Here is a 50,624-nt window from a genome sequence, read left to right as displayed (position 1 = left end):
AGGATAATCTGCAGCGGGTCAAATTCACGCACAATGCGCTCTGTCATGATTGAGATAAAATCATTATTCATTGCCCGCTCCATTTATCGACGTTTTTTAGAAGCACAATTCGGAAAATTTCCGGATTTGTGATTGTCATTTGATAAGTTGTCCAAAATGAAGGTAATGTTGCAGACTTCATAGCCGATCCAGATCCATCGGTTCAACTTTTCCTTCGGCGATTTCCTGTTTGGCACGCCGCGCGGCCGCGGTAAGTTGTTTTCGTGTATTGTTGAAGGAAGTCTCCCAACGAAGTTCATCCTCTAACTCCGCAATATACTCTCGTAGATGCTCTACAACTTGATCCTGCAACGCTTCAGGTAATGTTTCTATCATTCGGGTAATCGTGACAATAGCATTAGAAGCCAGCATTAGAAGCCATTGTTAAATCCTCCCCATCTTAGTTGAGGTACGGGTTCACGACTTCACGCTCCAGTGCCAAGCTTTCCCATTCGTTATCACCGGGTCCATCGTAGATGAGGGTATGGGGTCCGGCGAAACCCGCTTCTTGCGTGAGTTCAAGGCATTGCACGTAATCTTCTTTGTCCATTTCGCGCGGCGCAGCGAAATGGGCTTTGGTATGACACGACTCTGCTAACGGCGCAATCGCTGCGAGGTCTTCGTATTTCGTATCGCCACGCCAGTTACCGAAATCGAGGCAGAGTCCCACCTTACCGTCTAATCCGTCTAAGATGGTATTGACGTTTTCAGGGGTAGAGAAGATAGAGAACCAGTTTTCGCTCATCAGGCGGATGCCTGCGGTATCGGCGCGTTCAGTGAGTTGCGAGAGAACATCGCGGCTCTGTGCCACGGTTTCAGCGGACGGATCCGCTTTCCCACCGATGACGCGCGCACATTTCGTACCCAGTTCACCAGCGATGTCAATCCACTTCTCAATCCACGCGATGTCGCGCGCTGCCTCAGATGGGTGCGTGATGTCGCCATCATCAATCAACACGGAAAAAAGTTCAACATCAGCATCTGCAAGTGCGGCGCGAAGTTCAGCGACATAAGACTTCTCGACAGAGGGCAGATGAAAATGGCAAATCTCTAAGGTGCGAATGCCGAATTCGGCAACGCGTGCGGGTAATTCCAAGAGTGAAATAGGTCCCTGATTGTGGGTTTCGAGGGGGATCTGCATATCGTGCGTGGGTCCGGTGAAGCCGGGTTTCCCAAGTTGGCGATGCAAACTCCACGTTGAGACTGAAAGACGAGGTGTTGACATAATTGTAATTCTCCTAAAGTAGTAGGCACACTCCGTTGTGCCGTTACGTAGATCCTAAAAGGGGCTTATATGAGTATAGACTTTAGTATCTCAAGAATATCCTTATGGTGTGAAGGGCTGAGCATCCCAAACACTTTTATCATCTCTATAACTATTCTGTAATTATTCTTATCGATTACAAATTGTGCTGTTTCATTTACCTGTGTGATACGCCCAATTAGGTTTGCACTTGTCTGAAGTTCTGTTATAGGAAAACATAAGTAAAGCATTGGTTGAACACCAATTGCTTTTTGCTTTTCTCTGATGGTAATCTCTGCAATAATTTCATATTTTCCAAATTTATATACAAGTTGTGGATACTTCAGTGTCATCCCAAAAAATGTCGTGTTATTGATTTGTTTCTCAATAGGATGTGTTCTGGTTATCTGGCAATCAGGATGATTAGAGATTAAGTTTTTTTCCTCCAGATTAGATACAAAGTCAACAGTCTCCTTTAATTCTGAAGAAGTGAAAATACCCCAAGAATAAAAATAATACAAATATTCAGATAACTCATACAGGACCTTTTTCGTACCGTTATACGCCCTAAACGATATGTGAGGAAGCGAGGAAATATCTCTTTTCTTGTATTCTAAATCGTAACCTATTTGCCACTCAACATAATTGTTTTGAGTGAGAGGTACACTTCTGGTAGCATGTGGTATACCATATTCATAAAACATGCTTCTTGACTTAATTCTTATTTTTCCGCTAGGTCTTGTCAGAGGAATATCTACAAAGATTTTCTTGTTATTTTCATCAAACATGATGCTCACCTAACAGCAATTTGAAATATATATCCAATTCAGAATTTACCTGTTGCTCCTCTATCGGATGTATCTGAAAATGCTTTTTCAGGAATGGGTGATGTTTAACGGTATCGCTGATGAAAGCAGATTTATATTGCCTGAACAATTCATCATCTATAAGCACATCACAATTCCCGAAATAGAAAGGGAGTCTATGCAAGTTTCTTTTGAACACATCCACATAAGCATAGTAATCTAATTTTCGTTTGTCGATCACGATTGTATTCGCGCTATAACCTTCAACAAAGGTGCGATTTCTTTTTAGGGCGTTGATGTCTCGCATTGTCCAAAAAAACAGAGGATTATCTTTTTCGGAGTGATGGCTGTTTCCCTCCACAGATGTCGGTCGCTTCTTCTTTGGATATTTATCGACGTAACCCGTAATATAATCGAAGTCGCCAAGGCAAAAATCTTCTATAGACATTGCACCCCGCTGGGGCTTTATCGGCACTGCGCGCTTTTGGTTATCTTTACCCGCTATACGAAAACGAAAAGAACGGATGAAACTATATTCCATTCCTTGCGTGTTTCTCTGGTAAAGCGCGAGGACAATTGGAAAAGACGTGTGTTTCGCGGATTCAGGAAATTTTGAACTGCTGATTAATAAGCCATCTATCAATCTGTAATTTGCAGTAAACTCCTTTAGGTGTCTAAAATTGGTAGGCTTGATTAAATAGGATAGTGGATGCAAAACGCAAATAAGGTCTGCTTTGAGTTTATTGTAGGAACGGAGAAATGATATGCCTAAGTCCCGACTCGCTATATCTTTATCGATGTCAAAATCAACGTCTTTGATACTGTGACGAATAAGCGATGTTTTATCATTATAGGGTGGGTTTCCAACCATTATCAAATAAGACTGCTGCGGAATACCGAATTTTGCCCTTGATACGTCGCATAAAGCGTTCGTTTGAAAAAACTGAACTTTATCATTTTTCTTTTTAGCTACATCAATTGCAGTTTCGTCTATATCACATCCGATTGTGATAGCCTGCCCACAACTTCTCAGAAAATCCCCGTATCCACATGCACTATCAATGACAGTGGTCTGTGAATTCAGGTAAGGCGCGATCATCTCCCACGCTATATTTACAATTTCAGGCGGCGTGTAGTAGCTCCCCAAATTCACTCTACTCTCATACGCTAAGTGTGCTTGACTCATTTTTCAATTCATTCATTGGTGCTTTTTGTAGCTCTTCGTACGATTCTTCCGAGCGTAAAGAGGAACGCTATAAACACACCAGCGACAACCCATTCCATCCAATCCATCACAGTTCCTCCAATTCATTTCATGCATTGTGATCACAGGTTGCTCCTACCGAGGCGATTACAACTTTTGGTCTATCCACGCGACGACTTTTCTGACCATAATAGCGGTACCATCGTCAAAGAAAACGTGATCTACGCCGGGGAGCTCAAGGAGTTCTGTTTCTTCGTTTGCGAACTGAAGGATGTCGTGGCTATCTTCAGGTGGAACAATGTCGTCTTCTGTGCCGTGAACCAATAACCAAGGCACGGCAAACTTACTGGCACGTTTCGCAACGCTGTCAATTGTTGCCATGTCGTCCATATACATTTTTGAGAGCGGACAATCGGGTTCATCCCACATGAAGCCTTCGTCGGGTGTAACATCACCGAATTCACGTTCTGCAAACGCTTTCGTGTGTACCATCCCCGCAAGCGAGACCAGTGCTTCAATGCGTTCATCCGTGGCGGCACGCAGCACGCCGACTGCACCCCCCATGCTGTGTCCGACATAGCAGACTTTATAATCGCTGAGTGCGTCAATAATTTTACCGAGGTCCGCAACCTCTTTGGTGATAGTGGAATCTGTAAACGCCCCTTCCGATTCACCGTTGCCGGAGAAGGAGAAGCGCAAGGCAGAGATGCCAGCCGCGGCGAGTCCTTGTGCCAAAGCGACAAGAGCAGGTCTGTCTTTATTACCGGTGACCCCGTGTCCAATCACCACAATTCTATCGCCTTTGCCTTCGTGAAAGGTGTAATCGAGGCGTTCACCATGTTCATTTCTAATTTCGCTAAACATAAGTTTTTGGTTTCCAAAAGTAATGGCTTATTTAGAGTCAAAATTGACGAAGTAATCTGTCATATTCGTCATGAGGACCGATCCAAAACCAGTGGATTGCATTACCTTCCCGTAAACCTAAAGCACGCCACTCAATTCCGATTCGGACTGAGTAAATCGGTTCTATGGTATGCACTCGCTTGAATCGCAAACTTGGATGATTAGGGTTTTGTTGCCAGAGGCGATGGTTTTTGCGTGTTTTTTCCTTGACATTTTCCGGTAACTGCCGAAAACGAGCAAGAAAATCTCTTGTTAAATGTGAATTCACAACTCATCAATGTCCATCTTTTTACTATGCCCTGCTTTAATATCAGCACGGACTTTGTGTGCGAGTTGGGCGAGTTTCTCTTGTGATTCGGCAAAAGCCTTATTCCATCTCTGTTCATCTTCCAGCTCTTCAAGAATTACAGCAGCAATGGCATCTTGTTCTTCAGGTGCCAGTTTATAAACTTCGCTGAGGGCTTTTTCAAGAAGCTGTGTCATTAATATTTTGGGCGTAGAAAACTTTAACTTTAGTCAAGTTTTCTACGCCTTCTCCTCTTTTTCACAGGCTTGTTGATAGGTAGGTGTACTTCTTCTACTGTGCACCTACCTATATTCGGATGTGTGAGGCACGAATGAATGTCTCGCAAATATCCTTATGTGACGAACTACACGGCATGCCCGTTGTTTTTTAGGGCATCAACAACCTTCTCAGGTTTAATCGGTAACTCGTTAATCCGCACACCAACGGCATCTTTAACGGCATTTGCCATCGTTGCCAACGTTGGCGTGATAGGCGGTTCACCGACACCTTTAGCACCGTAGGGACCATTCGGTGCAGGCACCTCGACAATAACGGATTCTACCGTTGGGAGGTCTGCGGAAGTTGGAACGCGGTAATCGACGAAGCCGGGATTGATGTTCCCTTCTTCACCGTACTGCATCTCTTCCATCATCGCCCATGCGTAGCCTTGTACCGTTCCACCTTCAATCTGCCCTTCAACCGCCATTGGGTTGATAGCGAAGCCGACATCTTGCGAAGCGACGAGCTTAAGGACTCTGGTTCTGCCAGTATCTGGGTCTACCTCAACTTTGGCAATCTGTGCCGCGAGTGCAGGTGTACTGGGTTGCCGCGCGAAGGAGCCTTTTCCGACGATGGGACCACCCGTGGTGGACAGACTGTACGCCGCGAGTTCGCCCAACGAAATTGACTTTGGCGGGTCAGCTGAGATAACGTGAACCTCTCCGTCTCTGAGTTCGAGGTTATCTACATTCATGTTGAGCCGTTCTGAGGCGAGTTCAAGAATCCGCCGATGCGCGTCTTCAGCCGCTAACTTAGCAGTGTTGCCCATTGTAAAGGTGACGACGCTTCCACCTGAACCGGTAGAATACGGCGCGGAATCTGTGTCGCCGCGTCGGATTGTGACACTTTCGTATGGCACCGTCAGGATTTCAGCGATAATCTGGGAAATCGCGGTATCTGTTCCAGTGATGTCCATGGAGCCGTGGAAGATACGAACACTACCGTCTTCATGGACAGAAACGTAGACACCACCGGGACCACAGCCATTCGTCCAATCACCAACGGCAACGCCCCAGCCTTGATTTTCACCGGCTTCCCGATCCCACCATCCGGCGGCATCAGCAACCGCTTCTAAGGTCTCTTTGTAACCGACTTTCGGTTCAGCTGCGCCTGCGGGGACGGCATCACCTTCTTCGCGCATATTCATCAGACGGAATTTAACGGGATCCATACCGATACGTTCCGCAATTTCATCGAGTTGGGATTCACCTGCGAAAATGGCTTGTGGTGCACCCGGTGCCCTGTAGGCGGCTGTACCGGATTTGTTGGTGTGGACACCGTAAGCACTTATCTTGAGATTCGGAATCTTATAGACACCACGAACTCGAATCGTGCTGCCGATGGATGCGCCGGAAACGGAACCTGAGTCCCAAAAGGCGACTGCTTCCCGTGCGACGATGTGACCGTCCTTCGTTGCACCTGTCTTGAGTTTGATAACACATCCGGGTGCCGGTCTGCCATCGGTGAATTCCTCTTCACGCGTCATCTGCACGCGAACCGGACGACCTGTTTTCTGTGAGAGCAGCACGGCGGGAACGTGCGTGATGATAACACCAAAACGTCCACCAAAACCGCCGCCCATTGTTGTGCCGATGACGTTAATTTGCGTCAACGGGATACCGAGCGTTCCAGCGATACCGGAACGGATAGCAAATGGACCTTGGGTGGATGCCCAAACAGTGATTTTGCCGGCTGAATCTGCACTGGCAACAGAGACGTGCGGTTCCATGTAGGTTTGATGTACCCGTGGAATCACATACGTATCTTCAACAACGACATCAGATTCAGCAAATCCTTTTTCAACATCACCAGCATCGGAATGGCTTTCGGCGGAGATATTATAGTAGACTTCATCAGGATAATTCTCTAATTCTGCTTCAAGTTTGCTGATTTCGTCGCTGTGGTCGTTCTCCTTATCGCGCGAGAGTTTCCGGATTTGTGTGCTGATTTCTCGCCGATTCGGTCCGTCCTTTGTGTCGTCGCCGTGAAGTCTCGGGGCGGAAGGTTGGATCGCTTCCATAACGTCCTGCACGACCGGTAAAACTTCGTATTCAATCTTAATGAGTTCGGCGGCTTCTTCAGCAATATCTGGATCGGTTGCTGCAACGGCAGCGAGCGGTTCACCTAAGTACAGCACTTTATCCGTTGCGAAAACTCTTCTGCCGCTTGGCACATCATCTTGCGTAATGATCGCCCTGACACCGGGAAGTTTTTCGGCTTCGCTGGTGTCGATGCTGAGTATATTGGCGTGCGCCTGTTTACTACGGACGATTTTCCCGTAGAGCATACCGGGCGGATGGACATCTGCACCGTATTGGGCAGCACCCGTCACTTTCTCGACGGCATCAACCCGTGCGACCTTTTGCCCAACAACAGTATAATCTGACATCTCGATCTCCTTTTTTCATGGCTGTCGGCTGTCGGCTATTAGTCATCAGCAAAGAAGTTTCTGGTGAACTCTCACCGCGAGGCAATTCTCTTGCTGAATGCTAACTGCTGACTGCTGACCGCCGATAACTATTATGCACTTGCAACGAGGTGGTGGAGTTTACCGCGTCCGATAGCAGTGTTACATCTTTTACAGACTTTCACAGTCTCCTCACCAACTTCTCGTTCATAGAGCACTTTCACACCGGTGCGTTCACAAACTGGACAGGTTCCACGACCGTTATTATATTCGCCTTGGTGGACGGTTCCATTTGGATCGACATAGAGGTGTCTTATGCCTGTTCCACGATGCGTCTTTGCCATTTTTTTCTCCTAACGTTGGCTATCAGCACTCGGAGACCTTCGGCTATCAGTGAAGAGGGTTTCTGGTTCAGTTATGCCCTCTTGACGCAAGCCACGTGTGGGCTTGCGGTTCAATACCGATGACTGATGGCTGATAGTTATTTTACAGTTTAGCGGATCTCTTCTGCCGCTTGCAAAATTGCTTCAAGAATTTTTGTATATCCGGTACAACGGCATATATTCCCACCGAGCGCATGTCTGAATTCCTCTTCGCTCCGATTGGGGTTCTCATCTAAGAGTGCCTTTGATGCCATGATAAAACCCGGCGTACAGAAACCGCACTGATAACCGCCCGTGTCAATAAATGCTTGTTGGACCGGATGGAGTTCACCATCACTGGCGAGACCTTCAATGGTCGTAATTTCTTTGCCAGAAGCGGTGACACCAAGTACCATACAGGATGTGACGGCTTTACCATCAACGATAACAGTGCAAGCACCGCAATCGCCTGTGCTACATCCCTCTTTGGTACCTGTCAAACCGATCGTATCGCGAAGCACAGCGAGTAAGGTTTTGCGCGGTTCAATAAGTAAATCGTGTTCGTCTCCATTAACCTTTAGACTGACAGGATGTTTTGCCATATTTCCTTTCCTTGATTTATGCAATGCGAGGCATGAGCGTCGGTCCTCGCGTCAGATATGAATGCTTCTTTATCCTCTTGCTCTTTCTAAGGCTTGCTGGATGGTTCGTCTTGTAAGGACATCGACCATCTCCTTGCGATGTTCAGCAGAGCACCGTAAATCAGATATAGGGCTGGATGCGGCTGCCGCCGCTTCGCCTGCTTGTTTCACAAGTTCTGCGGTAGGTGCGTTTCCATTTAGGAGATTCTCTGCTTCTGTTGCGCGAATCGGTGTAGGGGCGACAGCGGCAAGCCCAATTCGGGCATCTGTGATTGTTCCGCCGTCCAGATTAATAGCGGCCGCGACACCGATAAACGCCAAATCCATAACTTCACGGATTTTGTGCTTAATATAGTGAGAACCGGATGCGGGGCTTGGCAGACGAAAACTTGTGATAATCTCACCGGGTGCTAAGACGGTCTGACCCGGTCCCGTGAAAAGTTCGTCAATTGGTACAGTGCGTTCGCCATCGGTACTTGCGATGTCAACCTGTGCATCCGCAACCAGCAAACCCGCAACTGTATCCGCTGCAGGAGAAGCGTGCGCGATGTTTCCACCGATAGTTGCAAGATTCCGAATTTGTATAGAGCCGATTTCTGCGGCACCTTCCGCCAGCGCGGTGTGGTGTTGCTGAATATCTGCGGATATCTCAATTTCCCGCACCTTCGTCATCGCACCAATGCTGATACTATTATCGGCTTCAGTGGTGATACCCGCCAATCCCGGGATCTTCTGTAAACTAATCACAGACTGTGGTGTTTCGGTAAGTGCCTTCATCCCGATAACGAGGTCCGTTCCGCCTGCAAGGAGCTGTGAATGCTCTTCAGCAAACAGGCGGGAGGCTTCCGCGAGGGTGGTAGGTTCATGAAACTCAAAACTGTTCAAATCTAATCCTCCATATCATGTTCCTTCAAGATAATACCTTCTACCTAATACTATTTCCGCACGCCCAACAACACATTAAAGGATAACCGATTGATGGGCTGTTTGTCAACCTTAAATTCGTTGCGACTGCCTTTATGGAATCGGCCAACCCGGTGTTGGCTCAGTGCGGAGTGCTTCTATCTCATAAAGTTCTTCTACGCTGATTTCGCGTCCAAGTTTCGCTGACAAGAGCGAGCCGCTCATGATCTCTGTAACCTTCAAACCGACATCCCCGTTGCTGGCGGGTTGCGCGTCGCTGTTACAAGCATCAAGGAAATCCCGGAACTTATCGGGGAAGGAGTTATCTGGCAGCTCCAACGCCGTTTCAACGAGGTCGCTTTGATAACGTCTGCGGTTACCCTGATCGTCGGTATCCCATTTCCCTTTCTCAAGGAAGAGTTTATTGCCGCTGAACGAACCCAGAGAGCCGAAGATGAAAATGCCTTGCGGATGTTCTGCCAAATTGCCTGCCCAACCGTGTTCGTATGTAAAGGACATGCCGTTGGTGAACCGGACGAAGATAGACACATGTTCCTCAACGTCGTTGATTTCTTCACCCGTGTATTCAGGGAGCATCCCACGATAGGCAATTCCACTGATTGTTGCCGGTTGTGGAGAACCGAGTAGATAGATAGAACGGTTTATATCGTAGACACCCGTGTCGTATACTGTACCACCGCCGCTATAGGCGGAATTAAGGAACCATCTGCCGAAACCGAACATATCGACATTCGGTCTGCCGCGAACGCGGTAACTCGTGAGTCTGCCGTAATAAACATCGCCGAGTTTTCCAGAGGTAATGTAGTCCCGTATGGCATAACTCGTTGGGTCAAGGCATGTGCCACCGCTCTGATATGCGAGTTTAACGCCAGCCGCGTCGCATGCGTCACGCATGTTCCTTGCTTCTGTTGCTGTACGTGCCATCGGCTTTTCACAGAAGACGTGTTTTCCAGCTTGCGCAGCTGCAACGGTAGGACCCTCATGGACAAACGGCGGTGTTGCAAGACTGACGGCATCTAATTCGCATTCTTTGATCATCTCATTGTAGTCGCTAAAGATTTTAACACCGTTGTCGGCATATTCTGCCCAGAGTGCCGCGTTTGCTTTCAATTCCTCGCGTGCTTCTACTGTCCCTGCCTTTTCTGCTTCCTCAGTTGCGGCTTGTGCGCGGGATGCTGCACCTGACAGGACTTCTGCATGGCGACGCTTTACATTCGCATCCACTGTATCGCAGACAGCGACGATTTCGGCGTGCTGCGGATGTGCGAGATACCCGTTGACATGTGAACCGGATATCATGCCGCATCCGATAATCCCGATTTTAATCCGTTTTGCCATTATGATGCTCCTTAAGTTCCAGTTTTATAGATTTCCTGATGGCGAGGCTCCGGCACCTACTTTGACGTGTGTATCTGCCAACTGAGTTTCTACGTGGGCGATACACTCTTGAAGGTTCTTAAACGGAGAACTCGGATATGACTCTATGCTAAAATTCAAATCGTTCTCGCCGAAAGTTACCATATCCACGCCCGGTTTCGCCAATTTTCGGACGTTGATGACAGCATCAACGGACTCAATCTGTAAGATAAGGATACCGGTGTTATTCCACCACTCAGCGTATTCAAGGCGGTCCATGCCGCGGTCGATCCCGTATCCACTACTGGGACCCCAACTCCGTTTTCCTTTCTGCGGATAATAGAACGCATCGATTGCCTCGTCCACCGTTTCGATTTTCTCGACTTGTGGCACGACAATTGCGAGCGGACCGAGATCCAATAGGTTACCTACGAGATAAGCGTGACGGGTGTGTTTGATGCGAAGTTGCACACCGATACCGAATTCGTTTGCCATCTTGCAATATTCGACGAGTGTATCTTCGTTCGCCGGTCCATGCTGGTGGTCAGTCCCGATTAAATCGTAGTCGTCTTGGCTAAGAGCGGCTTCCATCTCGTCACGGGTGCAGCCGAAGGGAACACCGGCGATCTTAATCGCTTCTTTATTGTGGATGCGTTGTTTTAAGGACATTGGGATAACCTCCTTGAAGTTCAACCAGATTATGATGTCTATTATAGGTGTTTCCAGATTTTTGTCAAGAGTTTTGAAATCATTTTCAGCAGCAACATGTTGAAAATTTCGCGGAATTCTGCTAATCTGTACTTTCAACACATTCAGGCAACACATTCAGGAACTGCGGAGAGAGAAAATTAATGTATACCATCCATTCCACATTGACGGAAAAGGAGAAGTGGTACTTTGACTTACACGGGTTTCTCGTTCTGCGGAACGTTGTCCCGAAGGACGAGATTGAGGAGATGTTAAAGGTGCTTCGGCATTGGTTAACGATTGATGAAGCCGACATCCCCCCGCCGCTTGACCGTGGACGGCAGGAGCCTTGTAAAACACACATTGGGCATATCCAATATGGGCATTGTCTCTTTGAAGATCTCGCGATGAACCCTGATATTATGCGGGTTGTAGCGGGTTTGACAATGAACGCCCCACGTCTGTTTCACTGCAATTTCACGATGATGACGAAACACGATGCTCCGCAACATTTTCATCGTGATGATAGCGGCTTTAAATTCCCTCTGGGATTTCGCAATCCACACAACGATTATCAGGCTGCCGCTGGACATATCTATTGTAGCCACATCGCGACGTGGGTTGCACTCGTAGATGTACCCCCCGGAACCGGTTTTTGTCTCGTCCCTGGCAGTCATAAATCTCTGTTTCAGACACCGCCGAATCTACCTGTGAAGCATGATCCACCCACCTCAATTACACTGCCCATGGCGGCAGGTGATGTGGCGATCTTCTCGACGAATCTGCTCCACGATGCAAGTCCATGGACGGAGGATTACCCGCGCATGAACATCTTTCAGCGCTACCAATTGAGTGTCTATTTCAATGAGACTGGAAAGGGCGGATACCCTTTTGACGAACATCGCGATAAAATCTCGGATGCACAATATGAACTGGAATCGTTATCAAAAGAGGTAAAGGCGGCAGTGAAACCCGTTTTACCAAAATAGGTTATAAACTGCTTTTGGCCAACTTTGAACGGTTTCCTTCCTTTTGTTAGCCTGATATGATATATTTTTATACTGCGGTTTCATAATTTAAGGTGTGAACTTCCACAGCATAGGAAGAGCAATTGCGGACCTACTTACAAAGCCTGAAAATCTATCTTGATACCTGTTGTTACAGTCGTCTGTATGATGATGAAAGGCAGTCTCAGATTTTTCGTGAAGTCACGGCTATTGAGACAATTATTGACTATCTTCAGATCCAACAGTGGCGTTGGATTACGAGTGAGGTAATAGTTTTTGAGGTCAACAGAAACCCTAATTTGACGCAACGCGAGGATATAAAGAAACTGCTCCGTAATGCACATCAGTATGTTTCAGTTGGGGCGATGGAGGAATTGAGAAGTACACAGCTTGAGTCGTTCGGGTTTAAGCCGTTAGATGCCTTGCATATTGCTTGTGCGGAAAATGCCGATGCCGATATTTTGTTGACAACCGATAGGTGGATGCTTAAAAGGGCGAAAAATTATCATTTTCAGCTTCGCGTTCGTCTTGAAAACCCATATATATGGTTACGGGAGGTGCTCCCAATGCGTGTACGCGAAATCCAAGAACTGAATATAGAGGTAGATCAATGTAAAGATACCGAATTGCGCGCACTTTTGGATAAAATTTTCCAATACAAGGGTGGCAAAGGTGATTACTCCATTGATCGGCATGCATGGGTGGATAACCTTGATCTTGATACCATTCTGAAGGGGATTCAAGAACTACGCGACACAGAACAAAACGATTGAAGTCTTTATCAGTCGGAGGTAAAAATGCGTTTAGAAGGACAAGTTTGTATCATCACAGGGGGGGGCAGCGGTATTGGTCGCGGTGCTGCCCTCGAAATGGCACAAGAGGGAGCGACGGTTGTAATTATCGGTAGAACAGAATCGAAATTGACAGATGTTAAAGCCGAAGTTGAAGCAGCAGGCGGAAAAGCCGCAAGTTACGCGCTTGATGTGGCTGACTACGATACGGTCGAGCGGATGGCTGCCGATGTGCTCGATAAGTTCGGACGGATTGATGTGCTTGTGAACAACGCTGGACACAGTTCGCATCATCGGCGGCTCCTCAACACGACCCCTGAAGAGATGCGATTGGTTATTGATTCTAATCTGATAGGCACGTTCTTCTGTACGAAAGCAGTTGTGCCAGCAATGCTGGAAGCGAAATCGGGAACGATCATCAATATCTCGTCGCTTGCGGCGGTCACGCCGGGTCCATTTAGCGGTTTCGCTTACGGCGCGGCGAAGGCGGCGGTTATCAACTTCACCGAGTTTCTCAACGCCGATTTAAGAAACACAGGTATCCGGGCAAGTGTCGTCGTTCCCGGTGAAGTGGCAACGCCAATTCTGGACAAACGTCCAATTCCACCGGGTGCTGACGCTCGCGCGATGATGGTAGATGTCAATGAGACCTCAGCGGCGATACTGCTTATCGCTACACTGCCGCAGCGGAGCAACATCCCGGAGTTAGTCATCCGCCCGACAATGCATCGCAATATGACAGGCGAAATCGTCGAATTGGACGATTGATTATTGACTGTAAATTGTCGTTTCAGGGTAGTAGCGCGCCCACGCGAACCAATAGATATTGACAGCAGGCAGCCGTTCCAAACGCGTGCCTTTCTCTTTACCGGATGCCGTCTCTCCTGTAATGAGATTCCAGCGTGTTCCCGTATTGTCCTCTACGAAGTGCTGGTCTTGAAGATTGAAGGTTCGTACGTCCTCCCCAACTTTCCGGACAAAAACTGCCGTTGCGAACGACGCTTTGTCATGGAAAATCAACAGCGGCACCTCGCCAAGGGTATCGTTGATGACAGCGGTTTCGGCGAAATGGGTCAACGGATAGGCACGGAACTGTGTGGTGCCGTCCTTCCCTGGCACCTGAACGCCGATCACGAGGGATTTATTCGGCAGTCTGTTGTCAGTGTATTTCATCCCACTTACACCGGCACGCTGACTGGTGTGGTAGTCCGCATAGACATCCCGGCTTCTACTCTCTTGCATGCCAATTCTGGTGGGCACAGATAATACCCGCGTCTCTGGATAGTTGAATTGCCATGTTTTCCACGCAATCTGTGGCATGGAGGCGAGGGACTTCAGCCGCTTGCCTTTGAGCGGTCCCTGTATCGCCTCTCCAGTAATATGCGACCAGAGGGAACGCGTCTGATGGTCATACATCAACAATGCGTCTCGCCACAACTTGCCACTCACCCCGAAAGTATAAGTCTTACCGTCAAGTTCTCGACTATACACGATAGCCGTTTTGCAGAGTGGTCACCACGTCGTTGCAATTTTCTGTCCACCGACAATGTCGTTGACGATCTCGTGTCCATTTAGCAGATAGAGCGAATAGGCGTGGCTTTCATCGTTGAAGGTTACGCCGATGACGGGGGCATCCGCGTCTAATTTTGCTTCACTTGCTGACACAAATTGTGGTTCGGTAATGGCAGGGATAGCGTCGAACGGTAGTAAGGTTCGGATTGCGTCGTCAGTATAGTCTGCGGCGGTTGCACAGGCGGGGGTGGCAAGTAGGAGTATAAGGATGAATGTGTAGTTTTTCATAATCTTTTCCTTGTTTTTTCGAGTGATAGTATTATTTTTTTTCTGATGTCTTATGTAGGTGGGTGTTCTCTTGTAAATTGCAACAGTCTCCTCCGATTAACATGTTCAGGACGGTTCATATTCAAAGCATCAACCGTAGCTCTACCTATCTGCGTGCGTCCAAAAATATAAAGAAGGCTCTCGCTCCACAGAAAATGCCGTTCCCATTTTTTGAGTCGTGGGTTAAAGAGCGGTACCTGTCGGCCTGTCTGTGGATCGCGGGCGTGTGTTTTAGTGTGTTTATGCGTGTTGCACCATGGACATGCCCATGCCAAATTGGCTAATTCGGTTTTTCCACCAGCATTTCGTGGGAGGATGTGATCACAGTGAAAGGAAGCGTTGCTGATGTTATCAGAGGATCGGCAATACTCGCAAAGCCCGTTTGCCCGCTCTCGGACACGACGGCGTAAAGCAGTAGGAATGGACTCAGAAGGCATTAATTCCCTCTTTTAATCCCAGTTCAGTAGTAATCTCACCTAAAGTTTTTCCTCTACTCTCGGCTAAGGCGATGAGTGCTTCGATGCGCTTCAGGTTCTGGACTTCTAATTGGCTAAGCAATGCCTGATATTCTGTCAGTTCATCTTCGCTTAGAGTTTCATCTTCGCACTTACGCCACAACTGTTGATACCGCTGTTGTTCTTTTTTCGGCAATTGCGAGTTTTCTTGAATGGTTGCTAACAGAGTGGTTTCCCTATCGTTCCTATATTTTTCCACTTGATCGTAATTGGGATTCCGCGTGCTTGGTCTTGCCATGAGTTTTCCTCGTTTGCCATCAATTCCAGATAGATTTTGAACCGTAGATACTTAGCTAAGTGTTCAGCATAGACATTATTGACGGTAGTTTATGGACCTTGCCTTATGAACGATTAAGATTAATATAGCATCTTAAACGAGTTGGTGTCAAATTAAAAAGAAGTTAAATTTTGAATCGTTTTTACATCGCTCAGTTCATTCATCAATACCATAAGTATAAAGCACACGAAGTTGATTCGGGCACAGAGTAACCAAGGCATACGTGTATCCACTACTGTCAATGAATTCAACCTCAAATGCTTCGCCGTTTGTAAGGATTTCGACGACTGTGCCGGATTCTCCTCGCTTCAGATTATATTTGGGGACATTCTGCGTGAGCACAACGACATCTAAAAGTCTGATTTCCACAGCCTATTACCTCCAAATTGGTCACTTTACGCTGGTGATAACGGTATTGTGAACGTTTACATCACTAAACGTGAATAAGGAAAGAATAAACTTGCATTGGACGTGAATGCTACTTAAAAGTTGGCACAAAACATCAAGCGTGCTATAATACACTCAAATTATAGCACGATTGCTAAAGGAATACAATAATGAACGAAACTTCAATTGAGTTACTTAAATCATTAACACAAGCGGACGGAATCCCGGGTTACGAGGGCGAGGTGCGAGACGTTTTCCGCGAGGCTGTCTCCGGTGTTGGTCCGATTGAGACTGACAAATTAGGGGGTATCTTCTGTACGCACGCTGGCAGTACTGAACATCCCCGTATATTGCTTGATTCGCATTTAGACGAAATCGGTTTTGTTGTACAAAATGTCACGGATAACGGGTTCGTCAAGTTTCTGCCGCTCGGTGGATGGTGGGCACACACACTGTTAGCGCAACGGGTCACGATCACGACGAAGTTAGGAAAAGTACCGGGAGTGGTCGGCTCTACACCACCTCACCTGCTCTCAGGGTCACGTGACAAAGTCTTAGATATGAAAGACCTTTTCATTGACATCGGTGCGGAAAGCGAAGAACAAGCAGCAGAAGAATATGGTGTGTTACCCGGGTGTCCAATCGCCCCTTACGGTCCCTTTACGCGGATGAAAAATGAGAAATTGCTTGCCGCGAAAGCCTTCGATAATCGTGTCGGTGTTGCGATTGTAATTGAATCGCTTTTAGAACTTGATGAACATCCGAACACTGTCATCGGAGCGGGGAGCGTTCAAGAGGAGGTAGGATTGCGAGGGGCAAAGACAATGGTCGCCAGTGTGGAACCCGATCTCGCTATTGTGCTTGAAGGACCCCCTGCTGACGATACCCCGGGGTTAAGCGTCGGAAATTCACAAGGGAAACTTGGCGGCGGTGTACAAATTCGGATCATTGATTCTTCAATGATTGTCAATCCAAAATTGGCAGATTATGTGGTTGAAACGGCGAAACGACATGAGATACCGTATCAACTTGGAGTACGTCAATCTGGCGGGACGGATGGCGGCGCGATTCATCAATTCGGTAGAGGGGTGCCGTCCGTTGTGCTCGGTGTGCCGTCGCGTTATATCCATAGCCATGTCTCAATTATTAACATTGATGACTACACCGCAGCGTTGGATTTGACGAAACATCTCGTACGTGAAATTGATGCATCCGTTTTGGAAGGGTTTCTGTTCGGTTAAGCACGCTTTGGAGACACGCACTTCACTTCATCGGAGGATAAACAATGACAACCTTACCGAAAGTCTCGTTTTGTGGTCATCAAATCAGTAAACTGGTGATTGGGGATAACCCAATCTACGGCTATTCTCACTTCAATAAACTTCTTTCACAGCACCAGCAGGAATATCATACACCGGAGCGTGTTGTGGCGACACTCAAACGGGCAGAGGAAGTCGGGATCAATGGTTGGCAGAATAGTATGACGGAACGCTCGATGTCTGATCTACAACTTTACCGAGATGCGGGTGGCACGATAAACTGGTTTTGCCTTAGCCAAGGTTCCCGCTGGTACGAGGATCCTGACCATGTTTTTGAGGCTGCGAAACATAATCCGATCGGTATGGCACCACACGGCGGTGGTGTTGGGCAAAGGTGTTTGCGTGAAAACAGGCTCGATTATCTGCAGGATATTCTCAAACGGATTCGCGATACAGGAGTTTTAGTTGGTTTATCTGTACATGATCCGAAACTTCTACACATCGCTGAAGACGAGGCGTGGGATATAGACTATTACATGACAGGACTCTATAATCTTCACGGTGGTGCCGATAAGTTCAGGGAGAAATTCGGTTACGCCGCTTTGGGTGAAGTCTACGCGCGAGAAGACCGAGATGAGATGTGCGAGGCAATACGACGGACAGAGAAACCGTGCCTCCTTTTCAAGGTACTCGCGGCGGGTAGAACAATTGGAAGCCCGGAACAGATTCGGACAGAAGTGAAGTTCGCTATAGACAATACCAAGCCGATTGATCCGTTGTTGCTCGGTATGTATCAACAATTCGGCGACCAGATCGGTGAAAATGCGGCGTTGGTTACAGAACTTTTCGCAGAATTGGGATAGGTCGTAATATTAGCCATCAGTTGTCGGAAACCATCAGCAAAGAGGTTTCTTGTGTACCGATATCCGTTGCGGATACCCAATTGGACAGGCACAAGACTTGCCTCACTGATGACTGACAGCTGACCGCCACACATCATGGAGGCTGAAAAATGGAGATGCGGACGTGCGGAAAATCTGGAATTGAAATCTCATCGATGGGCATTGGATGCTGGTCCTATGGCGGTGGTGATTATTGGGGACCACAAGCGCAATCGGATGTTACCGCTGTTGCGAACGCTGCATTGGATGCTGGCATCAATTTTTTCGATACAGCGGAAGGATATAACGACGGACGGAGTGAGGAAGCACTTGCTGTCGCACTGAACGGCAGACGACACGAAGCAGTCATCGGCACGAAGGTAAGCCGACCGGATCCGGCTACAATCCGTGAACATTGCGAGGCGAGTCTCCAACGATTGCAAACGGATTGCGTTGACATCTATATGATTCACTGGCCCGACGACGAGATTGCTATCAAAGAAAGCATGGCTGAACTGACGCGCTTACAGGAAGATGGACTTATCCGTGCTATCGGTGTAAGCAACTTCGGGGTGGAACAACTTACAGCAGCACTTGATACAGGCGCGTCTATTGCTGTGAATCAACTCTGTTATAACCTCTTGTCGCGAGCAATAGAGCCTGAGTTGCTTCCGCTGTGTCGCAAGCATAACGTCGGCATCTTGGGGTATATGCCATTGTTGCAGGGAATCTTGACTGGACAGTATAAGAGGGCAGAGGAAATACCCCCAGTGCATTCCCGATTTCGCCATTTTCGAGATGACCGAGCACAGGCTTCACACGGCGAAGAGGGTGCCGAGGAAGAGATGTTTGAGACCTTGGAAAGCATCCGAAAAATTGCGGACGCTGAGCAGGTCCCAATGGCTCGGCTTGCTATTGCTTGGGCGATGGCGAGACCCGGAGTTACGTGTATGCTCGTTGGCACCCGAAATATAAATGAACTGCAGGAAAACCTGAACGTTATTGAATACACGCCGTCTGATGATGTGATTGAGAGGCTTGACACGGTGACTGCACCGCTTTTAGAAAAAATGGGAGCAAACCCTGACTATTTCACAGGCGCGCGTATTCATTAAGAGAGGAACGGACTTATGGCAGAACAGATCGGTATTAAATTCAACAAAGATTTCGGGAATCCGTTGGCAACGGCACCTGCCGATATTACACAGACAAATGCCGACGGTAAACCCGTTGTCCCTTTGACACAAGAACAGAAATATCTCTTCGACAAAAACGGATGGCTCTTGGTGCCGGGTGTGCTGACAGAATCGGAGGTCGAGGAGATGCGTGATTTCTGTTACCGTTTAAAAAGCGACCCTGAAACGATTCCGCAACACCATCGCTCGACTTACGGCGGGCCCTTGGAGAAGTTAACAGACCATCCGGTTGTGGTAGCATTCGGAAATGAGTTTCTCGCATCCCCCTATCTCGCCTCGGATACCTGCTACGGCTTCCGCATGGAGATGAGTTTTATGGCGTTGCGTTCTACAACGGACGATCCGCCCTTCACGTTCAGTCCGCATAACGGTAACGGTATGTTTCGGATGCCGGGTGATTGCCACCAATACCAATGTTTACCCGGACAAGCGTATAGCGGTTTGACGCGCGTTGTATGGGAACTTAACCCTGTAGAAAAAGGCGATGGCGGCACCATGTTCATTACAGGTAGCCACAAGGCAGCTTATACTGCACCGGAGGATGCCCACATACAAGACTGGGAATTTTGGGACACTTATTCTTGTCCTGCCGGATCTGTTATTATTTTTACGGAAGCAATTACGCATAGTGGACAAGCGTGGCAAAATCCTGATGTTGATCGGGTCGCTGTTTTTAACGCGTATAACTCAGTAGATAAGCGGTGGACCCGGTCTAAACCGCCACAAGCGTTACTTGAGGAGATGCCTCCGAAACGCCAGACCCTCTTCCGTGATGCCTATGTAAAAGGCAATGTAACCGGCACAGATTTTGATATGGCATTATGAATAGCGGTCAGCAGTCAGCGCGGTCCTACCTAACCGAACCGCAAGGAAAATTAAAAACATGACCCCGAAACAACGTTATCTTTTTGATGTAACCGGATATCTCCATTTAGAAAATGTCATCACTGGCGATGCATTGGCGGAAGCCGCTGAAGCTGTCGATAGATATATAACGACACCCCCTGACGAACTGCCACCTGGATTTAAGCAAGAAGGACTCCATCAGCACGGGTTCGCTTTCGATAAATCGCTTGAACGCTTAACGATGCACACAGCACTATGGCCGATTATCAAGGAGTTGACAGACAATCAGCCACGATTTGCCAGAGGTTCGTTGAAGCATGATAAACACGATTTGTGGCAGGCGGGTGAACGCGCAAACGTGAACCCTGGTGGACTACACTGCGCTCGTGATGATTACGGGTGGTATAGCACACGCTACGAGATTGACAATGGACGTATCTATTGCGATAACTTTGTCTGTTTCCCCTATTTTACGGATGTCTATCCGGGTGACGGAGGACTCATCGTGATTCCTAACTCACATAAGAGTGAGTTTAAGCGGCCGGAGCAGCTGCTGACACTTAACGAAGAGGATGGCATTGATCCACTTGACGATCCAGTTTTTGTCAATATTACACCGAAGGCGGGCGATATTGTGATTATTTCGGAATTGCTGACGCATGGTGTGCTGCGTTGGAAACCAAAGGATCGGGATCGGCGGTTTCTCGTCCTACGATATGCGCCACAATACGCTGGTGCGCATAGTTTCCCACAACCTATTCTGGATCGGTTATCTCCAGAGACGTTGGAATTGGTGGAATCTGCGGCGTATGGACATATCAAGGAAATTGTAAAGCAGGATGAGATTAAACTGACGGTGTAAGGATGGAGAGGTGCGCTTGGAGAAGCGCACCTACCGGAGAATTGGAAGAGGGTAATTACAAATTGCTCGCGACTTTGATGCGATTTTGTGCGCGTGCAAGTGCTGCTTCTGCGCGTGGGCGATTCAGGTCGAGTGCGTTTGCAGCGAATTGCGCTCGCCCATTTTGCTGTTTCAACCAATAGGAATGCTTGAAAATTATTGTTTCCTGTTATTTGAAGTATCTAATGCCTCCGCAGAAACTGCTTTCACAGATATCGGTTCACATGAATGTCGAGTCAGATATTCAAGTACTTCATCTTGCATTTTCAGAATCTCTGTCCGATATCCAGTTGAGATGAGCGAAAATTCTTCAGGTGTTGCCTTAACTCGCAGTTGTAAGAGCAAGTTTTGAAAATACGCTATGCGTTTCTGATTTGCTTTGAGTTCTTTGTCGTTGTGAATCATCTTCTTACCTCTATGATACCGCGTCGCGTTCCATCCCGTTTGACTTGCCAACTTTCGATAAACTCGTCAAGTGTCTCAAACAATAGTAAGGACGGGCGGATCCAAAAAATACTGGCTCCGAATTCATTTTCTGCTTGTTGATGGTTCAAAAGCCTTTTCACTTCCTCGCTCCAAACTGTTAGGTCAAAATCATCATTGAAGATGATTACAACATCCACATCATTAGGTTCAGGCTTCGCTGTAATATAACTCCCAAAAATAATCAATTGCTGAAGATTTCCTGTATCTTTGGCAATTTGATAGATTCTTTCCAAACGCGCAGTCACAACTTCTCGCTGTAAGGTTCCGCTACCAAATTGAGCAATTACCTCATTGATCGTGGCTTGATGTATTCCTATAGGCAATTCACCTGCATCGTTCAAATTGGGAAGAGCCATCAATTAAGTCTTCTTATGGGTAATAATTATACCGAAAATTCTAACCGGTCTCAAGTTTTTTGCGTAAAAACGGACGCATCGGAGTGATGCTTACAAATTGCTCGCGGCTTTGATGCGGTTCTGTGCGCGTGTGAGTGCTGCTTCTGCGCGTGGGCGGTTCAGGTCGGGTGCGTTCGCCGCGAGTTGTGCTTGGGCACGCTCAAGTGCGCTCTCTGCACGCTCCACATCAATTTCTGATGCCCACTCCGCAGTCTCAACGAGCGCAGTGACACCTGTGCGGAGGACCTCAAAGACACCGCCGCTTGTTGCCATTAACTGCGGTGTGTCCGACGATTCACGGATGCGGATCTCACCAACTTCCAAGGCAGTAAGAAACGGGATGTGCCCGGCGAGAATCTGAAAGTTGCCTTCGACTCCGGGCGCATGAACGCTTGTTACGTCCCCTTCATAAATCAACTGTTCCGGTGTCCGAATTTCAAGATGAAAACTTCTATCTAACATATCTACTCTGTTTTTGTTGTCAAAAGTAGAGTTTTCAGTTATCAGTGAGAAGGTTTCTCTTTTAACTCTCACTGCGAGGCAAACTGAAAACCGATAACTGATAACTATTAGTCCGCTGCTTCTTCTAAATCTGCGCTTTTTGCTTGCTCAAATGCTTCGTCAATAGTGCCAATATAGCGCAATGACTGCTCGGGCAATTCGTCGCAATCGCCGTTTAGAATCGCTTGGCAGCCTTGCACGGTGTCCTCAATCTTAACATATTTGCCCGGTATACTCGTAAAACGTTCTGCAACAAACATCGGTTGGGTCAGGAACATCTCTATTTTCCGTGCTCTATTGACAACCAACTTCTGTTCATCCGAGAGTTCATCTACACCGAGGATCGCGATAATATCCTGAAGACTCTGGTATTCCTGTAGCACTTGCTTGACATTAAACGCCGTCTGATAGTGTTCATCACCGATAATATCAGCGGATAAGATACGTGAACTTGATGTCAACGGATCAACAGCAGGAAATCTCCCCTTCTGAACGATGTTCCGTTCCAATCGTGTTACGGCATCAAGGTGCGAGAATACAGAAACAACAGCTGGATCGGTGTAGTCATCAGCAGGGACATAGACAGCTTGGAAAGAGGTAATAGAACCGTGTTGTGTGGAGGTAATTCGCTCCTGCAGTTCTCCCATTTCGGTTGCAAGTGTCGGTTGATATCCGACAGCGGATGGCATCCGTCCGAGGAGTGCTGATACCTCACCACCTGCAAGTGTAAAGCGAAAGACGTTGTCGATAAAGATGAGCACGTCTTGGCCCTGTTGGTCGCGGAAGTATTCCGCCATAGACAGTCCAGCAAGTCCGACTCGGAGACGTGCGCCCGGAGGCTCGTTCATCTGTCCAAAGACCATTGCTGTTTTGTCAATCACGCCGTATTCATCCATTTCAAGCCAGAACTGATTGCCTTCACGTGTGCGTTCACCCACACCACAAAAAACAGAATAACCCCCATGTTGTGTGGCGATGTTGTAGATCAGTTCAGCAACCAGCACTGTCTTACCGACACCAGCACCCCCGAAGAATCCAACCTTCCCTCCCCGGACGACCGGTTGAATCAGATCGATGACTTTGATGCCGGTTTCTAACATTTCGGTAACTGTACTGAGCTCTGCTTGTGGCGGTGGGGGTCTGTGAATGGAGTATCGCTCGGATTCGCCGACATTGCCTCTTTCATCAATGGGTTGACCGGTCACGTCAAAAACGCGCCCGAGGACAGCATCACCGACAGGAACAGTGATGGGCCCGCCGGTATCAGTTGCGAAAGTGCCACGGACTAAGCCGTCTGTTGTATCCATTGCCACAGCGCGCACCCGATGTTCCCCTAAATGCTGTTGCACTTCGAGTATCAACTCACTTCCGTCGTAACGTTGAACTTTAAGAGCATTGAGAATATCCGGCAATTCGCCTTCCGAAAAATCTATGTCTACTCGTGCCCCCACAACTTCTAATATTTTTCCTTGGTTCATGAGATTTTCCTTTTTTATATGGTGGTCAGTTATCAGTTGTCGGTTAAGAGGTATTTTGTAAAAATCTTCCCAAACTTGGAGGATTTTAGGAAGTGCTGAATTATTACAGCCTGCTTTTTTAACTGATAACCGATACCTACTGGTACTGATACTTCTATTTCGTACGAGCACTCCCAAGTTACAGTCCTCTGAAACACACTGCGCACGTCTATACACAATCAGAGCCCGGGACATGCCTTTTGGAAGCGAGCGAGCATCTGTGATCGATTGATTAACGCGTGTTGCCGATTTCGCGTTGGCATCAGAAGATTCACGCGTTGGATTTTCTGATTCAAGTTTTCGAGTTTTTCACTATACTGTGCAATACCACGGGCACGTTCGTGCTCAAAAGTCCGACTGATGACTTCACGCCGATACGGATACTGCTGGATGATAGCAACTAACCGCTCTCGGCGGGCTTTCAAGTTTACGAGGACTCTTTCAATCTGTGTTTTTTCTTGCTTGATTTCTTTCTCTAACTCAATCCACCGAGGGGCAAAACTGTTCTCTTTCAGGAGTCGGTTTGCTATCCGCGCTTGAGGGGTAAGGTAAGGATTCGTGTCGAATTTGAGCGGTTTACCTTTGCCTGGCAAATTCGCGAATTCACCACGTTCCATCGCCTCTTCGATCTGTTTATTGACGTTGATCGGCATCTGGAACCTCCTCACGGCAGAACGGAGTCTGCCTGCTACCTTTAACTCTCTAGTGCGGCTGCACCGCTTACAATCTCAGAAATTTCTGTTGTAATCTGTGTTTGACGTGCTCTGTTGCGCTGGAGAATCAACTCGTCGATGAGTTCTTTCGCCTTTTGTGTGGCGTTTTCCATCGCTGCCATCCTTGCGGCTTGCTCCGCCGCGTTGGAATCCAGAAGCACTTTCCACATTTGCATATTCAAGTGTTTCCCAAGTAACATTTCAAAGAGTTCGATCTGCCCTGGCTCATAGACATAATCTAAGAAATGTGTATCACCTTCAGGTATCTCAGGTACTAACGGAAGGAGTTGCTCAACAAGCACGGTCTGGAGAATAGCAGACTTGAAATTGTTGTAGATAACCTCAACTTTGTCAATTTTTTTATCAGTATAAAGATGTTCAAACTCGTGGACAACGTCAATGGCTGTTTGGAATTCAAGTTGGCGGAAAATATTAATGTATGAATCAGTAATGTCGTAGCCGCGGCGGGTAAAATGCTCTTGCCCTCGTCTCCCGATGCAGATAAGCGTTACATTCGCGCCGCTTTCTTGATAGTGTTCTATACGTTGTGTGGTTGTCCGAATAACGTTGCTGTTGAAACTTCCGCACAACCCTCGGTCGGCGGAGACAGAGATGATGCAGGCATGCTTTATCTCACGCGTTTCAAGAAGTGGATGTGTCAACGCCTGTTCTCCCATATCTATCTGTGAGATAAGATGCCCGAGGATAGTGTTCAGTTTTTCAGCGTAAGGTCGCGTTGCAACGATATTTTCTTGTGCACGGCGGAGGCGCGCTGCAGCGACAACGCGCATTGCATCGGTCACCTGCTCAATATTTTGAATGCTGGCGATACGCCGCCGAATCTCTCGTAGGGTTGCCATGACTATTCACCTTCTACCGGTGCTTCTTCTGTGTCTGCATCCTGTCCTTGTACTTGCGGTGGGGTATCACTCCAATTTTCCTTGAATGCTTTTACGGCAGCATGCAGGGTTTCAAGCAATTCATCACTCAACTGACCGGTTTCTGCGATTTCTGAGAGGAGTTCTGCATGATTCCTATCAAGGTATTGCAAGAACTCGGATTCAAACCGAGCCACTTCCGTTTCCGCTACATCATCTAAGTAACCGTTGGTGCCACAGAAGATAGAGGTAACCTCGCGTTCCACAGGCATCGGTTGATATTGGGGTTGTTTCAATAATTCAACAAGCCGTGTGCCACGTAGGAGCAAAGATTGTGTTAACGCATCTAAATCCGATCCAAATTGCGCAAAGGCAGCAACTTCTCGGAAACTCGCGAGATCGAGTTTAAGGGTCCCCGCAACCTCGGTTGCTTTCATGGCTGGAACCTGTGCATCCTTATCGACCCGGGAAACGGAGGTGCCGACATCGATAGCAGGTCTCACACCTTGGTTAAACAGGTCTGTTGTGAGGTATATTTGCCCATCGGTGATAGAGATAACATTCGTGGGAATATAGGTTGTTAAATCTCCTTCAAAGATTTCAATAATCGGTAGAGCCGTGAGGGAACCGCCACCCAGTTCGTCGCTCAGTTTTGCGGCGCGTTCTAAGAGGCGTGAATGGAGGTAAAAGACATCACCCGGATAGGCTTCTCTGCCCGGAGGCCTTCTTGAAAGCAGGGACATCTGACGATAAGCCCAGGCGTGTTTCGTCAGGTCATCGTAGATAATGAGGGCATGTTTGCCGTTGTCTCTGAAGTATTCACCCATTGAAGTGCCTGAGTAAGGCGCAAGGTACTGAAGCGGGGATGGATCACTTGCAGGTGCAGAGACGATAGTCGTATACTCCATCGCGTTATGCTCGCGAAGGGTATTGGCAACTTGTGCCAGCGTAGATCCTTTTTGACCGATAGCGACATAAATGCAGTAAACATCCGTGTTCCTCTGACTCAGAATAGCATCTATAGCGATCGCGGTTTTACCGGTTCGCCGGTCACCAATAATCAGTTCCCGTTGACCTCTCCCTATTGGTGTCAAACTGTCAATGGCTTTTAAACCTGTGTAAAGCGGTTCGCTAACCGGTTGCCGTTGGACAATGCCCAAACCTTTCTGTTCAACCGGCAGTCGATGTTCTGTCTCAATATCGCCCAAACCATCGATAGGTTGACCGAGTGCATCGACGATCCGCCCAAGGAGTGCCTCACCAACCGGGACTTCGGCGAGTCGTCCTGTCCGTTTGGCGGTGTCGCCTTCGTGTATGAGTTGGTCTTCGCCGAACAGGACGCAACCGACGTTATCTTCTTCAAGGTTAAAAGCGATACCGTAAATATCGTTAGGGAATTCAATCATTTCACTTGCCATAGCATTGGCAAGTCCATGCACCCGCGCGATACCATCGCCTACCTCCAGCACAGTGCCGGAATCATAGACATCCACGTCCTGTTCAAACTGTTGTAGTTGTTGTTTAAGGATATTTGATATTTCGTCTGGTCGGACTTCTCTTGCCATATTTCGGTCCTCTGTGAGGAGTAGTTATCGGTTATCAGTTAATTTTTTGTGGCATTCAGATATGTTGTGGATTCCACAAGAAAACTGACAACCACAAGGGGTTAACTGACCACTGAAAAGTTGCGTAGCAACCGAACTGACAACTAATAACTATTACCCTTTTGCGAGTTGTTGTCGTAAGCGTTGGAGTTGTGTTGCGACACTTGCATCAAAAACTGTATCATCTAATTGCACAATGAATCCGCCTTGGATTTGTGCATCGGTTGTAGTTTCCAATCGCACCTGTTTTCCCGAGTACGCGCTGAGTTGCTCTGTAAGGCGTTCCGCTTGCTCCGACGTTAGCGGCACGGCTGTCGTCACTTGTGCAACGAGTCTACCCGCAGCTTCGTCAACGATCACTGAAAAGACATCCATTATTGCAGTCAGGTAACGTTCACGCTGCTTTAATGTGAGTAGCCGGAAAAAATTAATCGTCAGCGGATGCATCGCGTCTGTGAAAAGCTGCTGAAATGTCTCGCTTTTAAATTGTGGAGACAAAACAGGACTGTGGATTAATTGCGTGAGTTCCTCGGACGCTTCAATCAATTCTCGCAGCCTCTCTACATCACGGACAATATCAGCCAACGCGTTTTGTTCCACCGCTGCATCGTATAGGGCACGGGCGTAAGGTTTCGCAACCCGAATGTCTCTCATAGTTTGTTCTTTTATGTCTTTCTGAACATCACTCCACTACGTTTTGTGATGGTTTTTGGTCAATTTCACCGAGGGTTAAACCTCGTAGTGGTCTCACTGCGAAGCAATGTCTGTAAGGCGCAAGCAGTATTTCAACGATCAAAAAGCCAGGCAGTTGCACTTAACCGAAAACCAGGGTCCCTGACCGTTACGGGGAAGGGGTTTGCTTGGGCGTTTCTTCGATGAAACAAAGTGAAGAATGACCAGATTCAGTTGTTTAAAGATCCGTTGGCAACCTGCTAATGGATGCCTCAATAATCTGCTGATGTCTCTCTGCGTTGAGTTCTTCGCTTATGATTTTGCTGGCAGCGTCAATCGCGAGTTCAGCAACAACACCGCGGAGTTCGGAGATGGCTTCATCTTTCTCACGCTGAATTTCTGCTCTGGCTCTGGCGACTTCATCCTCAGCCTCTTGTCGTGCCTGTGTGAGAATGTCTTGACGCTCGACGTTTCCCTGTTCAATAGCTGCTTGAATCTTGGTTTGTGCTTCGGTTTCAATATCGGCGAGGCGTTGGCGCGTCTCTGCGGTGAGCCTGTCCAACTCTTCGCGATCGGTCCGCAATTGTTCTATTTGCGTGGTGATTTCAGATCTGCGTTCCTCTAAAAGCCCACCTACCTTGCCGAAGACAAACTTCCAAAGTACGGCGAGCACAATCAGAAAACCGATGACTTGGATGATAATCGTCTTGGGGTCGATCCCAAGTCCTGATAGTAAGTCTCCTTCGCCGGCAGGTGCCTCGGCACCAAATGCGCTTGTGACGCACGCCCACATAAAAATGAAGCAAAATCCATATATCTTTTCTCGCATAAATTTCCTATGTTTTACTGTAAAGGGCTCCAGCAAGTTGGGACAGTCTGCGGGGTGCCCCAACGTTGTGGAGGTTTGAAGTTATTGATTTTGCTACTGATGTTACTAATTCCCATTCCCACCCATCTGTTCCGCTGAAGCGCGGATCAAATCTAATAGCATAGTTTTGTCTGGGAGGTTGTTGAGCTGCAAAATAAAGAACATCAACAAAGCGTAGATAACGAGTGATTCGATGAGAGCCAAACCGATAATCATTGCGGTTTGGATACGCGGCGCGGCATCGGGTTGACGCGCGATTCCCTCAAGAGCGGTGCTTGTAGCACTCCCTTGTGCCCTTGAGGCGAAGATGACGGCGATTGGCAAACCTAATGTTACACCAAATGCCAACACTGCTAAATAAGTCATGAAAGTTCTCCTATTGTTATTTTTTTAAGAAGTCGCAACTTGGAGGTCGCGCTTACATGTATTTAGAGACTCGGAGGGTTAGCGTAAATGCCAGACCTTCTTCCGATTGAGTGGGATTAATGATGTGCTTCATGTGCCTCATCATGTTCAATAAACATCACTATATAGATGGATGTTAAGATAGTGAAAACGAACGCTTGCAGAAAGCCAGCAAACAGCCCAAAGAACAGCATCGGGACTTGAACTGGTACGAACGGAATAGCATCAAGAATCAGTATGCCCACTCCGAGTTTTGTCAATTCAATAACAACCGATTTTTCGCCAAAAATGTTTCCGAAAAGCCGGATGGCGAGCGAACCCGCGCGTGAGAGTTGCGCGATCACCTCAAGTGGGAACATCAAGACACCTAACCACGGTGGATTGCCTGCAAGATGCTTGAGATAGCCGACGACTCCATTCTCTTTAATAGCGATAATTTGAACGCCTAACACAGCTGTTATACCGAGGGCAAGCGTTGTATTCAAATCTGCTGTTGGCGGTTGAAGACCCGGAATGACCCCGAGATAGTTTAGGAAGAGAATGAAGATGAAGTAGGAGCCAACGAATGGCACATACTTTTTGCCGTGGTCACCCAAAATACCGCCAAAGAAGTCCGTAATACTGCCGACAAACACCTCTAACAGGGTTTGTCCTTTCCCTTCAGGGACCCGCTTCAACTTCCGGGTGGCGAAAATAAAAAATAGCACTAAGACGAGAACAGCAAAGTATGTGTTGGGGATTAGATCGGGCTGATGCCACCGAGCCGGTTCCGGGATTATTTCATCCGGTAAAAGCTGTGAAATCGGAGAGAGCAAACTACGGTGACCATTCTCGGCTGCGAAACTTCCAACTACTATTGCCAAACTGAGTCCCACAACCAAGCAGATAAACGATATTTTTTTCATCTTGTGTTTTAGTGTTTCTTAAATGAATGTGCGAATAATACGAACATTTCCCAACTTGAGTTCAACGTGCAAGTTTCGTCTCAAGACTGATTAGGATCCTTGTTTGAAAGGATAGTCATCATCAAGCCGATCGCTTTGATAATGATGGCACCTTGTACTAAAGCGATCCCCCCGGCGAAGGCATAGACATTCATCCACTCTAACTTATTAAATAGAAAATAGAGACACACGCCGAGGACTGCGTATTTGCCGAGGGTAATGACTCCGAATAAGTATTTTGTTTTTTGAGTTTTCCCGGGCCGGATAAGTCGCCGAACCATGAATTCGATAGACCAGAATAGCATGAGTCCGATAGCACTTCCAATCAGAAAACTTGGGAGTGCGGGGCGTTTGAATCCTAACAATACTACGGCAACAACGATGGTGAGGCAGATTGTTAAGACATAAACGTGGCGGATGAATCGGTCGCCAAATTCCAAAACGGGACCCATCGTAAGGGACTCCTTTGTCAAAATAACGGCGAATTATAGATGCCGAAATCTCCAGATCCCTGATACTTTCAGACGTTATTCTTTTTCGGTGTTCTGTACTTGGTGTGAATCGCCACGACGCTGTTTTTCTATACTTTCAAGCCGTCGGTTCCAGCGTGCTACCGAACGAAACATTTCCATGAATCCGGCGGCAACTCCCATTCCGAAACCGATGTATGCTCCAACTGCTGTGTTGCCTAATTTTCCACCGATCCACTTACCCCCGAAATAACCGATACAGATCGCAAGGGCAAGCGTTATCCCGATAGAAGCGAGGTCAAACATCCCAACATTTTCATTTTTGAGCTGATTTAGCCGATGTTTGAACATGACGGTTACTTCCATAACGTGAAAATGATTTTGGGAACATATTTCCTCGTTAGCAACGGTATATATTATATCACAAGATTATGGAGAATGCAAAAAAAAGGAATATTTTCTAAATTAGGGGCTTGCGGAGCAAATTTCAATTGAGTTGGAAGATTGGAAGTATAGAAGTTGGCAGGTGGCAGATACAGCGTTTCTTCCAGTCTTCCTGTTTTCCAACCTTCCTGAAAACCTAAAATTTGTTTCTTAATACTGCTGAGATTATTTAGTTTGAATCAAAACTGCCCAGTGATCTTCGGTTGGTGCAGATAATGTGATACTATCGTTGAAGGAAATCTCCTCTTCTTGTGTCCACTGACTTTTAGTGATATTTAGCCATCTGACTGTTAGTTTTTTGGTATCTGTACTGAGGTTGATATTGACCGAACCACCATTTGGAAAGTAGACAGCATATTCTTGTCCGAGATTTGCGAAAGCATACGCTTCGTTATCTGCTCTATTGGAAAGTAGTTCATTGTGGGGTTCGCACGTAAAAATGTCCATTTCGTCTGTGATGGTTCGCATGCTTTTAATATGTGCTTGTGCGGTTTCGTTCAAACCAACGCCGCTGTCCGGACGGTGGAACCGTGCTGATGCAAATCCACCAAATATATTTCGCCAAAATCGTTCCAATCCATCTTGCGTACTGCCGAATCGTCCGCCATCAGCACCGTAAATCTTAATATTATTGATGGGACGGATCGGCGAAAGTTGTGTCCGAATTTTCTGGGCGTTATCCCAATGCCGCTGCCGTTTCTGGTGGTTATTTTGTGATATATCGCAGAAGGAATAGGTTTCAGGATGGTCAAACGTCGCTTTATGCTTCTCATCGGATAGATCCCACGGGTCCCACATCTCCGTTGTTTCAACAACGCGTCCAGACTCTGCTGCTTTCTGCTGAATATAGGTTGCCCAGTATTCACCCCATGCAGCTGTGACGGCGGTTTCGTTGTCCATACAGTAGAGTATATGGCCATACGGAAGCGTTTCGGAAAGGAGTTTATCCACAAATTTTTGCTGATATTTCAAGACGATCTGTTGGTTATGCTCTTTCGGTACAGACCAGAAAAAATTGTTGCCCGTTGCAAGGGGATGGCTGTTAACAGCAGTCGGTAACTCTGTCTCTTCTGCGGTGTAATTGCTGTTATTTTTTGGGTTGAAAGGATTCGCAGCCCACGGTTCGCGGTAATAGTTGAAGGTTGCCCACACCTCAATCTGGACGATAATATCCATCTCGTGCGTCCACGTTATGAAGTTCTGAAAACGGTTCCAAAATTCGTCGTTCCACTGATTTAAGTCGTATTGATTGCCGACTTTTTTAAAGGGTGGCACATCGCCTTCATCGACCCAACTCATTGTGGAGCGTACATAGTTGCCACCGACCGACTTCAGCAATTCAAGGTGTTCTTTAAGATTTGGTATCTGAAATAGATTGTCTTCGACGGAACCGCCGATGAGCAGAATTGGCTTGCCTTTATACTGCCAGTAACGCGGGTTTTCTTTATAAATCTGGATTCTGTTTTTTTCCATTTCTGTATCCTTTTCGACTTTAGTTTCTTGTGCTGCTGCGTAGAGGGAAACACATAAAAGTAGAACCAACGTAAGTTTGTATGGTCCCCACAGATTTCGCATAAAAAATTCTCCTGAATGCTTAGGTATAACAGTTGTTAAAAGGACTCAAAGGTTTTAGAAGCAGGTGTCCTCGTTAAGCAACCGGATGCATTATACCATAAGATTCAGGAGAATACAATTGAACCGTTTATACGCAACATACATATCGGAGAAAATCTAAAATGCCCGAATCACCTTAGCAACTAAACGCTGTTTGAATTCCTGGGCATTTGGATCGCCGAGGATGATGAAAAAATCGGTGCCAGCGTAACCTGAGCGGCGCAGCGCGAAGTAGGTATTAATGCCTTCTGCTTGCCAGATCAAACGACTGCCGAGGCTTAACGCAGGACTGAAGTCATACGTGAGCGTTAAAATCTGTTGGTAACGACGCTTGAAATGCCACTGGACTTGGGAGGTCAAGCCAGCGGTGAAGCCGTAAGCACGCAGATTCAGATTTCCACTAATGCTATAAAACTGCTCACCTGCCTGTTCACCCCAGTCATAGCTGACACTGAAGTTGTTAAAGCGATCCGTGGCACGAACTCCTAAACTGATGCTGAACAATGAGTCTGAGAATTCTTTAAATTGACCACCGTTCCAGAAAGCAGAAACTGAATAGTCACTGTGTGTCAAGAGTTGTGCACCAAGCCTGATGTCACGACTGAAAACCTCACCTTGGTATGTGTTAGAAGCGTCAGTATGGGTAAAGAGAGTGAGACGGCGGACAATCCCTTCGCGCCACTCGTTTTTGAACATAGTAGTGAGGTTGACACCGCGGTAGCCTTTGAACGGATGGTAACCGAGATTGTTCACAAAATCTGGATCTGTAAAGAAAACTCTTGAAACCGCTTCAATGAGGTGACTTTTGTAAACCAAACCAACAGTTCCTGTTCTTCCATCTGATTCATCCGCCCAACTTTGCGTGAGATCACTGAATACTGCAAATCTTCCGCGTCGCGCACTACCTGATACAGAGCCGACGTTGTTCGCCGGATTACCTTGTTTGTGGTGTGATAAGAACACAGCACTGACTTGAGATGTCGCAGTAAGGGATTGGGAGGCACTAAGGATAAAGTTTTGGTTGTTTTTATGGTACGTACCTAAGGTGCCAACTGAGGTATTTTTCCCCAGTTTCCCAAAGAGTTTAAGCCCGCTGTCCATATCCTCTATCCGCCGCGAATAGAAAAGCTGCCCAACGTTGTAGACATTACCACCTTCGGAGAAGAAGGGACGGCGGTCGGGTACGTAGCGTTCACCGTAGGAGAAATCTATACCTTCTACGGCTTGTTCAATGTTGTCAAAATCGGGATTGGCTGTGCCGATGAGCCGTAACTGCGGTGTAACCTCATAACGGAGGTCCGCCCCCGCGCGGGCAGTATACGCCTTGTTTGTTGTTTCCTTGTCGCTGTATCCACCAACGAGATACGGCAGCAGTTTCAACTCGCGCTGCCGAGGCGGCGGCAGAACATCAACCCATTGGCCATCGTTCTCTCTAAATTCATTAACGCCTAAATTACACCACCACGATTTTTCTCCTGTCCGCTGCTGCCCCCTATCAATGTTGATGCCCATCCGGACAGGTTCTGTTGTATTAGGGTAATCCAGCATCTGCCACGGGATTTCCATCTCTACAATCCAACCGTCGTCTACAATCTGTGCGGCAGCCTTCCATAACCCGATCCATTCGCTTTTTTCGGCGCGTCCGGTGGCGAGATGCGCGAATTTCGTGCCGAGCGCGTTCGCCATAAAGAAGTTTCTATCGGAAAATTGGTGCGTGTGGAACGGATCAAGGCTGAAGGACATCCAGTCTTCACCTTGAAATCGGGTTTGGTCTTTGGTTTGGCGTGCCACAATTTTATCGGGCATATCGTCATAGAGATAAACGCCGAGGTAGATGGCTTTGTCTGTATAAACGAGCCGAGCGATGGATTGGTTCTTCGCCGGTTTTTCGGTGCGTTCGTCTGTAAACCCAGTGGCTTGTGGTGCGTCTTGCCAGCAGGTATCGTCGAGAACGCCATCAATGGTGGGGGGGTGATCTGTTTTTACTGCGGTTAGGTCTTTTTTTACTGTTGGGTCATTTGAAACAGCCGTTAATTGAGAGCCTATAGTGAGTGTCAAGACTATGATCATTAACAAATTTGTTTTCATGTGTTTATCAATTGTTCCTTTTTGTATTGTTGTGGAATTTCTATTCAATTTGTTTTCTCCTATTTCTGTGGATTTACCTATGTAGAGTCCCTTAAGATTGAAAGGGATAGTGGAAAAACTTAATGAGGTCTGCTAAGTAAATAGCAAGACAAACCTTGATTGAATCAGGGCACGAAAACCTGACAAGAGGCTTGTGATAGGTACTACAAATGGGGTGGAGAAAAGTTGCACTTTTTTGCTTATGTTTATAAGGAAAAGGCGAGGTTCCAAACCTCGCCAGCGAAGGGGTGGTATTTTGTGTTTTTCAGAGTGTCTACGTATTTTGGGGCTTTACTATATTCAACTTCGTACAGCTGGTGCTACAATGGTGGCAACTTAGGTTAGAATATCATCTTCTGGGAAATGCTCATCAAACCAAGAAAGCACGCGCTGCCAATAGTCAAATATATTTGGGTAACGCCATGATGTAGCTTGTGAATGTCCTTCGCCCTCATATCGCGCTAAAACGGCTTTTTTCCCAAGTCTACGCAAACCCGAAAACATTTCCCCTGACTGTGGGACAGCAGGAACATCTAAAGCACCAACAACCAACAACAGCGGTGTTTCCACCTTATCAAGGAAAAAGATCGGTGAGTTTTCAATATATCGGTCCCGGAATTCCCAAAGCGATCCTCCCATTTTGGCTTGTCCACTTTCTGTCCAATGAATCCACATGCTATCTCCGTCTTCTGTCAAATGTCCGTAGGAACTAATTAAATTCCCACATCCGGCACTACTGACAGCTGCGGCAAACCGCGGTGTTTGTGTAATTAGGGCGTTGACGCAGTAACCTCCATAACTATGTCCCATTATTCCTAAACGGTTGGGATCGGCAATTCCGATGTCAATTAGCGTATCTATACCAGAGAGCACCATCTCTGCCAATTCTTGGACAGGCGCGTTGGTTTCCATCGGTGTATCAGGAAGGAAGACAGCGTAACCTTGATTCGTCAGCAGAAAATTGCCTCCATGGTGATCTGTGCCGAAATCGTTAAATTGATATGAGAGAAATTTACCGCCATAGACCTGCGTAATTAACGGATAACGTTTACCCTCTACGTAATCTGGTGGGAGTAACAAGGCACCTCTGAGATTCTTGCCAGAGGGTGTCTGCCAAGTGACGATCTGTGAAGTGCCAAGCGGATCTGTTTCAATGTTTGGATTCAGTTGAGTGAGTTGCCGTGGATTTTGAAAGTTGGCATCCGCTACCCACACATCGGGCGGATGACGGACATCCTCAATACTGTAGAAAATGTTTCCCGTTTGCGGTGCAACATCCATGTTTCTACCCATAGGATTGTAATTACGCTTTTCTTCAACCAACTGTGTGATTTCGCGCGTTTTCAGGTTGACGCGATGAAAACCGGACTGAGCACTTTTAAAGTGTACTGTATGAATGTATATCACTTCAGCGTTGTCCGGTGCCCAGGCGGTGTCTGCTTGGGCACAACGAACAATCCGGACAACGTGACGGTCAAATCCATCTGTGAGTTTCTCAATAGTTTTATCGGCGACAGAGATTCGCCAGAGATCGCCTCGCGCAACCCAGAATAGGTGTTTGCTATCTGAACTCCATAAAGGCGATAAAGGGGGATGCGACCCATTTGTCAGTTCAATGTCGGTGTCTTGAGTGAGATTCAGTTGGCTACCGTCAGTTGTCGAAATAAGGAAAAGTTCATCTTTTGCCTCTTTGTTTTCTGTCATGTACGCAATGTAGCGTCCATCTGGCGACCAAGTGAACGAAAGTCCCCAACTAAATTTAAGCGAGTCAGCAAGTAATTTCGGGGGTCCACCATTCAGAGGCGAAAGATAGAGGTCGTAAAATAGTTGCGAGTTACTTTCTATTCCTTGAAAACTCATAAACGCCGCGGCACTTCCATCTGGGGCGACGCGAATACCGGATGGATAGAATCCGTGCGCTAACGTTTGGACTTCCCCTGTGGCAACCGTTATTATGCCAATGTCTGCGCGATACCGCGCATCAAACCATGCAGTTCGTCGCGGTCGGAATGCATTTTCCGATTGTCCAGCAATCGGACTCTCAAAGACTGTCACTGATGTCTTTTCTTCGTCTGGCGGTGGTTCTTCGCCTATCTCTGTTTCTGCATGCAGCCTAACGATGATACGCGTTCCATCAGGTGTCCAGAGCGGTGAGGGTGTGAACGCCAAAAAAGGTCGAATCATGACATCACTTGCGAGTTGTGGTTCATCTTCGCCGACTTCCCATATCCACAGTTGGGCTGTTTCGTGCTTATCCGAATAAAAAGCCAATGTTTTCCCATCTGGTGACCAAGCAGGGCAGTAACTTGTTCCCCAGTTCGGTGTGAGGTTCCGAGATTCGCCACTTTGAACATTGACAAGCCAAATTTCACTGCCTTCCTGTAAGTCAAGTAAGCCTGTTGGAATATAACCATCGATTCCAGTTCCTACGCGTTTTCTGGAATAACTTTGGACAGCAACAGCAAGTTGTGTCCCATCTGGTGAAACGGCAATTGGATCAAATAGCGTGAGTAGTTCGATTGATAGGATGTCTTCAATACTTCTTAACATTTCAGTATGCATTATTTCGCCTTTCCTTTTCTTATGTCGAATTCACGTTTATAGTAAAATCCAAAAATATGTTTACAGTTCGTCAGGGAACAACAGCCCACTGTCGCTGGCGAGGATTGTATCCTCGCCCTTGTGTTGGTGTATAAGTAATTACGGATTTTACAATAAAAAGGGGTGAAAAAGTGTTTTCTGGTGCTACCTGAGAGCGTTAGGTAGCTCAGGACAGGGTGCTGGCATGAAATTCCGAGATGCTTCTTTCAACGTTGCGGCACAGCATTTCATCACTGAGATGGAATGCCTCACGTATTGTGATTGATAGTTTCTGCTTCTTCTCTATTGAATCAAGTAATTGTTGGTTCCATACCACCACAACGGAATCAGCATTTCTCTGAAGTTCTTGTAAGCCTTGTTCTGCTTTTTTACTGCGAAGTTGACCTTCAAAATTGAACGGCTGTGCCACAACGCCTACGGCTAAAGCACCCTGTTCTCGAGCGAGGGAAGCAATCAGCGGCGAAGCACCCGCGCCTGTTCCCCCCGCCATACCGGCTATAATAAAAACGATATCCGCATCTGCTACGAGGCTGTGGAGTTTTTCCCTGTCTTCCTCAGCTGCCCTTCTACCTATTTCTGGGTTCGCGCCACAACCCAGCCCTTGGGTGGTGTTAGCACCGATCTGCACCGGTGTTGCTTCATGGTGCTTGTCGAGTGTTTCCTTGTCTGTATTCACAGCATAAAATTCGATGTCCGTCAAACCGGCTTCAATCATTCGTTTGACGGCGTTGCCGCCCGCGCTACCGACCCCAATAACCTTGATTCTGGGTTGGATGTGTTTGGATTTTTCCTGTTTAGATGACATGGTTCTCCCTCTTTCAAGTTCGACATCAAACTCCTTGCGGAGAAGTTCGCGTGTCTGTCTTAATTTCGTCTTGATTGTGCCTATCGCTAATCCGAGTTCAGCATGGATCTCGTTGACGCTCCACAATTCCAGATAGTATAGGACCGCAACGCGGCGTACTTTATCTGGCAGGTGATGCACTGCTTCTCTCACAGCATCGTGGAGTTCTGTTTCCCAGAAACGCGCAACCGCGTCCCGATCGATCTGATCGGTTAAGTCAGCGTAACTATACGGCATCTCGTCTGTTGAATGAGGCAGTGAAGCGTAATACCGCTTGCAAGCGTTGTAAGCGATGCGATGCAGCCATCCACCGAAACTTTCAACACTCCGCAGTCCACTGATATTTTCCCAGACGGATTTCCAGACATCCATGAGAATTTCTTCGGCATCGCGGCGTTGTCTCGAATTTGCGATAATCACTTTCCAGATGCGTGGACTATAACGCGACATCAGTTCTGTAAATGCTGACTCATTCCCCATTTGTACAAGTTGGATGAGCTCTTCATCTTTCAGAGTGGTGTGGATTGATATATCTGATCGCATAGATAGTCCTCAATTAGATTTTAACTTAAAGAGTGGGCTTTTTCGGGGGGCGGTTTAAAAAAGTAAAATTACCTGATTTTTCGCTGTACCTTATACCTCTGAACGTAGGAAGACGAGGAAGGCACCTGAAAGAAATATACCGAGTAGTAAAATGAGCAACAGTATATCCATTATAGCCGAATTGAGTGTATCTTGAAAAGTTAACTTATCCTCAAACATCGGGATAGCCTCTGGTGAGACAGGCTTTTCTGACATGCCTTTCGGGATGCCGATGAAGTGAAGGCTTTCTGGATCTGCTCTATCCATTTCAACGGTAAAGTCTCGGAACTGACGGATATGAAGATGACAATTTTCTAAGAATTGCAAATGGCGATTAAAGCCTGTACCTGCCATGGATTCAAGGGCGTATTGGACAACCGCTGCAGGGGAGCATCGAGTTATTCGTCTTGCGTGGAGGACTTGCGCGCTTTGTGCAGCGAGATGCTGGCGGCTCAGCCGCTCCCGTGTTTCCATGTCTTTGCTAACGAACTCGCGCTGGATCTCTAATTCTGAAGTGTCTACCTCTGCAACTTCTTCCTGAGAGGTGCCTGCTGATTGACGGCGTTCTTTTAAAGTTTCCTTTTTATTGAGGAAATCGCTTAAAATTTGGTCGAAGGCGGTCCCTTTTGCCATCCGAAATTGATGGTGCGTTTGGACAGAGGGCATCCATTTTGTTGAGAGAGTGCCGAGGGTTGAGGGCATAAACACTACGGCGGTCACCCAAATTAGCAATAGGACAACGAGACTTAACCTGCTTTCTCGTGTCATCGCGGAGACGATAAGTCCAACTGCAATGAAGATGCCAGCATAGCAAGAAGCAATCAGGACGATGAGCCCTACACGTCCCCAGTCTGTCCCACTGAGCTGCGTCCAATTCTCGGTGGAAATGATGGCGAGATTGAACAACACAGCGAAATAGAAAGGGATGAGGACTGCGGTCAGCGAGCCAAGGAATTTACCCACTAACAAAGCAGGACGCGAGATGGGATTTGCGAGACATAGCCGTAGCGTCCCTCGTTCTCGTTCCCCTGAGAGTGCATCAAAGGTAAAGAGGAGCGGAATGAAGGAGAGCAGATAGGTGATGATAAAGACCCAATCAATCACCACGGCGGTCGGGCGGTGATTGCTGATCGCCTCCATATTCAGACGTGGAACGCCCATTGCCCAAATGCTGGCGGACCCGTAGAGTCTCCAGGAACCGGCACTCATGGTTTTGCTTGGCAAAAACGCGTCCCCTCCATCGGCAATGAAGGTGAGCGATGAAGGTCGTTTGTATAGTTTACCCGGACCCTTTTGTAGCAGCGCATATAACTGTGTGCGGGATTTCAACTCGGTGTGGGATGCACTAACGTTCTCAGAATATTTCCGAATGCGTTCAGGATGTGTCTGAAGATGCACAACGGCGTTGGTGACCATTAACGCTACGAGGATAAGCGTGGTTAAGGCGAAGCGGAGACTCGTGAGATGATCCAAAAGTTCACGTGTAACAATATGCCAAATCATTTTATTAGTTCTCGGTTCTCAGTTTTCAGTTTTCAGTTAAGAAGTCATCCGTTAATTTTCAGTTATCAGTCATCGGTTATCCGTTAAAAGAGGGTTTTGACTTAATCAAAACATCTCTTAACTGACGACTGACAACTGATAACTGTCCTATACTTCAATTTTGATGAAGACCAGAAATGTTATCATGAATAGGACGAGGTTGATGAAGACCAGCAAAAGTAATTCCGGTAGGGCGCGCTGTGCGTTGATGCTGACATCTGCATGCTCAAAACGAAAGTCAGGCAGAATCGACCAGTCTACGGTGCCTTGATTTGTTGAAAACCACTGCAGACTCGCGAAGACATCTCTCTCATGAAAAGCGTCAATGAGGGTACGCCGGTATATCTGTGCGGCTCGGATATAGTCGGTCATGCTGTCTAAATCGGTACCTGCCCACGCGGCGGTTGCGAACGTGTACAGACTCACCGGACTAAGTTTCATGAGTCGTTCATCCCAGTGTGCTTGCTGGAGGGATGTCTGTGCCATCAGTTGCTTCCCAACTAAGTACACCTTTTCGGCATTCTGGATTTGCAGTGTCGCGGCAAATTCATAATAACGGCGCAAGTGTGTTACCAAGGGATCCGCAGTATTTTTCAATTCGATTTCGATGTGAACCCGAGGAAAATCTCCGAGATACCACGCCCCGCCTTTATAGAAGTCGGTACCTGTAAATGTATCGAAAAATATTGGAGGGTCTCCCTTAAGTGGACTGTTCACCAAGAACCGCTTCTGTTCTCGATCTGCCTCTTCCCGAATCTGTGCTATCTGCTGGTTAGCGGATAACTTCTCTGCACGCATGTCGTCCACCGGGTTCAGGGCAAACCGGCTCCAGTTTGGATAGACAAGCACCAAAACGACCCACAGGAACATACAGAGCATCAAGGACGTGGCAGCCCGGCGGGTTGTTGTGGAAATGAGCAGACCGATCAGGTAGAAAACCGATAGGTAAACAATAGTTGTCAAAACAATACCGCCAATTCGTAGAAAATCCTCTGTGCTGAATTGCAGGGAACGCGCGAAGGAACACTGAATCAGGGCGAGCAGCAGACTCATTAGCACAGGGAGCAGCAGACAGACCATCGCCGCAATATATTTGGCAAGCAGGACGTGCCCGCGCCCGACAGGGTGTGAGAGCACCAAGCGCAAGGTGCCGGTTTCCCAATCGCCTGCAATGGCATCATAAGCGAAAAGCAGGGCAATCAGGCTCAACACAACTTGAAAGATAAAGACGAGATCTATCTGTGAAAAAAGGAGCAGATATGGGTTATTTATACCGAGGAGTGCTCCGGGGCTTGAGAGGGACGACACTCTATCAAACTTCCACTGAGATTCCTCGTCTGGTCTGACCTCGGCTATGGGATTTGATAGGGCTGGCACGCTGTTAAATGCTATGTCAATATCGCTGCCGAAACGCGTCTCTAAGCCGGCACTAAAGAGACTCAGGGGATTGGGAGGACGCTGAACCTTCAACTTTAAAACCGAATAGGCAGGTGTTGCTGCGACTGTCTCGCGGTTCACTGCTTCTTTCTGGCTATAGTCGGCGAGACGCTCTTCGTGTGCCCCGATCAAGACAAACGTATTGGCGACAACCAGTAAGAGTGTAATGATGACCGCAGCAAAAAAACGTGCGCTCATCAGATGGGTCAAAAGTTCTTGGCGTATCAGGGTTAGGAACATCATTTATAGTAAAGCTTATAATTATTTCGACATTATGAGGACGAGGTTACAAACCTCGCCAGCGAAGGTGAGGGCTTTTCACCGAATAACTGTCTACATATTTTCAGATTTTACTGATATGGTAGGCAATATCTATGCCAATAGTAATTGCTTGAAATAGTGGAAATTTCCACTGAACGTCTGCCAAATTGGCATAATCTTAAAAGGGATGAGATTTTATACGTCAATTTGACCCATCGCGCACACCGTACTTTCGTTTAAGATGTCCCCATGTTGTCGGCAATTTTGCATCCGGTTCAACTGCTAAAATCTCTTGGATGCCGCATGGGTGCGAGTTTACTATTTTTACCGCCGTATTCGCCGGAGTTGAACCCTATTGAGAAGGACTTCGCTAATATTAAGCGAAAGTATCAATACAACCCTGAAGCAACTATTGAACAAATCATAAAACTGTATAACTAATTATGGGATTTACTATAAGTTAAAAATTCATTGGGGATCTGTGAGCTGGGATAGTCCTTGGTTTCATCTCGATTTAAAACGGGTTCGGGGATTTCGTGGCTCCAATAGTCTGGAATGGTGTTTGGGCGGACAATCCATACGAGAAGCATTGTGCGTCGTTTGTCCGTATCGTTTTTTCGGACGGAATGTAGAAGGCGTGCATCTCGCATCACCAATGAACCTGCTTTGACACAAACATCCACCTGACCCGGATGGTCATTGAACATCACAGAATATTTTTCCTTAGATTCTGATCCTGGTTTTAGGACATTACCGAGTTTGCTTGCATGGAGAAGTTTGTCGTGTAAATCAATGCGCTTGCGATGTGTCCGCGGAATAACCTTTAAACAGCCGTTTTCTGGTGTTGTATCGGTGAGATAATATTTCATAAAGATATGTTGGGGCCAAGGCGCGCAACTAATTGGATCGTTCCAATAGTACCAATCTTGATGCCAATAGAGTGGCGGTGCGCCTAGATCTTTCGTCAGAATCGTGATACCTACGGGGACTGTGAAATCGCCAAACCCCATTTCTTCTAATGCATTGAGCGTAGGGTGCCATTCTAATAGTTTCTGAACGAGCGTATTGTCTTTGCTTGTAACTTGTAGATGATGCCCATGGTATCTGGTGTGTTCTGGTGGCACATAATTAGCGAGAAGTTGTTCTGATTCGTCTTGAAGTGCCAGCAGAAATTCGTCTGTGAGAATGTTGTTGATGACACAGAAACCATCGCGAATCATTTGCTCTCGTTTTTGTAAAGCGATTTCAGGGGTCATTAAAGTTCTCCACATAGTGTTTAATTGTGGGAAGGCGAGGATACTAGCGGAAATCCGCAAAAACACCCGCGCCAGCGGCGATGGAGGTTTGAGGCGAGGATACAATCCTCGCCAGCGGTAGTGAGGGATTCCTTGATGCTTAGGATTCTAAGTTCATCTGGCAGATGAGACAGATATGTCCTTCCGCCCCAACCGGTTTAACAGTGACAGGTTGCAACCCACTCGAGAACTCTAGTGCGAGAGACTCCGTTTCAATGTGCAAGAGTATCTCTATGAGCAGCTGAGCATTCAGACCGATACGGATGCTCCCAGTGCTGGACTCGACCGCTAATGTCTCATATATTTCATCTGTCTCAGAGGTCTTCGCCGAGATCCGAATCTGCTGTTCATCTATTTCTAAACAGATCCGAGAGTGTTCCGGATTTGCGCGCGACAAAATTTTATCCATTGCATGCACAATAGACGCTTTCGGCACAACTGTCCGCACTTTAGGAGACACCGGAATGAGTTTCTCATACGGCGGATATTCAGCGTCTACCAATCGCGTCGTCACCGTAGCGCGCTCATCCGCAAAGAGAATCTGGTTCTCAATGCGTGAGATTTTTATCTCTGGGGCGTTAGCAAAGGTTCGTTCAATCTCTTTGACGGCTTTGAGTGGGACGATGAATCCATCGCTTTCTTGGGATAATTTAAGGGGTTCACAATGTGCGACGGCAAGTTGTATACCATCGGCTGCAACGATCTCGGTTCTGTCCTCAAGCAGGTTAAAATAGAGTCCGTTTAGGCATGCTTGTCTGGCTTTCTTTGCAGGCGCAGCAAATTCAGTTTTATGAAGAACAGACCGCAGGGTTTTTCCATCAATAGCGAATGCTGCCTCGTCAATGGAAGGGAGTTGTGGGAATTCTTCATCGGCGAGTTTGACCGTTTTGTGAATGCCATTTCCAGAAGTGATTTCAATCCGATTGTTTGTCGTAGTTGTCAAGTCTATCGGTTTTTCAGTGGGCCATCCTTTAACAATATCCGCCAATTTTTCGGCGGGGATAAGGATTGTACCCGCTTCTTTGACTGTCCCGTCAACTTTCATTCTGATGCCGATTTCCATGTCCGTCGCCATACATTCAATCGTGCTTCCCTCGGCGTGGATGAGAATAGGCGGCGTATTCTGCTCACTCGCGACACCCTGCAGCACTTGTAGAGAGGACAAAAGGTTATCTCTTTCAAAGGTTAATTTCATTCTGAAATCTCCGTTCAAATGTTTTTGGGAGTGATGTTCCGCTTCAATTGTGATATCTAACGCTTCTTGAATCATGAATTCATACTTCTTTAGTTGTTGCCGGGCGCGGCGGAGACGACTCCTAATCGTGTTTTCTGGTACACCTAAGAAGTTAACGATTTCTGCATAAGTCATGCCTTCAAGGTAATGAAGCGTGATGACTGTTCGGTTGTTTTCCTTCAACTTCGCAAGCAGCTTTTCGACCAGGTCGCGTCGCGCTTCAGCAAAAATTTCGGCGTGCTCTGTTGCGACAAATCTGGAATATGCTTCTGTCTCTATTCCTGAGAGGTCGGCTTCTTCCAGAGGTTCGGTTTGTCGCTGGTTTTTTCGGAGCCACGCAATACAGAGCCGATCTGCAATCACATAAAGCCATCTTGGAAACCGTGTCGGGTCTTCCAAGGTTTCCAATTTCTGATAGGCTTGCAGAAAGGTCTCCTGCGTAATATCTTCAGCGATATGGAAATCCCGAATTTTCCGCCATGCAAGCGTGTGGACCTGTTTCTGGTACTTTCTCACCAGACTTGCAAAGGCGGTCTCATCACCCGCAAGAATGCGTTGGATCAACACAACATCGTCGTTTTTCATCAAATATCTCCAGAAAGACTGTTTTCATCAAAGGAGCTGATGCGATTTCCATGTTTCGGTTACAAATCGCAAAGAAGCACTTTATCAATTCACTTCACTATAGTGACGCGAACTACGAAAAAAAAGTGTGCATAATTCTGCAAAAGAAGCGAAAAAACACCTTTGAAAGGTTTGAAAGGAAGCCGATAATACCTCTCGTTTTCTACCTATACATATTTTAACCGAATTCCATTTTTAACTCAACCCAGATTTCACGCTGTTTTGTGTGTTCTTTCTGGGTTGATTGTATTTTGCCATGTACTTGTGGATAGAGGTTCTCAATTAGATTTGAACCTAAAGAAACGTGAGTTTGATAAATACTTAGGACAGACGCATTTCCTCTTAAAGTCCCCCTGATAAGGGGGATTTAGGGGGTTAACTCCGTAAAAATCGAGACTTTTTTGTTGAATGTGCTTTGGTCTTGACTTCTCGGACTTTTTTCAAACTGGCGTTAAAGAAGGGCTTTTTCAGGGAAGGGTAAAAAAGTATGCGGGCACCCACAAGGGGTGCCCCTACAAGAGATCTATTATTTTTAGATTTCACCATAAATATCTTTGTCGTTCTAAATTCTAATCTTTGCGCAGAGCTTCAATGGGAGAAAGGGACGATGCCTTTAGCGCGGGATACAGACCAAAGGAGATGCCGATTATCGCTGAAACCGATACAGAAATCAATATCCATTGTGGGGAGACAACTGCGGGCCATTCGGGAACAATTTTGACGATTTTGACAGCGAGCAGTGCCATCCCTTCACCGGCGAGAATGCCCAACCCAACGCCGATTGCACCGCCGACACCACATAGGATCACTGACTCTATTAGAAATTGCAGTAGAATATCCAACCGTTTCGCACCGAGTGCCTTCCGAAGCCCAATTTCACGAGTGCGTTCGGTAACAGCGACTAACATCATGTTCATAATCCCGATGCCGCCGACGAGGAGCGAGAATCCGGCGATGCTGCCTAAGGTAATTTTTATGATTTTACTGATTTTATCTAATTGTGCCATACCGGCTTGCATCTCAAAGATCTCGATGAAATCGTCTTGATTTCTATGCCGTTTCCGGATGACGGTTTTTACCTCTTCAACTGCCTGTGGCACATCGTCAACGGTATGTGCATAGACCGTGATACGCGGAATCTGGTCATTGCCTGTGAAGCGTTCCTGAATGGTTGATACAGGAATGAAGACAAGATTATCGAAACTAACACCGAACCGGAGACTTGTACCTCTCGGCACGAATGTGCCAATAACCGTGAAGCGTTCCGTGGATCGTCTCCCCTCTTTTTGTCCCCAACGGTTGTGATATTCGCTGTCTCGTGCGATTTTAATTTCCTGCCCCAACGGTGATCTATCACCGAACAGGGCGGTTGCAACCTCATCCCCAAGCACACAGACTTTTGATGCGTTTCTGACCTCTTCATCTGAAATAAAACGTCCGTCTTTAACGTTCCAGTCCATTGCGGTGTTATAGTTGGCATCTACGCCGTTCCAGCCTGCACGGGTTTCAGAGCCACCTGAAGCTTGGATGAGCACACCACCCCAGTTCCAGATTTGTGGCGTGGCAGCGCGAACAGTTGGACATTCTGCCTCCATTGCCAACACATCTTCGTATTTCAGGTACTCGCTGCTACGATTACGGACCCACCGGTTGTTTACGCGTTTGTACCACATACGGTACACGAAGAACTGATTTGCACCACCTAATTTCTGTGCATCTTGCCGGACAATTTCCTTGGCACCATCACCAATCGCTATCATTGCTAATACCGAAGCGACACCGATGATAATACCAAGCATGGTTAATAATGAACGCATTTTGTTACTACGAATCGCAGAGATTCCGACAGATACCGCCTCGACTATACGCATTTCATCCTCCAAACTATAGTGAAATCTTTGTATACTGATTTTCGATTAGATTTGTTGTTGTTGTGTATTAAAGGGATATAGTTTCAATATCAGAAACATAAGTCTGATGAAAAAAAGAAGCACTCTATCAATTCACTATAAGTGACGCGAACTATTCAAAAAAAGTAGGCATAATTCTGAAAAAGAAGGGTGTTCTTTCTTCTCAACTATTATAGATACAATTTTAGCGCGAAAAGATTGCATGAATCTTAAATTGGTAGAAGTCTTACGCCGAAGACACGTTTTAGCTTAGGGAAGCTTGCCTTTCGTGGAGAGGGTTTTTTGGGAATCCCACACGCGCATTCGCTGGGCTGCCATTCTCTATAAAACGAGAAGCCTATTTTTAGAACCAACAATTGTATTGAATTTCTGTGTCTAAGCATACCATGACGCTTGTGCGTTCCACATTTCGGCGTATAACCCGTTCATAGCAAGTAACTCTTCATGTGTGCCGTCTTCAACGAGTTGTCCTTCATCTAAAACAAGGATTCTGTCGCAGAGGCGGGCGACCCCAAGCCGATGTGAGATGACAAGGGTGGTACGCGATTCGTCTTTGGTGAGCAGTTCTCGGATCATTTCAACTTCAGCGACTGGGTCGATGGCGGCAGTGGGTTCATCAAACACAACAAATTGGCTCTGTCGGAAAAGTCCACGCGCAACGGCGAGGCGCAGCCATTCTCCACCAGACACATCACGTCCGCCGAATTCATGTCCGAGCCAAGTATCGAGTTCTTGTGAGAAAGTGGAGCCTGCTCTGTCGAGTGTGTGCCGCATACGGTTGTCGTCTTGCATGCGATTCAGGTCAGCGAAGCCAATGTTGTCTCTGACGGGCAGTAGGAACTTTGTGAAGTCTTGAAAGACAGCACTTGCTGTAGGTTTTTCGGAAGTCATACCGTTCTGTGCCCTCTGTGAAAATGTGAGTGTCCCACTATCTGGCGCGTACAGACCGAGTAATATGTTTGCGAGTGTTGTCTTTCCTGCGCCATTTTTTCCAACGAGCGCGACGGTTTCACCGGGTGTGATTTTTGCGGTAATCTCTTTGAGGGTTTGCGTCACTGCGCGCGGGTATTGGAACGAGAGATCGTTCATGGCAACTGTCATCTCTCTCGCTTCTGCGGCGAGTAGGGGCATCCCTTGTGGTTGCCCCTGACCCTCCTGAGGTTTCTCCATCGTATCAGAAACGCTTTCCTCTTTCGTAGATTGCGTTGTGAACAGTGTCGCCAGGTCACGTAAGATGCCGCTCTGTTCGGCGAGATTTCCCATAGAGTGTGCCATATATGAGAGAAATCCTTGTAAGCCAGCGGCGGCGGCAATTAAGCCAGTGAAGATACCGGCAATTTTTTCAGGATCTCCACTATGTGCAGTTCGGGCTGCGATGAAAACGATCACGCAATATCCGAGGATAGAACTGAGGTTGGCAAGTGCGTTCCAAGCGGTTTTCCTTTTCAGGGATCCTATTTCCACCGTAGCGAGCGTATGATATGCGTTTTCCCATTTTGAAAGCAGCCACTGTTGGAGTGTAAAGAGACGCACCTCTGGGCTGCTGACCCGTTGGTAGAGTCGAGCTGCCCATGCTGTCTGTGTTCGGTTAGGACGTGCTGCTGCGCGGTCTCGTTCGAGTTCAAGCCTTGCAATGGGCTTCCTTGTGAAGAGAATGATGGCGGAACTGACGAGCAAAGCGATCATACACCATATATTACGACTTAGAATGAGGACCGCGCCCAACAGTCCGCACACGCCTGCAACACTATGGATATTTGCCAGAACACTCTGAAACCAACTGACAACGCGATCACTGAAACCTTGGGTTGCCCGGCTAAGATTATCGTGAAAGTCAGCATCCAAAAAATGGAGGAGCGGTGTTTGTCCAGCTTGACGCAGAAGATCTTCCTGGAAATGTAGCACAGCTTTATTGGAGAACCACATCTGTGTTACACCGTTGAAAACATCGGTTAGTATCTCCAAGATCATTAGCAGGAGATAAACCCCCATCCATAAAAAGAGTCCTTCAGCGTTTATTAACGCGTTTGTGAATCCGGCGATGATAATCGGCGAAAAACCGCGATGTCCCGCGTTTATCAAACGGAGCAGAAGGATGACAAGGAGCGGAAATGGTGCAATCCGTATAAATCGCCAGATTAAGCGAAGAACAGCGCGTCGCGGTAATGTATTTGTGTTTTTCATTATTGATACCACTCACTTTGGGCTGCGAACATTTCAGCGTATTTTCCATTTCGCTGTAGGAGTTCAGTGGGATTTCCGATTTCTGCAATGTATCCATTATCCAAAACAACAACGCGATCGGCAAGCCGTGTGGGTCCGAGTCGATGGGCGATGAGCAGTGCAGTTTTACCCTCTACTAATTCAACGAACTGTTGAAAAATTTCCAACTCAGCGAGCGGATCCAGGGCTGCCGTGGGTTCGTCAAAAATGACAAATTCGCCTCCTTCTTTAAGCAGACTTCGGGCGATAGCGACGCGTTGCCATTCGCCACCGGAGAAATCTACACCCCCGAATTCGGGACCTAAAAACGAATTTAGCGGGAACTTTTCTACTGGCAATCCGACTTGGGTTAAGACCGCCTCAACATGCGCATCGGCGGCAGGTAAGGGCGAGGTGACCTCGCCCCTACTATCCAAAACCAAATTTTCTTGTAGGGTGGTCGGATAGCGTGCTGGATGCTGAAACACTGCGGTGCAAGCACGTCGGAGGTCTTCGGATGGGATTGTGGCGGTATCTATACCGTCTATTGTGACGTGTCCTGTCGTTGGAGAACGTAAGCCTGCTAAGATGTGCGCTAAAGTCGTTTTTCCTGCGCCGTTTTCACCGACTATAGCGAGAATTTCACCCGGATGAATATCAATGTTAATATCGGAGAGCGCGTCTGTGTTTGCACCCGGGTAACGATACGCGACATCATGCAAACGGATACCTTCACGTATCGGGTGAGGATAGGGTGTACGCTTTGTAGGGGAATCTTCATCTTGGTCTTTTTCTAACAGATGGCGGAGGTCTTCTCCGTAACCAGCGTGTTGGACAAAACCGATGACGAGATACTGCATAGAGTTCATACCTGCAGTAATATTTCGGAGTGCTGTTAGCACCAAAGCGGCGAGTCCGGCTTCGACCCTTCCTTGTGAAAGCGATGTAACAAGTAATGCCCCAGCGATGATAGCTACGAAAATAAACACTTGGAAAATACCTTGGGAGGCATTTTGAAAGTCGATATGCAAGCGTTCCCGAAGATATTGGGCGAGGATCGTCCGCCAACGGTGGAGAAGGGTTTCGCCGATTGCCCATAAACGGATTTCGGGGGCACTACGTCGTTCTGTTAGAAGTTGGGCGTAGTAATCCGCGAGTCGTTTGTTGCGTGTATTTTCTACCTCAAAGTGGCGTACGCGCGCCCCCATCCGAATTTCAAAGACTCGCAGCAATATCGCGCCACTGATGATGATGGCGGGGATCCAAATTGAAATCAGGCCTAAAACAACGGTACTGGTGAGTAGGACTGGGATAAATTCAATAAGGCTCAGACCATTCTGCATCAATTGGACAACGCTCGAATCCCCTCTGGCAAGGACGCGATTGATGAGGTCATGCGATTCTTCGTCGTCAAACGC

General features: G+C 47.2%; 50 protein-coding genes. 9 read left to right on the top strand and 41 right to left on the bottom strand.

All coding sequences use genetic code 11. The annotated features are described in order from the left end of the window. Positions 1-177 precede the first annotated feature (177 nt). From OXH39_04890 to OXH39_04830, 13 genes are all read right to left on the bottom strand, one after another. On the bottom strand, positions 178-408 hold the full coding sequence (locus OXH39_04890; protein ID MCY3549775.1) for a hypothetical protein: 231 nt from the start codon (positions 406-408) through the stop codon (positions 178-180). A gap of 31 nt (positions 409-439) precedes the next feature. Next, a complete protein-coding gene (locus tag OXH39_04885) occupies positions 440-1,264 on the bottom strand; it encodes a TIM barrel protein (GenBank protein ID MCY3549774.1) in 825 nt (274 codons plus the stop codon). Between the two features lie 65 nt (positions 1,265-1,329). Then, positions 1,330-2,070 (bottom strand): R.Pab1 family restriction endonuclease, encoded by a 741-nt coding sequence (locus OXH39_04880; protein ID MCY3549773.1) that lies wholly within the window; start codon positions 2,068-2,070, stop codon positions 1,330-1,332. Beyond that, positions 2,063-3,274 (bottom strand): N-6 DNA methylase, encoded by a 1,212-nt coding sequence (locus OXH39_04875; protein MCY3549772.1) that lies wholly within the window; start codon positions 3,272-3,274, stop codon positions 2,063-2,065. Before OXH39_04875 ends, OXH39_04880 begins: the two co-directional genes overlap by 8 nt. Positions 3,275-3,439: 165 nt before the next feature. Continuing rightward, positions 3,440-4,156 carry an alpha/beta hydrolase gene (locus tag OXH39_04870; GenBank protein MCY3549771.1) on the bottom strand — a complete coding sequence of 239 codons (717 nt, stop codon included), beginning with the start codon at positions 4,154-4,156 and terminating at the stop codon, positions 3,440-3,442. A 37-nt stretch (positions 4,157-4,193) separates the two neighbouring features. Next, positions 4,194-4,463 (bottom strand): hypothetical protein, encoded by a 270-nt coding sequence (locus OXH39_04865; GenBank protein ID MCY3549770.1) that lies wholly within the window; start codon positions 4,461-4,463, stop codon positions 4,194-4,196. Further along, on the bottom strand, positions 4,460-4,678 hold the full coding sequence (locus tag OXH39_04860; GenBank protein MCY3549769.1) for a hypothetical protein: 219 nt from the start codon (positions 4,676-4,678) through the stop codon (positions 4,460-4,462). Before OXH39_04860 ends, OXH39_04865 begins: the two co-directional genes overlap by 4 nt. Before the next feature lie 167 nt (positions 4,679-4,845). Then, positions 4,846-7,149 (bottom strand): xanthine dehydrogenase family protein molybdopterin-binding subunit, encoded by a 2,304-nt coding sequence (locus OXH39_04855; protein ID MCY3549768.1) that lies wholly within the window; start codon positions 7,147-7,149, stop codon positions 4,846-4,848. Between the two features lie 131 nt (positions 7,150-7,280). Continuing rightward, a complete protein-coding gene (locus OXH39_04850; GenBank protein MCY3549767.1) occupies positions 7,281-7,511 on the bottom strand; it encodes a hypothetical protein in 231 nt (76 codons plus the stop codon). A 149-nt stretch (positions 7,512-7,660) separates the two neighbouring features. Next, on the bottom strand, positions 7,661-8,131 hold the full coding sequence (locus OXH39_04845; GenBank protein ID MCY3549766.1) for a (2Fe-2S)-binding protein: 471 nt from the start codon (positions 8,129-8,131) through the stop codon (positions 7,661-7,663). A 69-nt stretch (positions 8,132-8,200) separates the two neighbouring features. Beyond that, positions 8,201-9,055, bottom strand: a complete 855-nt coding sequence (locus OXH39_04840) for a xanthine dehydrogenase family protein subunit M (GenBank protein ID MCY3549765.1) — start codon at positions 9,053-9,055, stop codon at positions 8,201-8,203. Between the two features lie 132 nt (positions 9,056-9,187). Further along, positions 9,188-10,432, bottom strand: a complete 1,245-nt coding sequence (locus OXH39_04835) for a Gfo/Idh/MocA family oxidoreductase (protein ID MCY3549764.1) — start codon at positions 10,430-10,432, stop codon at positions 9,188-9,190. A 24-nt stretch (positions 10,433-10,456) separates the two neighbouring features. Further along, a complete protein-coding gene (locus OXH39_04830) occupies positions 10,457-11,119 on the bottom strand; it encodes an aldolase/citrate lyase family protein (protein ID MCY3549763.1) in 663 nt (220 codons plus the stop codon). Between the two features lie 182 nt (positions 11,120-11,301). On the opposite strand from OXH39_04830, the gene OXH39_04825 reads away from it, so the two are divergent. From OXH39_04825 to OXH39_04815, 3 genes are all read left to right on the top strand, one after another. Continuing rightward, complete coding sequence (locus OXH39_04825) at positions 11,302-12,126, top strand: phytanoyl-CoA dioxygenase family protein (GenBank protein ID MCY3549762.1); 825 nt, start codon at positions 11,302-11,304, stop codon at positions 12,124-12,126. Between the two features lie 122 nt (positions 12,127-12,248). Beyond that, complete coding sequence (locus OXH39_04820) at positions 12,249-12,917, top strand: PIN domain-containing protein (protein MCY3549761.1); 669 nt, start codon at positions 12,249-12,251, stop codon at positions 12,915-12,917. 24 nt (positions 12,918-12,941) lie between these two features. Continuing rightward, positions 12,942-13,703: an SDR family NAD(P)-dependent oxidoreductase gene (locus OXH39_04815; protein ID MCY3549760.1), complete on the top strand. Its 762-nt coding sequence runs from the start codon at positions 12,942-12,944 to the stop codon at positions 13,701-13,703. Here the strand turns inward: OXH39_04815 and OXH39_04810 are convergent, their stop codons facing one another. The 4 genes from OXH39_04810 to OXH39_04795 form a co-directional block, all read right to left on the bottom strand. Then, complete coding sequence (locus tag OXH39_04810) at positions 13,704-14,735, bottom strand: DUF3179 domain-containing protein (protein MCY3549759.1); 1,032 nt, start codon at positions 14,733-14,735, stop codon at positions 13,704-13,706. 50 nt (positions 14,736-14,785) lie between these two features. Then, entirely contained in the window at positions 14,786-15,211 is a 426-nt protein-coding gene (locus OXH39_04805) for an HNH endonuclease signature motif containing protein (GenBank protein MCY3549758.1), read from the bottom strand. After that, on the bottom strand, positions 15,201-15,527 hold the full coding sequence (locus OXH39_04800) for a hypothetical protein (GenBank protein MCY3549757.1): 327 nt from the start codon (positions 15,525-15,527) through the stop codon (positions 15,201-15,203). The genes OXH39_04805 and OXH39_04800 overlap by 11 nt, the downstream gene beginning before the upstream one ends. Before the next feature lie 195 nt (positions 15,528-15,722). Next, positions 15,723-15,935, bottom strand: a complete 213-nt coding sequence (locus OXH39_04795) for a DUF4926 domain-containing protein (protein MCY3549756.1) — start codon at positions 15,933-15,935, stop codon at positions 15,723-15,725. Between the two features lie 188 nt (positions 15,936-16,123). Between OXH39_04795 and OXH39_04790 the strand changes: the two genes are divergently transcribed. The 5 genes from OXH39_04790 (at position 16,124) to OXH39_04770 (ending at position 20,997) form a co-directional block, all read left to right on the top strand. After that, complete coding sequence (locus OXH39_04790; GenBank protein MCY3549755.1) at positions 16,124-17,194, top strand: M42 family metallopeptidase; 1,071 nt, start codon at positions 16,124-16,126, stop codon at positions 17,192-17,194. 44 nt (positions 17,195-17,238) lie between these two features. Next, on the top strand, positions 17,239-18,075 hold the full coding sequence (locus tag OXH39_04785; GenBank protein MCY3549754.1) for a hypothetical protein: 837 nt from the start codon (positions 17,239-17,241) through the stop codon (positions 18,073-18,075). A 149-nt stretch (positions 18,076-18,224) separates the two neighbouring features. Then, positions 18,225-19,208 (top strand): aldo/keto reductase, encoded by a 984-nt coding sequence (locus tag OXH39_04780; protein MCY3549753.1) that lies wholly within the window; start codon positions 18,225-18,227, stop codon positions 19,206-19,208. A 15-nt stretch (positions 19,209-19,223) separates the two neighbouring features. Beyond that, positions 19,224-20,114 carry a phytanoyl-CoA dioxygenase family protein gene (locus OXH39_04775; GenBank protein MCY3549752.1) on the top strand — a complete coding sequence of 297 codons (891 nt, stop codon included), beginning with the start codon at positions 19,224-19,226 and terminating at the stop codon, positions 20,112-20,114. Positions 20,115-20,172: 58 nt separating this feature from the next. Beyond that, a complete protein-coding gene (locus OXH39_04770) occupies positions 20,173-20,997 on the top strand; it encodes a phytanoyl-CoA dioxygenase family protein (GenBank protein ID MCY3549751.1) in 825 nt (274 codons plus the stop codon). Between the two features lie 195 nt (positions 20,998-21,192). Here the strand turns inward: OXH39_04770 and OXH39_04765 are convergent, their stop codons facing one another. The 19 genes from OXH39_04765 to OXH39_04675 form a co-directional block, all read right to left on the bottom strand. Further along, complete coding sequence (locus OXH39_04765) at positions 21,193-21,441, bottom strand: hypothetical protein (GenBank protein MCY3549750.1); 249 nt, start codon at positions 21,439-21,441, stop codon at positions 21,193-21,195. Continuing rightward, complete coding sequence (locus tag OXH39_04760) at positions 21,438-21,878, bottom strand: hypothetical protein (GenBank protein MCY3549749.1); 441 nt, start codon at positions 21,876-21,878, stop codon at positions 21,438-21,440. Before OXH39_04760 ends, OXH39_04765 begins: the two co-directional genes overlap by 4 nt. 90 nt (positions 21,879-21,968) lie before the next feature. Further along, complete coding sequence (locus OXH39_04755; GenBank protein MCY3549748.1) at positions 21,969-22,379, bottom strand: F0F1 ATP synthase subunit epsilon; 411 nt, start codon at positions 22,377-22,379, stop codon at positions 21,969-21,971. Positions 22,380-22,486: 107 nt separating this feature from the next. Continuing rightward, positions 22,487-23,896 (bottom strand): F0F1 ATP synthase subunit beta, encoded by a 1,410-nt coding sequence (gene atpD / locus OXH39_04750; GenBank protein MCY3549747.1) that lies wholly within the window; start codon positions 23,894-23,896, stop codon positions 22,487-22,489. 218 nt (positions 23,897-24,114) lie between these two features. Next, complete coding sequence (locus OXH39_04745; protein MCY3549746.1) at positions 24,115-24,588, bottom strand: DUF1992 domain-containing protein; 474 nt, start codon at positions 24,586-24,588, stop codon at positions 24,115-24,117. 41 nt (positions 24,589-24,629) lie between these two features. Further along, complete coding sequence (atpG, locus tag OXH39_04740) at positions 24,630-25,508, bottom strand: ATP synthase F1 subunit gamma (GenBank protein MCY3549745.1); 879 nt, start codon at positions 25,506-25,508, stop codon at positions 24,630-24,632. A 2-nt stretch (positions 25,509-25,510) separates the two neighbouring features. Next, the gene (atpA, locus tag OXH39_04735; GenBank protein ID MCY3549744.1) at positions 25,511-27,091 is read right to left on the bottom strand and encodes a F0F1 ATP synthase subunit alpha; all 1,581 of its coding nucleotides are present in this window, start codon (positions 27,089-27,091) and stop codon (positions 25,511-25,513) included. Positions 27,092-27,244: 153 nt separating this feature from the next. After that, positions 27,245-27,784: an ATP synthase F1 subunit delta gene (atpH, locus tag OXH39_04730; GenBank protein ID MCY3549743.1), complete on the bottom strand. Its 540-nt coding sequence runs from the start codon at positions 27,782-27,784 to the stop codon at positions 27,245-27,247. 256 nt (positions 27,785-28,040) lie between these two features. Next, a complete protein-coding gene (atpF, locus tag OXH39_04725; protein ID MCY3549742.1) occupies positions 28,041-28,631 on the bottom strand; it encodes a F0F1 ATP synthase subunit B in 591 nt (196 codons plus the stop codon). A gap of 105 nt (positions 28,632-28,736) precedes the next feature. Next, entirely contained in the window at positions 28,737-29,036 is a 300-nt protein-coding gene (gene atpE, locus OXH39_04720) for an ATP synthase F0 subunit C (protein ID MCY3549741.1), read from the bottom strand. A 116-nt stretch (positions 29,037-29,152) separates the two neighbouring features. Next, on the bottom strand, positions 29,153-29,980 hold the full coding sequence (atpB, locus tag OXH39_04715) for a F0F1 ATP synthase subunit A (protein ID MCY3549740.1): 828 nt from the start codon (positions 29,978-29,980) through the stop codon (positions 29,153-29,155). Positions 29,981-30,060: 80 nt separating this feature from the next. Beyond that, a complete protein-coding gene (locus tag OXH39_04710; GenBank protein MCY3549739.1) occupies positions 30,061-30,471 on the bottom strand; it encodes an ATP synthase subunit I in 411 nt (136 codons plus the stop codon). Positions 30,472-30,546: 75 nt separating this feature from the next. After that, on the bottom strand, positions 30,547-30,840 hold the full coding sequence (locus tag OXH39_04705; GenBank protein MCY3549738.1) for an AtpZ/AtpI family protein: 294 nt from the start codon (positions 30,838-30,840) through the stop codon (positions 30,547-30,549). Between the two features lie 258 nt (positions 30,841-31,098). Then, entirely contained in the window at positions 31,099-32,508 is a 1,410-nt protein-coding gene (locus OXH39_04700; GenBank protein MCY3549737.1) for a hypothetical protein, read from the bottom strand. A gap of 156 nt (positions 32,509-32,664) precedes the next feature. Continuing rightward, entirely contained in the window at positions 32,665-34,635 is a 1,971-nt protein-coding gene (locus OXH39_04695; protein ID MCY3549736.1) for a DUF5916 domain-containing protein, read from the bottom strand. A gap of 375 nt (positions 34,636-35,010) precedes the next feature. Beyond that, a complete protein-coding gene (locus OXH39_04690) occupies positions 35,011-37,236 on the bottom strand; it encodes a prolyl oligopeptidase family serine peptidase (protein ID MCY3549735.1) in 2,226 nt (741 codons plus the stop codon). Positions 37,237-37,441: 205 nt separating this feature from the next. Continuing rightward, positions 37,442-38,662 (bottom strand): sigma-70 family RNA polymerase sigma factor, encoded by a 1,221-nt coding sequence (locus tag OXH39_04685; protein ID MCY3549734.1) that lies wholly within the window; start codon positions 38,660-38,662, stop codon positions 37,442-37,444. Positions 38,663-38,752: 90 nt separating this feature from the next. Next, positions 38,753-40,204, bottom strand: a complete 1,452-nt coding sequence (locus OXH39_04680; protein ID MCY3549733.1) for an ABC transporter permease subunit — start codon at positions 40,202-40,204, stop codon at positions 38,753-38,755. A gap of 147 nt (positions 40,205-40,351) precedes the next feature. Then, a complete protein-coding gene (locus OXH39_04675; protein MCY3549732.1) occupies positions 40,352-41,920 on the bottom strand; it encodes an ABC transporter permease subunit in 1,569 nt (522 codons plus the stop codon). Between the two features lie 324 nt (positions 41,921-42,244). Between OXH39_04675 and OXH39_04670 the strand changes: the two genes are divergently transcribed. Continuing rightward, positions 42,245-42,382: a transposase gene (locus OXH39_04670; protein ID MCY3549731.1), complete on the top strand. Its 138-nt coding sequence runs from the start codon at positions 42,245-42,247 to the stop codon at positions 42,380-42,382. On the opposite strand, the gene OXH39_04665 is transcribed toward OXH39_04670, so the two are convergent. From OXH39_04665 to OXH39_04645, 5 genes are all read right to left on the bottom strand, one after another. After that, positions 42,379-43,197 (bottom strand): phytanoyl-CoA dioxygenase family protein, encoded by an 819-nt coding sequence (locus tag OXH39_04665; protein MCY3549730.1) that lies wholly within the window; start codon positions 43,195-43,197, stop codon positions 42,379-42,381. The genes OXH39_04670 and OXH39_04665 overlap by 4 nt on opposite strands. A 139-nt stretch (positions 43,198-43,336) precedes the next feature. After that, entirely contained in the window at positions 43,337-45,055 is a 1,719-nt protein-coding gene (dnaN, locus tag OXH39_04660) for a DNA polymerase III subunit beta (protein ID MCY3549729.1), read from the bottom strand. 608 nt (positions 45,056-45,663) lie between these two features. Next, a complete protein-coding gene (locus OXH39_04655) occupies positions 45,664-46,965 on the bottom strand; it encodes an ABC transporter permease (protein MCY3549728.1) in 1,302 nt (433 codons plus the stop codon). Between the two features lie 414 nt (positions 46,966-47,379). Continuing rightward, positions 47,380-49,188: an ABC transporter ATP-binding protein gene (locus OXH39_04650; protein ID MCY3549727.1), complete on the bottom strand. Its 1,809-nt coding sequence runs from the start codon at positions 49,186-49,188 to the stop codon at positions 47,380-47,382. Continuing rightward, the coding region (locus OXH39_04645) for an ABC transporter ATP-binding protein (protein MCY3549726.1) at positions 49,188-50,624 on the bottom strand (1,437 nt) is incomplete at its 5' end. The genes OXH39_04650 and OXH39_04645, both read right to left, overlap by 1 nt.

Source organism: Candidatus Poribacteria bacterium, from assembly GCA_026702755.1.
In the GTDB taxonomy this organism is placed as follows: domain Bacteria; phylum Poribacteria; class WGA-4E; order WGA-4E; family WGA-3G; genus WGA-3G.
Note: the sequence above shows the minus strand (reverse complement) of the source record. Positions and strands in the feature narration are given on the sequence as shown.

Coding starts and splice junctions, on each gene's coding strand:
- OXH39_04845 (MCY3549766.1), bottom strand. CDS start 8,131: ATGGCAAAACATCCTGTCAGTCTAAAGGTTAATGGAGACGAACACGAT.
- OXH39_04685 (MCY3549734.1), bottom strand. CDS start 38,662: ATGCGATCAGATATATCAATCCACACCACTCTGAAAGATGAAGAGCTC.
- OXH39_04805 (MCY3549758.1), bottom strand. CDS start 15,211: ATGCCTTCTGAGTCCATTCCTACTGCTTTACGCCGTCGTGTCCGAGAG.
- OXH39_04705 (MCY3549738.1), bottom strand. CDS start 30,840: ATGTTCAAACATCGGCTAAATCAGCTCAAAAATGAAAATGTTGGGATG.
- OXH39_04785 (MCY3549754.1), top strand. CDS start 17,239: ATGACAACCTTACCGAAAGTCTCGTTTTGTGGTCATCAAATCAGTAAA.
- OXH39_04755 (MCY3549748.1), bottom strand. CDS start 22,379: ATGTTAGATAGAAGTTTTCATCTTGAAATTCGGACACCGGAACAGTTG.
- OXH39_04650 (MCY3549727.1), bottom strand. CDS start 49,188: ATGAAAAACACAAATACATTACCGCGACGCGCTGTTCTTCGCTTAATC.
- atpE (MCY3549741.1), bottom strand. CDS start 29,036: ATGACTTATTTAGCAGTGTTGGCATTTGGTGTAACATTAGGTTTGCCA.
- atpD (MCY3549747.1), bottom strand. CDS start 23,896: ATGAACCAAGGAAAAATATTAGAAGTTGTGGGGGCACGAGTAGACATA.
- OXH39_04710 (MCY3549739.1), bottom strand. CDS start 30,471: ATGGGTCCCGTTTTGGAATTTGGCGACCGATTCATCCGCCACGTTTAT.
- OXH39_04655 (MCY3549728.1), bottom strand. CDS start 46,965: ATGCGTATAGTCGAGGCGGTATCTGTCGGAATCTCTGCGATTCGTAGT.
- OXH39_04875 (MCY3549772.1), bottom strand. CDS start 3,274: ATGAGTCAAGCACACTTAGCGTATGAGAGTAGAGTGAATTTGGGGAGC.
- OXH39_04780 (MCY3549753.1), top strand. CDS start 18,225: ATGGAGATGCGGACGTGCGGAAAATCTGGAATTGAAATCTCATCGATG.
- OXH39_04700 (MCY3549737.1), bottom strand. CDS start 32,508: ATGCGAAATCTGTGGGGACCATACAAACTTACGTTGGTTCTACTTTTA.
- atpA (MCY3549744.1), bottom strand. CDS start 27,091: ATGGCAAGAGAAGTCCGACCAGACGAAATATCAAATATCCTTAAACAA.
- OXH39_04800 (MCY3549757.1), bottom strand. CDS start 15,527: ATGGCAAGACCAAGCACGCGGAATCCCAATTACGATCAAGTGGAAAAA.
- atpB (MCY3549740.1), bottom strand. CDS start 29,980: ATGAAAAAAATATCGTTTATCTGCTTGGTTGTGGGACTCAGTTTGGCA.
- OXH39_04675 (MCY3549732.1), bottom strand. CDS start 41,920: ATGTTCCTAACCCTGATACGCCAAGAACTTTTGACCCATCTGATGAGC.
- OXH39_04680 (MCY3549733.1), bottom strand. CDS start 40,204: ATGATTTGGCATATTGTTACACGTGAACTTTTGGATCATCTCACGAGT.
- OXH39_04860 (MCY3549769.1), bottom strand. CDS start 4,678: ATGACACAGCTTCTTGAAAAAGCCCTCAGCGAAGTTTATAAACTGGCA.
- OXH39_04830 (MCY3549763.1), bottom strand. CDS start 11,119: ATGTCCTTAAAACAACGCATCCACAATAAAGAAGCGATTAAGATCGCC.
- OXH39_04885 (MCY3549774.1), bottom strand. CDS start 1,264: ATGTCAACACCTCGTCTTTCAGTCTCAACGTGGAGTTTGCATCGCCAA.
- OXH39_04880 (MCY3549773.1), bottom strand. CDS start 2,070: ATGTTTGATGAAAATAACAAGAAAATCTTTGTAGATATTCCTCTGACA.
- OXH39_04775 (MCY3549752.1), top strand. CDS start 19,224: ATGGCAGAACAGATCGGTATTAAATTCAACAAAGATTTCGGGAATCCG.
- OXH39_04815 (MCY3549760.1), top strand. CDS start 12,942: ATGCGTTTAGAAGGACAAGTTTGTATCATCACAGGGGGGGGCAGCGGT.
- OXH39_04825 (MCY3549762.1), top strand. CDS start 11,302: ATGTATACCATCCATTCCACATTGACGGAAAAGGAGAAGTGGTACTTT.
- OXH39_04745 (MCY3549746.1), bottom strand. CDS start 24,588: ATGCCGATCAACGTCAATAAACAGATCGAAGAGGCGATGGAACGTGGT.
- OXH39_04855 (MCY3549768.1), bottom strand. CDS start 7,149: ATGTCAGATTATACTGTTGTTGGGCAAAAGGTCGCACGGGTTGATGCC.
- OXH39_04695 (MCY3549736.1), bottom strand. CDS start 34,635: ATGAAAACAAATTTGTTAATGATCATAGTCTTGACACTCACTATAGGC.
- OXH39_04850 (MCY3549767.1), bottom strand. CDS start 7,511: ATGGCAAAGACGCATCGTGGAACAGGCATAAGACACCTCTATGTCGAT.
- atpH (MCY3549743.1), bottom strand. CDS start 27,784: ATGAGAGACATTCGGGTTGCGAAACCTTACGCCCGTGCCCTATACGAT.
- atpG (MCY3549745.1), bottom strand. CDS start 25,508: ATGGCAACCCTACGAGAGATTCGGCGGCGTATCGCCAGCATTCAAAAT.
- OXH39_04760 (MCY3549749.1), bottom strand. CDS start 21,878: ATGGCTCTTCCCAATTTGAACGATGCAGGTGAATTGCCTATAGGAATA.
- OXH39_04670 (MCY3549731.1), top strand. CDS start 42,245: ATGGGTGCGAGTTTACTATTTTTACCGCCGTATTCGCCGGAGTTGAAC.
- OXH39_04790 (MCY3549755.1), top strand. CDS start 16,124: ATGAACGAAACTTCAATTGAGTTACTTAAATCATTAACACAAGCGGAC.
- dnaN (MCY3549729.1), bottom strand. CDS start 45,055: ATGAAAAACGACGATGTTGTGTTGATCCAACGCATTCTTGCGGGTGAT.
- OXH39_04835 (MCY3549764.1), bottom strand. CDS start 10,432: ATGGCAAAACGGATTAAAATCGGGATTATCGGATGCGGCATGATATCC.
- OXH39_04690 (MCY3549735.1), bottom strand. CDS start 37,236: ATGCATACTGAAATGTTAAGAAGTATTGAAGACATCCTATCAATCGAA.
- OXH39_04665 (MCY3549730.1), bottom strand. CDS start 43,197: ATGACCCCTGAAATCGCTTTACAAAAACGAGAGCAAATGATTCGCGAT.
- OXH39_04870 (MCY3549771.1), bottom strand. CDS start 4,156: ATGTTTAGCGAAATTAGAAATGAACATGGTGAACGCCTCGATTACACC.
- OXH39_04765 (MCY3549750.1), bottom strand. CDS start 21,441: ATGATTCACAACGACAAAGAACTCAAAGCAAATCAGAAACGCATAGCG.
- OXH39_04770 (MCY3549751.1), top strand. CDS start 20,173: ATGACCCCGAAACAACGTTATCTTTTTGATGTAACCGGATATCTCCAT.
- atpF (MCY3549742.1), bottom strand. CDS start 28,631: ATGCGAGAAAAGATATATGGATTTTGCTTCATTTTTATGTGGGCGTGC.